Here is a 57671-nt window from a genome sequence, read left to right on the forward strand (position 1 = left end):
GAGGGGCGCCTCGAGGTGCGGCCCGGCTGGAAGGCCATCTCATGGTACCCGGGCGAGACCCTGCGCTGGATTTTCCGGTTCCTTGCCTATGGAGCCTTTTTCCTTTTCATTCTCCGATATCTTCCGGATAGCGCTGCCCGCAAACGTCTCCCCTGGCTCTTGCTCGTGCTGGGTTTCGCGATCGCTTTGCTCGGGATCGTCCAGCACTTTCGCTGGAACGGGAAGATCTTCTGGCTGATCCCGGTGTATCAGGGTCACCCGTTCGGCCCGTGGGTGAACAGCAATCACTTCTCGGGATACTTGGAAATGGCCCTGCCTCTCGGCGCCGCGGTTCTGGGTCACTCCTCCGGCCGACGCCGGCACCGGAGACAGCGCCGGAGCCGGATCCCTCGACTTCTCCTGGTCGTCTTCTTCCTCGCGGTGATGGGGGTTGCGCTGGTGATGGCCGGCTCACGGGGAGGGCTCTTCTCGACCTTCGTCGTCGCGGGGTCCTATGCCGCGATCCATCTGGCGCCCCTCGGCCGGAAGAGCCGCCGCCCTCGTCTCGCCGTTTTGCTGGCGTTTCTTCCGCTCCTGCTGGTGGTCGCGGTGGGCATCCTGTACACCTTGTATGGCGGCGAGCTGATGAGACCTTCCGATCCGGAGGTGGGTCTCGAGCCTTCTTTTTCGGCCCGCCTCCATGCGTGGAAGGCGATTGGACGGATGGTGGCGGCCAACCCCCTGACTGGCACGGGCCTCGGAACCTTCGCCCTGGCTTTTCCGATCTTCAAGACATACGGAGATACCTCCATTTGGCAGCAGGCTCACAACGACTACCTCCAGGTTCTCGCCGAGAGCGGTGCCATCGGACTCGCTCTTCTGGCCGCCGGGGTCCTGTGGATCGCATGGCGCTATGTAAGGCCGATTTTTAAACAGCCGATGCGCCGTCAGGATCCCGTCACGCTGGGCGCCGCATTCGGAACAGCGATCCTGCTGCTCCATTCTCTGGTCGATTTCAACCTGCAGATTCCCTCCAACGGACTCCTCTTCGTCCTCTGCGCGGCTTTGATGGTTCGGGGTCTCACCCCCGGCCGGGCAGGGGAATGACCCCGGCCGCCGCCTTCCGCGGCGCCCCCCGTTTCGCCGGAAGTCCTTGGCGGACGGCAATATCCCATTGCAGCCCACTCCAGGTTCCCGTATATTGATGGATTACTGCGCATTCAATCGTGGGCCGGCGGCCTGGCGTCGCAAGACGCCAGGAGGAGAGGGGGAGCGTGATCCGTAGCTATCGGGGCCGGGGTCCGGTGGCCTGGGCGTTGCTCATCGGGGTCATCGTGTTTACCGCCTGGCAGGTGGCCGTGGCGGAGCTCAGACGGGACGCCCGAAAGGCCTTTTGGACGGGCCAGATCGATGAGGCGCTCGAGCGCTACGAATCCCTCCAGCGCTGGGACTTGACGAGCTTCAAGGGGATTCAAGGGGAGCGCGACGTCTACACGCGCGTCCTCGAGAGCCCCGAGGCCCTCGGCCCGGCCCTCGGGATTGACGCGGCGGAGGCGGCAAAACGATGCGCCGAACGCCTCGGACGCCTGGCCGGAAAAGCTCCGTTGGATCCGGAGACGTGGGGGGGGGTGGCGGACTTCTTCGGCGCTCTGAAACCGGAAAACCAGCGCCGAAGAACCTATTCCCTCCAGGACATCTCGGTGCGCCCCGAAGAGAACCTCGAGCCCGAGGACGTCCTTCAGATCCGCGCGTTGGAGCTGGCCCAGCGGGTCGATCCGAATGCGGTCTTTTTTGGGGACTCGCTTGGAGACGTCGCCTGGAATCTTGGGCTCAGGTCGCTCGCCTTGTCGGTCTACGGAGACTCCGTCCGGTTGATGCCCGACGCGGGGCGGCACCCGTTCCTGGATGCCTTGACTCTCGATCCCGATCTCCAGGAAACGGCCATTCACGCCTTCGCCAAAGCGGTGGAAGAGCCTCGCAAGGCAGAGCCCGAAAGGGTCTACCGCCACCTGGGGTTTTTCCTCATGCGGCTGGAGCGATGGGGGGAAGCCCGGAAAGCCTTCGGGGGCGCCGAGCGTGCCGCGCGGGCCGGCAACAACTACATCTCCTTGCAGGCCGCCGCCGCCGCCGGCGATGGCAAGACCCAGGACGCGATACGGCTCTACCGCCGCTCGCTCGCGCAGGATCTCCTGTCCCCCGAAGGGCGCTTCCGGATCCATTTGAACCTCGGGGAGATGCTCGAGCTGACGGGCCAACACCAGGACGCGATCCAGCAGCTGCGCAGCGCCCTGACCCTGAATCCGAGAGATCCCCGGGCTCTCGCGACGCTCGGGAAGATCTACGAATCGCTGGGATGGATTGACGACGCCGCCGAGCAGTACGAGAAAGCGGCCGATTCGAGCGAGGATCGCATCGCTCCGCTCGCGAGCCTCGTGGAATTCTACCGGCGCGTCGGGCTGCCCGCTCGGGCGCTGTATCCGGCGAGGAAGCTCGTCAAGCTCCAACCGGGCGAGACGGTGTATCGAAAGCAACTGGAGCAGATCCAAGACGAAATCCTTAAGGATGCCGGGCCTTGACGAGACTTCTTTTGAGGAAAAGGTGAGCGACGCATACGTCCTTGGAATCAGCGGCGGAATCCGTTCGGGTCATCACGACGCGGCAGCGGTCCTTTACCACGGCGGGAAGCTCGTGGCCGGAGGGGAAGAGGAGCGCTTCCTGCGGATCAAGCACGCCGAAGGGAGGCTTCCGGAGAATGCCATTCGCTTCTGTCTGGCGCGCGCCGGCATCACCCTCAAAGAGGTCAAGACGGTGGCCTACGGTTACGCCACCGTGCCGGGCATGCAGGCGCGTCTTCGGGACTACCTGGAGTTGAAATTCGGCCACTCTCCGGCGATTCGGCTCGTCCCCCACTACCTCGCCCACGCCGCCAGTGCCTATCGGGTCTCTGGGTTCGAAGACGCCATGATCCTGAGCGCCGACGTGTCGGGCGACTCGGTCTCGACCCTTCTTTCCCGGGGTCAGGGAGAGCGGATAACCGCCCTCAAGACGATCGCGCGTCCCAATTCCCTCGGGTTGTTCTATTCGATGCTGACACAGATTCTGGGATTCCAGCGCGACAACGACGAATACAAGGTGATGGGCCTGGCCTCGTATGGCCGAAACGAGGTTGATCTGTCCTGGCTGCTGCGACACGAAGCGGGCGACTATCGGCTGAACCACGAGGAGTACCTGGTCTCCGTGGGGCAGAGCCAGGCTTTTCCCTCGAAACAGGAGGGCATCTACACGGAGAGGCTGGTGAAACGGCTCGGCCGTCCCCGCCTGAAAGAGGAACCGCTCACCCAGGCTCACATGGATCTCGCCTACAGCGCCCAAAAGACCTTGGAGCGAGCGGTCGTCGACCTGGTGACTTGGCTGCACCGGGAGACCGGCTCACGGAATCTCTGCATCGCCGGAGGGGTCGGGCTCAACTGCGTCATGAACCAGCGGCTCCTCGCGCTGCCTTTTGTCGATCGGATCTACGTACAGCCGGCGGCCAGTGACGCCGGGACGGCCGTGGGCGCCGCCCTGGAGGTTCTGGCCGAGCGGGGCGTCGCCCCGGAGAGGATGGATCACGTCTACCTGGGTCCATCCTTCAGCAACGAAGAGATCGCCAGGACTCTGGACAGCTTCAAGGTGCCCTACCGGCGGGAGGAGGACGTCTGCCGATTCGGCGCCGAGAAGATCGCGCAGGGGGCCATTCTGGGCTGGTTTCAGGGGGCCATGGAGTTCGGTCCGCGGGCTCTCGGAAACCGCTCCATCCTGGCCGACCCTCGGGACCCGGGCATGAAGGACCGGATCAACGCCACCATCAAGTTCCGGGAGGACTTCCGCCCGTTCGCTCCCGCCGTGCTCGAGGAGAAGGTCGAGGAGTATTTCGTTGGCGGCGTCTCTTCCCCGTTCATGACGCTGACGTTCGACGTTCAGGAAGAGCAGAAGGAGCGCATCGCCAGCATTACCCATATCGACGGCACCGCCCGGATCCAGACCGTAAGCGCCGCCACGAATCCCCGGTTTCATCGGCTCATCTCGGAAGTCGGGAGGGTCACGGGCATCCCCATGGTCATCAATACCAGCTTCAACGTGAAGGGCCAGCCCATCGTGACGACGCCCCGGGACGCCATCTCGACCTTTTACATGACCGGCATGGATCACCTGATCCTGGGGGACTACGTGCTTTCCAAGGAAGCGACCCCGCTTCCCGCGGCGAGGTAAGAAATGCCCGAAGACCCAGCCGGCCGCATGACGCACGGCGCCTGGCGCAAGCTCCGCGGCCTTCTCGAGGGGAAATCCGCCGGGTCCGAGCAGAGCCCGATCGGCGGGCCGAAATTCCTGAGAGACAGCGCCACGACGTTCCTGACGGCGGTGCTGGCTCTTGGGATCGGCACGATCCAGGCGGCCGTCGTCGCCCGCACTCTTCTGCCGGAAGGGAAGGGAGCCCTCACCGCCGCCCTGATTCTGCCGCAACTCCTGGCAATCCTGACGCCGTTGGGCCTGAACTGGTCGGCGACCTACCATCTTGGCCGCCGGACCTTCGACCGCGAGAGGCTGATGCGATCGGTCCTGACGGCGCTGCTTCTGCTCTCCGCAGGCGCGATGATCCTCTGCCTGGGGGTGGGTTTCGCATTGCGCGGCGTTCTGCTTCCCGGGGTGCCCCGCTCGGCCTTCCTGCTGGCCGTGCTGCTCCTGCCGACGCAGGTTTTCCTGCTCTCGCTCGGCGGACTCTTCCGCGGGGAGATGCGAATCCTCGAGGCGAACCGGATGGATCTGGCGCGCAGCGGCCTCATGTTCCTCGGGATCCTCGTGGCGATTCGAGTCCTGCGGCTTGGAGTGATCGGAGTAGTCCTCGGGCAGCTGCTGGCCGAGATTCTGGTCATCATCATGGCATTTCGGCGTCTGCGGGGCGTTCCGGCCCGACCGCTTCTGAACGGCGAAATCCTCAGAGAATTGACTGGATACGGGCTGAAGGTCTACAGTTTTACGATCCTTCTTTATTTGAATTACCGCTTCGACCTGTTCATGGTCCGGTACCTGCTGGACCTGAGACAGACCGGCCTCTATGCGACCGCCGTCAGCCTGGCGGAGATTCTCTGGATGGTTCCGACTTCGCTGGGATGGGTGCTCTTCCCGAGCATCGCGAGATCGGGCGGCGCGGAGAGGGACCGCTTGACGCTGGCCGTGTGCCGGAACGCATTCTGGGTGATGCTGGTTCTGTGCGGAGTCCTGGCGCTGAGCCGGAATGCCGTGCTGCGCCTGTTCTTCGGCGAACCGTTCCTGGCGGCGTCTCCGGCGCTGCTCGCGATCCTTCCCGGAATTCTTGCGATGGCCATCCAGCTGGTGCTCGGATCCGATCTTTCCGGCCGGGGCCATCCGTTGCCGGTGACGCTGGCGGCCGCTTTGGGCCTCGTGACCAACTTCCTTCTGAACCTGCTCTGGATTCCGCGATACGGGATCGTGGGCGCGTCCCTGGCCTCCTCGGTCTCTTACAGCATCATCGCGCTGGTCGTCATCGTCGCCTTCCTGAGGATCTCGGGGGCGAAGGTCCGCGATGCCTTCGTCCTTCGCCGTGAGGATTGGGGCCGGGTCGCCGGCGTGTTCTCGAAGATGAGGGAGGCGGCCGCTTGATCGCTCCCGCTCGAGCGACAGATCCGTTCATCCACGCGGCGGCTCGGCCGCGCCGCGCGGGGAGGCCGTGGCCGTGTGCGGATTAGCGGGAATTCTCTCGTTCCGGGGGGCGCTTCCGGAGCAAACCGATGCGCGATTGCGGGCGTCGGCCGATGCGCTCCGGCACCGCGGGCCGGACGACCAGGGGTTTTACCGGGAAGGGGAGATCGGTCTGGCATTCCGCCGCCTCTCGATCTTGGACCTCGCCGGGGGCCACCAGCCCATGTCGAACGAGTCCGGCACGGTGCAGGTGATCTTCAACGGTGAGATCTATAACTATCGCGAAATCACTCGAACCCTCGAGGAACGGGGGCACCGCTTCCGCACGCGCTCGGACACGGAGGCGATCGTCCACCTGTACGAGGAGGCGGGAGAGGACTTCGTCCATCAGCTGCGCGGGATGTTCGCCATCGCCATCTGGGATTCCCGGTCTCGCAAGCTGATTCTCGTGCGGGATCGACTCGGCATCAAGCCGCTCTTCTACCGGTCGACGTCTCAGGAGCTCGTGTTCGCCTCCGAATTGAAAGGGATCCTCTCGACGCTGCCGCTCTCCGTCCGGAGGCTCGACGAAGAGAGCCTCGCCCGGTACTTCCGCTTCCTGTATCTTCCGGGCGATCGCAGCATCTTCGCGGGAATCCACAAGCTCCGGCCGGCTCACCTCATGATCTGTCAGGACGGGAAGGTGTCCATCCGCCGTTATTGGAACCTTCCGCCGGTGGATCCCGCCCCCGGTTTCGACCGCGCGGAAGCCGTGGAGCGTCTTCGAGCCCTCCTCGAAGAATCGGTCCGGCTCCGCCTGATCAGCGACGTGCCGCTGGGAGCGTTCCTCAGCGGGGGAATCGATTCGAGCTGCGTCGTCGCGCTGATGAAGAAAGTCTCGAAGGATCCGGTCAAGACCTTCACGATCGGCTTCGAGGAGGAGGAATTCAACGAGATTCCGATTGCGCGGAAGGTGGCGAAGGCGCTCGGCACCGAGCACTGCGATCTCGTCGTCCGCCCCGAGGCCATCGGGTTGGTGGAGAAGGTCATTTCCGCCTTTGACGAGCCCTTTGGCGATCCCTCCGCCATTCCGACTTATCTCGTCTCCCGGCTCGCTCGCGCCCAGGTCACGGTGGCGCTCTCGGGGGACGGAGGCGACGAGCTGTTCGCCGGCTACAACCGCTATCAGAGCCTGACGCGCTTGGATTCCTTGCGCCGTCTGCCGCGCGGGATGAGGCGTGCGGGAAGCTTCCTGCTGGGGAAGGTCGGGGCGGCGAGCTTCTCGGCGACCAGGCTGTCCGGGGCGCTGCGGCGCAGTCTGGACGTCTTTCCGCAGGACTACATCGATTCGGTGAATTTCCTTTTCGATCGGCGGGCGGCCGCCGCGGTGACGCCGGCCTGGAGGGAAGCGGCGGCTAAAGTCGGATGGGAAGTTTCCGTCGACGGCTGGTCCGACCCGGTTGACGGGGCGCAGCGGATCGATCTCCACAATTATCTTCCGGAGGACATTCTCGCCAAAGTGGACCGCATGAGCATGGCCTGTAGTCTCGAGGGGAGGGTCCCGCTGCTGGATCACCGCGTCGTGGAGTTCGTCGCCTGCCTTCCTCCCGCATGGAAGCGCGAGAGCCGGCCGAAGTCTCTGCTTCTGGAGGCGGCGGGCCACGATCTTCCCCACGAAACCTGGAACCGACCCAAGAGAGGATTCGGGATTCCGCTCTCCCACTGGTTCCGGAACGAGCTGCGCGATTATCTGAAGGATCTCTTCCTGGGAGAGACGGCGCGCCGGCGAGGATTCTGGGATCGTCGAGGGATGGAGTCGCTCATTTCCGCTCACCAACAGGGAGCTTGGGACTTCTCGGAGCAGCTCTGGGCTTTCCTGACTCTCGAGCTCTGGCACCGGAAGTACCTCGATCCGGCGAATCCCTATCCCGGATTCTCCGACTCGCTTCCTCCGGTGCTCGACGCCGATGCCGGGCAGGTCCCGATCCGGAGCGTGCCGTAATGAGCTCCCTGAAAAGCCTTTCTCTGGCCGATTCTCTTTCGTATCCTTCGAAGGTCCAGATCCTGGGCCTTGCCGCGGTGGGCACCTTGGTGGCCGGGTTCCTCTATCTGGGATTCCCCGTCACCAACCTTCCTTGGCTCATCGTCGGCGGGATCCTGGCTCTCTTGACCTTGCGATCCCCTGTGATCGGACTGACCTTCGTCCTGGCCTCCCAATATGCGCCGTTCGCCGTCGGCGGTCTCACCGTCGTCCAAATCGCGGGCCCTTTGGTGGCCCTGATAGCGCTCCTCTGGTACGCGGCCAACAAGCGCGGGATCGTCCTCGGGAACACGACCCTCCCCATGATTTTCCTGATATTCCACCTGCTCTACTCTTTGAATTTCACCAAGAATGCGGCGCTGACCTGGTCTTCCTTGCGCAAACTCTCCTTCAACATCATTTTCTGCGTGCTGATTGTGAACGTGGTGAACTCCTACCGGAAGCTCCGCCTGCCTCTGTGGATTCTCACAGGCATGGGAGCCCTGAATTCGCTGGCCGCTTTCTACCAGGTAGCCGTGGGGAAGACCATCGACAATCGGGCCAGGGGACTCCTGGAAAACGAGAACCAATTCGGCGAAGTCGCCGCGATGACCTTCTTCGTCCCGTTCTACTTTTTCCTGAACGGTACGCGGCGATGGGAAAAGGCTCTCGGTTTTGGTCTGAGTGTCCTGCTCATGGGAGGAATGATCCTTTCGATCTCCCGGGGTGCGATTATCGCGTTTGTCGGCGGCATCTGCATGGTCGTGATTCGCGAAAGGCGATCCTGGCGCCGAATCCTGTTCTTCGCTGTCCTGGGCGCCTGTGCCTATCCCTTGCTGCCCCAGCATTTCTCCCACCGCTTCGAGAAAATCGGGAGCGAACTGAGGGGAACGGTCGTCCTGTCGCAGCGCCACGGGCTCTCGGTCCGCGGCTACTACAACAAGGCGGGTCTCAAGATATGGAAGGCCAATCCCGTTCTGGGCGTGGGGCTCGGAAACTACGGCTATTACTATATCCAGCCGGAGTTCAACCCGGGAATGCCGGGAGTCCACACCCTTCCTCCTCACAATCTCTACGTCCAGGCCCTGGCGGAAACCGGAACACTCGGTTTCCTCTTGCTTTGCTGGTGGATTCTGCAGGCTGGCTACAATTACATGAAAGCGGAGCAGCGAGCCCCGCCTCCCGAGGACCTCACGTATCTCCGTGCCGCCGAAACCCTGACGTTGCTGATGCTGATTGCAGCCTTCGCTTCCGGAAATCTGCTGTTCACCCACACTGGGGTGGTGCTGTCCCTGAGCTACGTTTGCCTGAGGGCCTCCGAGAACGACCCGGCGGCGACTCCGGCTCCGACGAGCTCGTCGTCGTAGGACGCCGCAAGACGAGGACCAGAATTCGATGGGAACCTGGCAGGAAGCCATCTATCGGCGCGCCCCGATTCCTTTGCAGAACACCCTTCTGACTCTTCACGGATGGCGGCTGCGCCGCGCCCGCTTCGGCGAGGGATACCGTCGATTAAGGCGGGAGTTCGACGCCCTGGAGGCCGCTTCGCGACCGCAGCAGAAGGCGTATCAGGAAGAACGGCTCGCCGCGTTGATACGGCATTGTTACGAGAACGTCCCCTATTACCGTCAAGTGATGGACGAGCGGAAGCTGCGTCCCGGCGATGTCCGGTCGATCGAGGATCTCGCGAAGCTCCCCATTCTCGAAAAGGAGGACTTGCGCCGCAACTTCGAGGCGCTGGTCTCGCGCGTCGCGAACCCCCGGCGCTTGAGACGGGCTCACACCAGCGGCACGACGGGCTCGCCGCTGGAATGTTACTGGGATGATTCGGTGGATTGCGCGACCAACGCGGCGCTCTGGTCGCACCGATCCTGGGCTGGTTTCAGCTTTGGCCGCCCCTACGCCGCCCTCCTCGGACGGATAATCGTCCCCGACCGGCAGCACGCGCCGCCTTTCTGGCGCGCCAACCGGGCCTGGAACCAGCTGTTTCTTTCCTCCTTTCATCTCGACGAGCGCACGGTGGATTCCTACCTCGAAGCCATGCAGTCCTTCGGGACGGAGGCCCTCGACGCCTATCCATCCACCGCGTACTTGCTCGCCTGTCACCTCCGATCCCGCGGCAGGACGTTGCCGTTGAAGTGCGTCTTCACCTCGGCGGAGACCCTCCTGCCGATCCAGCGAGAGGTCATCCAGGAACGCTTCGTCTGCCCGGTCTACGATTACCTGGGAGAGGCGGAGCGGGTTCTTTTCGCCGGAGAATGTCCGTCCGGCGAGGGGATGCATCTGTTCAGCGGATATGGAATCGCGGAGATCGCCGACGACCGCGGCGCGCCGCGTCCTGAGGGAGAGGCGGGTCACCTGATCGTGACGGGGCTGCACAACTACGCCATGCCGCTGATTCGCTACCGGCTGGGCGATGTCAGCGCGGTGCGGGGCGAGCGTTGCGGATGCGGGCGCACGCTTCCTCTCATGGATCCCGTGACCACCAAGGCCGAGGACATCGTGGTCACGCCCGAAGGTCGGCACGTCAGCGCTTCGACGCTCACGCATCCTTTCAAGCCCATGAAGAACGTCCTGGCCTCCCAGATCGTCCAGGAGACTCTGCACTCGCTGATCATCCGCATCGTGCGTCGCCCTGCTTACACGGACGACGACACGAGAATCCTGGTGTCGGAGTTCCGCAAGCGCGTCGGCGATACGATGAAGATCGAAGTCGTTTTCGTGGACTCCATCCCGCGGGGACCCCGGGGAAAGCTGCGATGGGTCATCTCGAAAGTCCCGCTTCGCTTCGGCGTCCAGACGAGCAAGAACCTCTTCGCCGAGTCGGACGCCGAGCAGAAAGCCGGATGAGGCTGCCGTGATCGAGTTCGAGGAGGTGAAGCAGGTGTCCGCCGCGACCTGGGATCAGTGGCTCGAGGCCACCGGTCGGGCGCGTTTCTATCATTCTTCCGGCTGGCTGAGATTTCTGGACGCCACGCAGCCGGGCCGGACCCTGCGGGCCCGCATTCTGGAGAACGGCCGTCCCATCGGTTACTTCGCCGGCAGGCTCCTCTCCAAATACGGACTGAGGATCCTGGGCAGCCCGCTGCACGGATGGACCACCCATTACATGGGCCCCGTCCTGAATGCCGACTGCGCCTTCTCCGCGGAGGCGTTTCTCGCCATGCACCGGTGGGTCTTCGGGGAGCTTGGATGCGCCCATTTCGAGCTGTTGACGCCCGACCTGCCGCCCGGCACCGCCAAGGATCTCTCCTATGAAGATCAGGGCTTTCAGAGCTTCCTGCTCGACCTGAGGCCCGGCGAAACTGATCTGTTCGGGCGCTTCAACAAAGGGTGCAAATGGTCCATCCACAAAGCCCAGCGGGAAGGCGTGAGGGTCGAAGAGGCCCGCGATGAAGGGTTCGTGGACGATTATTACCGGCAACTCGAGGACGTCTTCGCCAAACAGCGGCTCGTCCCGACGTACGCGCGCGCGCGCGTCGAGGCGCTCTGGCGATGCGCGCCGCGGGATCGGCTCCTCTGTCTGAGAGCGTTGCGCGACGATGGGGCATGCATCGCGACGGCCATCGTCACCTATGACCGGCGGTGCGCCTACCTCTGGGGCGCTGCGAGCTGGCGCCAGGAGCAGAAACGATGTCCGAACGAGCTCCTTCAGTGGGAGGCGATGAAGCGGCTCAAACAGCTGGGCGTCCCGGCCTACGATTTCGGCGGGGGAGGAGAGTACAAGGCCAAGTACCGGGGGACGCGCATTCACGTGCCCTGGTACTCGCGAAGCCGCTACCGGTTTCTCGCCCGGCTGCGGGACGTCTATCGGGACGCCTTCTACGGCCGGCAGCGCCTGAAGGGGTGGCTCGGCGGGCTCAAGACGGGACAGGATCGCCGGGAGATCACGGCGGGGGCGGTCGGTGGATCGTAGGAGGTCCTGCGTCGTCTGCGGAACCGCGCCGCGAGAAAGCGAGGGCGACGCGCGGGGCGATTATCATTGCCCGGCATGCGGTCTGGCGTGGAGCGGCGCGGCGCCACCACCGGACCCCGCCGCCGAGTGGGAAAGCGACTATTACCGCGACGCGGCTATGGTGAAGCTCCACCAAGCCAGGAGATCGGCCATGGAGGCGATCGCCGCGCGTCTCTGCGCTCTCCGTCCCGAGCGGGGACGGCTCCTGGACGTCGGTTCGGGCCTCGGGTTCTTGATGGATTCCGCGGCGCGCGCCGGGTGGGAGGTGGAAGGAGTCGAAGCCTCGCCCACGGCGGCCGCATGGGCCCGAAAGTTGACCGGGGCGAAGGTGACCGAAGGCCTCATGGAGGCCGCCGACCTTCCGGCGGAGGAGTTCGACGCCGTCACCATCGTGGATACGCTGCGCCACGTTCCGGACCCGATGGCGCTGCTGCAATCGGCGCGCCGCGCGCTGCGTCCGGGGGGATTGCTGATGGTCCGGGAAATCAACCGGAATATCCAGCAAGCGGGCGCGCGCCTCCTGGGGCGGAAAGCCCAGGCCGCCCCGGCTGGACCCCGCAAGGCTTTCGAATATGCCCAGCGATTCTCCTCAAAGAGCCTGCGGCACGCCCTGCGATTGGCGGGATACGTGGAGTGCTGGGCCGAGCCTTCGCCCCTGTTCCGCGAGAAGGGCTCCGGCGCGGGCACCGCGCTGCCGCTCCTCAAAGACGGCGTAGGATGGGCCTGCGAGGCGATCTACCGGGCCTCCGGGAAGCGTCTCGTCGTAAGTCCGAATCTCCTGGCCTTCGGCAGGACGCCGCGCCAGCGGGAGCGTGCCGCTCCGGGCGCGGCGGGAAGGAGGATCGCTTGAGATTCCACGTCCTCCGATATCACGGACTGTATCGCGATCCCGAGGAGATTCGCGGACGGCCTCCCCAGGAATACGTGTCGGTGGATGATTTCGTCCACCAGGTCCGATGGATCCGGCAGAACGGCTACGCCATGCTTACCTTGAGAGAGTGCCGCGAGCGGGCCGAGCGCGGCCGGCTCCCCGAGAAAGTCGTCTGTCTGAGCTTTGACGACGGAAAGGAAAGCAGCCTGCGCCTCGCGGTTCCCGTGCTGGCCCAGGAGGGAGGGGTCGCCACCTTCTTCATCGTCCCAGCCTGGCTCGGAAGGAAAAACATCCTGGTTCCCTCGGAGGTCAGGGACCTGGCATCCCTGGGGATGGAGGTCGGCTCGCACTCGCTGAACCATCCCTTCCTCACCGAATTGGGATCCTCGGATCTGGATCGGGAGATCGCCGGCTCGAAGGATTTTCTCGAAGACCTCCTCGGTCGCAGCGTGGATTGCTTCTCCTATCCGTTCGGAGACGCCAACGCCAAGGTGCGCGACGCCGTCGAGAAGGCGGGTTACCAGGTCGCCTGCGGGACGCGCCGGGGCTCGAACCTCCTGCCGCCCGACTGGATCTACCTGCGATGCTGGGGAATGCACCGGCGAGTCCGCGGCGCCGATCTGCGAGGGATGCTGGATCGCGCCGGACCGTCGCTGGGTGAGACCGCCGCCGAGATGGTCAAGCGGGTCGTCGGAATGCGACGCTACGCCCGGTGGACCGAGCGCTGGCGCCGGCGAGAGGTCGAGTGAGCCATGCCGGAAGCCCTCGGCCAATTCCTCTTCCTGTTCTCTTTGCTGCTCCTGGCTTACATCCACTTCGGCTATCCGGCGCTTCTCTGGACGCTTGGCCGAATCCGTCCCCGGCCCGTGCGGCGCGACGACATCACCCCGGTCATCGATCTCGTCATCGGGGCCTTTAACGAGGAGGCCGTCCTCGCCAAGAAGCTCGAGAATTGCCTCGAGCTCGACTATCCGCGGGACCGTCTGAACCTCATCGTGGCGTCGGACGCGTCGACGGACCGGACCCACGAGATCGCGCGGCGCTTCGAGAGCCGCGGCGTGAAGCTGGTGGTCGCTCCCCGCCGGCGGGGAAAGGCCGCCAACTTCCGCGAACTGGTGCCGTCGCTTCGCGGAGACCTCATCCTTTTCTCGGACGCGGGAAGCCTGTACCGGAGCGACACGCTTCGCAAGATCTCCAGGAACTTCGCCGATCCGGAGGTGGGGTGCGTGGGCGGACGGATACGCTACGTCAATCCCGGAGAGACCTCCGTGACCCAGGGCGAAGGTCTCTACTGGCGGTACGAGGTGTTCCTGCGAAAAGCCGAGAGCCTCATCGGATCCGCCGTGGTGCTGAGCGGGGCGGTCTACGCAATCCGTCGCGAGCTTTACCGGGCCGTCCCGGATCACCTGCCCGACGATTTCATGAGCCCCATGAACGTCCTGGATCAAGGCCGCCGCGTTATCTACGACACCGACACGGAAATCCTGGAAACGATGGCCACCTCCCCCCGGACCGAAATCGCCACGAAAACGCGGATCATCTCCCGTAATTTCACGGCCCTGCGATCCATGAAGCGGCTTCTGGATCCGCGTCGCGATCCCCTCCTCGCGGTGCAACTCCTCTCCCACCGGCTTCTCAGGTGGTTCGTGCTGCCGATCGCTTTGATGCTCCTGCTCTCCAACCTGATGCTGATCCATCGTCCCGTCTACGCGGCGCTCCTGGCGGGGCAGATCCTCTTTTACCTGCTGGCTCTGGCCGGATTCCTGCTGAACCGGGCGGGCAAGCGCTCGAAGGTCGCCTTCCTGCCGTTCTATTTCGTCCTGGTGAACCTCTCGGCGGCGCTGGCCCTCGGACGGCTCCTGTTGGGGCACCGGGTGAGGGGAGTGTGGGAGCCGGTCGAACGATGACTTCGATGGCGGAATGGCTGTTCTGGGGGTGCGCCGGGATGACGGCCTACTCCTACGCCGGCTATCCCGTTCTCCTGACATTGTGGACGAGCTTGCGGGGGGAGACGCCGGAAGATGAGGCCCCGGGGGATCGACCGCTGCCGCGGTTATCCCTCATCGTGCCCGCCTACAACGAAGAACAGGTCATCGCCCGGAAGATCCGCAACAGCCTCGAGCTCGACTATCCGGAAGCGCTCCTCGAGATCGTCGTCGTCTCCGACGGATCGAGCGACGCCACCGAATCGGTGGCGCGGGCCGCGGCAGGAGGGCGGGTGCGGCTCGTGTTCCTCGAGAATCGGCGCGGCAAGACGGCATGCCTGAACGCCGTCCTGCCCGACCTGCGCGGCGAAATCCTGGTGTTCACCGACGCCAACGCCTATTTCCGTGCCGACGCCCTGAGGAACCTGGTACGACGCTTCCAGGATCCCAGGATCGGCTGCGTGATGGGGCAACTGGAGTACTTCCGGGAAGGCCCGCTGAACGCCTCGCTCGGAGAAGGACTCTACTGGCGGTACGAGAATTTCATCAAGGACCGCGAAAGCCGCCTCGGCTCCACGATCGTCGGAAACGGGGCCATCTACGCCATGCGCCGCGTCCTTTGCGCGCCCCTTCCGGAGCGGGTCGAAGCGGACGTGGCCAATCCGCTGCTCGCGCTGCGCGGCGGGTATCGCGTGGTCTTCGAGAGAGCCGCCCGTTGCCAGGAGCGGGCGGCGAGCACGGTCCGGGAGGAATTCTGCCGAAAGACGCGGATCATCACGAACCAGATCACCACCTATCTGCACGGCGCGCGCTGCTTCTCGCCCCTCCCGGCGATGGCCTGGTTCCAGATCATCAGCCACAAGGTGCTTCGCTGGATGGTTCCGCTCTTCCTCACCGGGATCTTCGTCGCGTGCCTGGCGGGAGGAGGCGGACCCTTCTGGAGCTCTCTGCTCGGTCTCCAGGCGCTGTTCTATGCGATGGCCCTGGCGGGCTGGATTCTCGAGTCGCGCGGGAGAGCGCTGCCGAAGCAGATCTTCCTTCCCTATTATTTCTGTGCGGTCAACGCCGCCTCGGTGAAAGGAATCGCCGACTTCCTCCGCGGACGGCACCCCGTCGTCTGGGAGAAGGCGGCGAGCACCCGATGAGACACCCGGAGCCAAACCTCAAGGACATGAAGGAGAAGATCTCATGAGAGTCCTGATCACGGGAGGGGCCGGCTTCATCGGCTCGCACCTGGCCGAAGCCTATCTCAGCCGCGGGGACGAGGTCTGGGTGCTCGACGATCTCTCGACCGGCGGCATCCAGAACATCGAGCATCTGAAAGGGCAACCCGGGTTCCATTACGTCGTGGAAACGGTGATGAACATCCCGGTTCTCGCGGAATGCATCGACCGCTGCGACCAGGTCCTGCACATGGCGGCGGCGGTCGGGGTCCGGCTCATCGTGGAGAGCCCGGTCAACACGATCGAAACGAACATCAAAGGCACCGAGAACGTGTTGATGCTGGCGAACAAGAAGAAGAAAAAGGTCCTGATCGCCTCCACGTCCGAGGTCTATGGCAAGAGCACGAAGGTGCCTTTCAGCGAGGACGACGACCTGGTGCTGGGTCCGACCATCAAAGGACGGTGGAGCTACGCATGCTCCAAGGCGATCGACGAATTCCTGGCCATCGCCTACTGGAAGGAGAAGCGGCACCCGGTCGTAATCTGCCGTCTCTTCAACACGGTCGGCCCTCGTCAGACGGGACGATACGGCATGGTGATCCCGACGTTCGTGCGGCAGGCCCTCTCCGGCCAGCCGATCACGGTGTTTGGAGACGGCACCCAGTCCCGCAGCTTCACCTACGTCTCCGACGTCGTCGGCGCGATCGTCAAGCTGATGGATTCCGACAAGACGACGGGACAGGTCTTCAACATCGGCAACGGCAGGGAAATCACCATCATGGAGCTGGCCGTCCTCGTCAAGGAGCTGACGAACAGCTCCTCGGAGATTCTTCTCATCCCCTACGATCGGGCCTACGAAGAGGGCTTCGAGGACATGCCCCGGCGGGTGCCGGATATCTCCAAGATTCGCAAGACGATCGGCTACGAGCCCACCCTGAACATCAAGGAAATCCTCAAAAAAGTCATTGAATACGAGCGTGGATAGAGTATATTTCTTTCGATTTCGTTTAAAATGAAGCACTTGTTGCAGAGAGGGGGATCCGGCCGTCCGGGAGGCGAGGGTCCGGACGGAGGTCAATGAGCGTCATCGGCGCGTTGTTTGTCGCGTTCCTGCTCTGCGTCGCGGCGACTCCCGTCGTCATCCACCTGGCCCGCCGTTTCGGGTTCGTCTCCGAGCCCAAGGCCGATCGCTGGCATTCCCGCCCGACGCCGCTGCTCGGCGGGACGGTGATCTACGCCGGAGTCACGGCCTCGGTCCTGCTGTTTGGGACGCTGAGCCGCGAGATGATCGGGGTTCTGGTCGGCGGATCCCTGATCTTCCTTCTCGGCCTGACGGACGACCTGCTCCAAATCAAGCCGTCCACAAAGTTCCTCGGGGAAATCCTCGCGTCCTGCGTCGTGCTTTACGCCGGCTTGGGGCTGGATCTGATCCCGAATCCCTTCCTGAACCTGTTCTTGACCCTTCTCTGGTTGGTGGCGATCACCAACGCCTTCAACCTCCTCGACAACATGGACGGACTCGCCGTCGGCGTGGCGGCCATCTCCTCCTTGACGACCTTCGTGTTCTCCCTGGTCCAGGGGCTGCCGGAGATCTCGGTGCTCTCGATGGCCGTCCTCGGAGCCAGCCTCGGATTTCTGCTGTTCAATTTCAATCCGGCCAAGATCTTCATGGGAGACTGCGGGAGCCTTTTCCTCGGATTCACCCTGGCCTGTACGACCATTCTGGGATCGTGGGAGCAGGCCTCCAACCTGTTCGCAATCCTGGCAATCCCAAGCCTTGCCTTGGGGGTTCCCATCTTCGATACCCTGCTGGTCACCACGTCCCGGATTCTCTCAGGGCGCAGCGTGGCCGTCGGCGGCCGGGATCACACGTCGCACCGCCTCGTGGCTCTCGGGATGTCCGAGCGGAAGGCGGTCCTGACCCTCTACGCCTTATGCGTCTTTCTGGGCTCTATCGCGATCTTCAGCCTGCTCTTCAATTTCGTCATCTCCGGCCTCATCACCGTGTTCTCGATCGTGCTGCTGGCCCTTTTCGGACTTTACCTCGGCCAGGAAAGGGTCTACCGGTACGAGTCGGGTTCCAACGGACGCGAAGCTTCCCGCGTCTACAGCAGCTTCATCCGTCACAAGACCAGGATTCTCGAGGTGGCGATCGACACCTGCCTGATATCGCTTGCGCTGGTCTCCGCCTACGCGCTGCGGTTCGACGGCACGATTCCACCCGCCCTCTACGCTCAGATTGCCGCGACCCTGCCCGCTCTTCTCTCCATCAAGCTCCTTATCTTTCACTACTTCGGACTGTACCGAATCGTCTGGTCCTACATGGACATCGCCGACCTCGGAATCATCGCCAAGGCGGTCCTCACCGGCTCCGTCCTTTCGGTGCTCACCCTGCTGGTCTTGACGCGCTTTGAAGGATACTCACGGGTCGTCTTCGTTCTGGACGCTTTCCTGCTTCTCGTTCTGGTGACCGGGAGCCGCATGCTGTTCCGGTTCTGGCGCGACTATTTCGCGGGACTGCCACGGCTCGGAACGCGCCTGATCATCGTCGGGGCCGGCGATGCGGGCGTGATGATCCTGCGGGAAATCCGCAACAATCCGGACCTCGCCTATCAGCCGATTGGGTTCATCGACGACGACGCCGGGAAATCGGGGAAGCGCATCCATGGACTTCCCGTCCTCGGCGGACGGGAAAAGCTCAGCGACCTCGCCTCGAAGAACCGCGTCGATGAGATCCTGATCGCCATCCCGTCGCTTTCGGAAATGGAGCAGAAGCGGCTTGTCTTGCTTTGCGAGCAGACGGGAAAGCGCTTCCGGGTCATGCAGAGTCTGGGAAAGTCGGTTCTCGGGTGAGCGCAGGCCGACGTCGTGGAGCCGCCCCCGCGACGGCGGGCACCGGCCAAGGCCTTATTGGGAAAGGGTTTCCGAGGCGTCGCGACTTGACAGCAAGGCCCGCGACGGGTAACATACCGGCTTCCCAGAGAGGAACCCTTCGGACTCACCGGCGGTTTCCGGCGAGGCTTTCTTTTCAAGGGATCTGCTTCCTGCTCGTCCTTCTCGTCGCGCCCTGCGTGGCCTTCGCGCAGGGACAGGGGAACGAGGAAGAGCTCCTGCCCATTCAGATCGGGAGGTTTCTCCTGTACCCTTCGATCGATTTGATCTATGAGCACGAGACCAACGTTCGAAGAACGAATGAGGACGATCCTCTTTTCGCGCCGGTCTCAAGCAGCGTCCGGAACATCCGTCCCGGCTTTCGCTTCGAGATTCCGTTCGAAAGGGGCTCCGGGACCGTGGATTACCAGGCGCAATTTCAGGATTACACCGACGCGGAGCTCGGGAACGCGAACGGGGTGAGCCAAGCTCTGGATGCCCACTTCCAGATCCGGCTCACTCCGGTCCTGAAAATGAAGGCCGCTCACAAACTGGTCCGCGGAGTCAGCCAGCTTCCCGAGGTCGATCCGGGCGGAGAGCTCCGCTTCGGGACGCGCCCCTTCGTGGTCAGCGCAACCGCCGCCGTTTTTTCCGCCGAGTTCACCCCGGTTCAGAGCCTCGAGCTCGGGGCGGCTCGCAATACGACGACCTTCAGCGGCGGCTCATCGAGCGATTTTCTTTATGACGTGGAATCCAAGACGTTGTCTTCTCGATACGTCATCACCAGCAGCCCTGAGAACCAGTATTACCTCGCGTTCAACGTGCAGCGGACGCAGCAGAACCGGGGAGTCTTCTCGGCTCTCCAGCCCACTGATTTCCAGCGGCGCTATGCCGGCGTCGGCCTGCGGCGCCTGATCGCGCCGGATCTCACCAGCGAGCTGTGGGTCGCCTACGAGAGGACCCGCTTCACCGGGGACATCCGAGGGGTTCCCTTTCACGGAGTCTCGCTGGAGGGTGAGCTGATCAGCCAGGTCACGGTCACCTCCCAGGCGCGCCTCAAGCTTCGGCGGGGACCTCTTCAGTCCTTCTTCAACGTCAACGCGTACTACCTGAACGAGATGATTCAGCTCGCCTTCGAGCAGAAGCTCGGCTTGAAACTCGCGGCGCGGTTCCAGGGAGGCTACCAGCGCAACGGCTACCCCGAAGCCATCCGGGTCGCGGCCGTCACTCCCGCGGAGCAGGCTCTCGACAATGATGGGGACGGACTGGTCGACGAGTATGAATTCCTTGTCCCCAGCGAGGGAGTGAAGCGGAAGGACACGGTTCGAAACCAATCCTTCGAGCTCTTGTACGACTTCATGCGGGGCTTGCAGCTCGCGCTCGGCGTCCACCGGGATTCGGCGCGCTCCAACATCCGCGCCGTCGGCTGCAAGAATACCGCCGTGGGACTCACCAATTGCCCTTCAACCGACCAGATCGTCTACGATCTCTTTGATTACGACAATACGGGCGTCACCGCCTCGCTCACGTTGGGATGGAAATGAGAAAAACGCCGGAACGACAGGCCACCGGATGGAAGGCGGAGCGATCCGCCATCCTCTTGAGCTGCCTGATGGCCGTCGCGGTTCCGTGGGACACGGGCGTCCCGGCCGCCGAGGCGATTCGGGCGAGAGATCTGTCCGTGCGGCGCGGCGCGGCCGATTTGATCCAGCTCTCCTTGAAGACCACCGGTCCGGTTCCCAGCTCCCGTTGCGAGTTTCGGCGGGAGAATGGCCTGGAGCGGCTCGTTCTGGAGCTTCCGGGAGTCGAATCGGGATTGAAGCCCAGCTACGAATTCGCCGAGCTCATGACGGGGTCCATCCGGGTCACGACCGTCTCGACGGGCGCCGACCCGGGTCTTCGGGTGGAGATTCCGGTGCAGGGGCTGTCGCTGCGGGGATGGGAGACCAGCCGGGAGGGCATTGAGGTATCGCTTTCAAGATCCCCGGCCCTCGGCGCGAGCGTGCCGGCACCCTCCGGCCCCGTGGCCGCCGGAGGCTACCGGCTGGGCCCCGGAGACCGCATCGAGATGGCGGTTTATGGGCATGACGACATGAAGCAGACGCTCCAAGTTCTTTCGGACGGCAGCCTCGTTCTCCCGCTGGCGGGCGTGATCCCGGTCTCCGGCAAGACGCTGGAGGAGGTTCGCCAGGATCTCGAGAAGCGGCTGAAGGACTACCTGGTCGACCCGCAAGTCAGTCTGGACATCAAGGAATACCAAAGCCAGCCGGTGAACGTCGTGGGAGAGGTCGAGAAGCCCGGCCAGTACTTCCTGAAGGGCCCCACGACTCTCGTGGACATCATCGCCTTGGCCGGGTGGATGAGCAAGGAGGCGGGAAGCGACGTCATCATCACTCGCCACGAGAGCGTTCCCGGTAAAGCCGGCACGATCCGCCAGATCGTCATCAAGAAGGAGAACCTCCTGGGCGGCGGGATCGAGTACAACCCTACCATCCAGGCCGGGGACGTCGTGACGGTCGGTCCTCGTCAGTATTTTTACATCCGCGGAGAGGTCACCAAGCCCGGGCAGCTCGTTCTCGAGGACCACCCAACGGTGATGAAGGCGATCAGCCTGGCGCTCGGCTTCACCCCCTACGCCCGGAAGGGCGGGATCCATATCCTCCGTACCGTCAATGGGGTCCAGACGCGGGTCGACGTCGACCTGAAAGCCATCGAGGAGCGAAAGCAGCAGGACATCCCGCTGCTTCCCGACGACGTCATCGTCATCCCCCGGCGTCGGATATGAGCCGGCTCCACTGCGGTTCCGCTTGCTTTTCAGCTTCTTCGGCGTATGATTCGTTATTACCTAAATCCTAAGAAAGGAAGAGAAAACCGGCGCTATGGAAGCACCTGTCCGACCTGTTTCGGCTGAGAAGAAGGAGATCCATCTCCGCGATTACTGGGCCACGATACGACGCTGGCGGTGGACTGTCATCGCTGCCTTCGTAATCGTTTTCACCCTGGTGGCCCTGTTCACTTTCCTCCAGCCGCCCGTCTACCGGGCCAGCGCGAAAATCGAGATTCAGCCCTCCACGCGCCGGGTCGCCCCGGTCGCCGACGTCTCCGAGCTCGGCAGCACGGGCTACGGCTGGTTCTCCGAGGACCGCTACTACAACACGCAGTTCGAGGTCATCAAGAGCCGCGCCGTCGCGGAGAAGGTTTTCGACCGTCTCAACCTGTGGAGCGATCCGCGGTTCAAGGGGCTCAAGGATCCCATCGACGCGTTCAAGAGCTCGGTCATCGTCGAGCCGGTGGAATTGACCGGCATCGTGGTGATCTCCCTGGAGGGCAACGATCCCGAAAAGACCGCTCTCTGGGTGAATACTCTTGCCGACGTCTACGTCGAGCGCAACATGGACATGGCCCTGAAGGCCACCGACCGCGCCATGAAATCCCTTCTCCAGCAGATCGAGCCGCTCCGGGGAAAGCTCGTCAAGAGCCAGGAAGAGAGTTTTCACGTCGCCGAGAAGCAGAAGATTTTCGTTCCCGAGGATCAGCAAAAGATGATGGTCGGGACGCTCACCAGCCTCCAGAACGATCTCACCGAGACGCAGATCGGAATTGCCAAGCAGGAGGCAGTGATACGACGAATCGAGGAGGTCGGCCGGGAAGGAGGTTCCTACCTCACCATTCCCGAGATCGCCAAGGATCCGATCATCGAGGGTCTCTACAAGGATCGCATCGCCTTGGAACAAGAGATCCAGAAGCTTCTGAGCATCTTCAAAGAGAAGCACGTCACGGTCGTCGAGAAAGAAGCCGAGCTGGCCCGGCTCGACCAGCGCATCGCCGCGGAATGCGATCGGATCGTGGCGCGCATCAAGACCGAATACGCCATCCGCAACGATCATGAGCGGAAGGTCCTGGCCCAGATCGAAAACGCCAAGAGCGAATCGCTCGACATGACGCAGAGGGCCTCGACGTACGAGCTGGCCCGCGGTGACGCCGCGGAGACCCGCAAGATCTACGATTTGATCAGCAGCCGCTTGAAGGAGATCAACCTCAGCTCCCAGCTCCTGAACAACAACATCCGGGTCTTGGACAATTCCCAGGTGCCGCTGGCCCCCGTCCGTCCGCGCAAGGCACTGAACCTGGTGATCGGCGCGCTCAGCGGACTTCTGCTCGGGGTCGGCCTCGCGTTCTTCCTGGAGTATCTCGACAACACGGTACGGACGTCGGAGGATGTCGAGCAGTATTTGAAGCTTCACATCCTGTCGATCATTCCGAAAATGACGGACGAGAGCAGCTACGCGGTCCGGGAGTCGCTGCAGACCCTGCGGACCAGCCTGCTGTTCTCCCGAAAGAGCCGCAGCAAGAACCTCGTCCTGTTCACGAGCGCCGGGCCCCAGGAGGGGAAGAGCACAACTCTCGTCGCCCTGGCGAAAACCATGGCCGCGTCCGGGGAGCGCGTCGCCGTGCTCGACTGCGATCTGCGCCGCCCCACGATCCACGTCCACCTCGACCTCGACAAGCGCCACGGAATGACGAATTTCATCCTCGCGCCCGAAACCGAAGGATGGCACAACTACTTGAAGAACTCGAAGATTCCCAATCTCTACGCCATGACGTCCGGACCGCTTCCTCCCAACCCGCCCGACATCTTCGGAAACGACCGCTTCACGGCGATGCTGACCGAGCTCAAGAACGATTTCGACTGGGTTTTCATCGACTCTCCGCCGGTCGCCTCCCTGACCGACTCGATCCTCCTCGCCTCCATGACCGACATGGTCGCGATCGTGATCCGGCACAACCAGACCGACAAGGAGCTCGTGCGACGCTGCGTGGCAAACGTCCGGAACGTCAACGCCAACGTGATCGGCGCGGTCCTTAATCACGTGGATCTCGAGCGCTCGAGCTACCGCGATTACTACTACGCCGGCTATTACTACTACGGGGAGGGGAGAGGCTCGAAGAGCAAGGGAAGCCAGGTAAGATCCGCTTCCGGGAAGGGCGCCGACGTGCCCCTGGAGGAAAGGGCGGCTCGCTGAGCCGTCGGGAGTCTTGAGGCTCGGTCCTTGCCGGGCGCAGCGTGTCGGCTGCTTTCCCATCCGGAATCGCTGAATCTCACTTCTGAAAGCCAGGATCGCCCGGGCGGGGCGATTTTACCGACCTGCCTCTTTCCGTGACGACCCGAGCGTCACGGCCCTCCTCGGCGACCGGTAAGCTTTTCGATCGTGGCCGAGCCGTCGGGCTCTCCCGGGACTCGCGGCCGGCTGCGCCGTCCTCACCGAAGAAAAGCGTCTCCCATACCGGTCGCTCGCGTTGCCGCCCCCCGCGCGCCGGAATCCTGGACGTCTCGACGGGTTTCATGCACCCGGTGCCAGCTCGCGGGTCGTTTCGCGGCCATACCTCTCGTCTTACGGATTGGACCTGTACTTTTCCCGAAGCGAGAGCCTCGTCCCAGAGGATTTCGCGCGGGCGCGGAATCTTAAGCCGGTTTGGCGTGGAACGGGTGAGCGGGACCGGGCTGACGGCAGGAGTTATCGCTTCGAGACCTTTTTGCCGAGCCGCGTCCGGAAATCGCGGGCGGTGGCCACAAGGCCGGAGCGCAGCCCCACGCGCGGCTTCCAGTGGAGCAGGCGGTTGGCGAGCGCGATGTCGGGCTGGCGGACCTTGGGGTCATCGACCGGCAGGGGGCGATAAACGATCTTGCTGCGACTGCGGGTGACCCGGAGAACCTCCTTGGCCATCTCGAGGATCGTCATCTCGGAGGGATTCCCCAGGTTCACGGGGAGGTGGTATGGCGATTTCAGCAGGCGGTAGATCCCTTCTACTAAATCGGCGATGTAGCAGAAGCTCCGCGTCTGGCCGCCGTCGCCGAACACGGTGAGCGGCTTTCCCTGAATGCTCTGGGCCAGAAAGCTTGGGATGGCCCGCCCGTCCTGAATCCGCATGCGCGGCCCGTAGGTGTTGAATATCCGGACAATCTTGGTATCCAGCCGGTGGCTTCGATGGTACGCCATGGTGAGCGCCTCGGAGAAACGCTTCGCCTCGTCGTAGACGCCGCGCGGCCCGATGGGGTTCACGTTTCCCCAGTAATTCTCGCGCTGAGGATGGACGAGGGGATCTCCGTAGACCTCCGAGGTCGAGGCCAGGAGGAACGAGGCATTCTTCTCCCGGGCCAGGCCGAGGGCCTTGTGCGTGCCGAGCGATCCCACCTTGAGCGTCTCGATGGGATGCTCCAGGTAGTCGATGGGGCTGGCCGGGCTCGCGAAATGCAGGATGGCGTCGATCGGACCTGCGACGTGGATGAAGCCGGAGACGTCGAGGTCCACGAAACGGAAGCGCGGCTCACCCAGCAGGTGCGCGACGTTGTCGGGAGAGCCGGTGAGCAGATTGTCGACGCAGATGACTTCCCATCCCTTGAGGAGAAAGTGATCGCAGAGATGGGAGCCGATGAAACCGGCCCCTCCGGTGATCAGGACGCGGCGCTTCTTGGCCAAGACCGATTCTCCGCGGAGTCGCTTCTAGAAAAAGCGCCCCGAGTCTAGGGGGAGCGGGAACGGGTGTCAAGCCAAGTCCGGCGCGGCGCGACTTGGGGCGCTTCCTTGACAGGATCCGGGCGTCTTCCTAAGATACGGGTCGGAGCCCACCGTTGAAATCACCCGAGCCAAGCCTTCGCGATCGCATCGTACTCTTCGCCGTCCCCCGCGTCGCGGCTCTCTTGATTCGGTCGATTCGGTGGACCACCCGCATCCGGCAGGAGGGAAAGGAGCCGGTCCTCGCCGCGCTCGCCGCCGGCCGCCCCTTCATTCTCGCCTTTTGGCACGGCCGGCTCTTCCTGATGCCGTATGCCTATCCGGGCCGCCGGATCGCCATCCTCATTAGCGAGCACCGGGACGGGGAGTTCATCAGCCGGACCATGGCCCGCTTCGGTTTCTCGACGGCCCGGGGGAGCAGCACGCGCGGAGGATCGGCAGGGCTTCGGGAAATCGTCCGGCGGATTCGATCGGGATTCGACGCCGCCTTCACTCCCGACGGGCCGCGGGGCCCGCGCCACGTCGTGCAGCCGGGCGTCATCACCGCGGCGCGCCTGTCGGGCGCGCCCATCATCCCGGTCACCTTCTCCTGCTCAAAAAAAAACTCTTCGCGTCGTGGGACGGCTTCATGCTTCCCTTGCCTTTCGGACGCGGGGTTTTCCTGTACGGCGAGCCCATCGAAGTGCGCCGTGACGCCGGGGAGGTCGAGCAGGAGGAGGCTCGGCTCCGTCTGGAAACGGCGTTGAGCCGGCTCACGGCGGCGGCGGACGCCCGGATGGCGTCCCCCCGAAGCTCCGCGTGACGTCCGGGACGCCGCGAATCTTGATGGTCGCCGGCGAGGCTTCGGGCGATCTCTACGGGGCGCTCCTGGCGCGCGAGCTGTCGGGGCGAAGGCCGGGAATCCGCATCGGCGGAGTGGGCGGGACGCGCATGGAGGAGGAGGGGATCCCTCTCCTCGCGCACTCACGGGATCTCGCGGTGGTCGGGCTGGTCGAGGTCCTGGCTCACTTCGGGCCGATTCGGGCCGCGTTCCGTCGCGTGGTCTCCCAGCTTCGCGACGATCCTCCCGATCTCCTCGTGTTGATCGATTATCCCGACTTCAATCTGCGGCTCGCCAAGGAAGCCCGGCGGCGCGGGGTTCGCGTCGTCTACTTCATCAGCCCCCAGGTCTGGGCCTGGCGGCCTTCCCGGGTCCTCCAGATCGGCCGGACGGTCGATAAGATCCTGGTCATCCTGCCGTTCGAAGAGGAGATTTATCGCAGGGCCGGCGTTCCGGTGGAGTTCGTCGGCCATCCCCTCCTGGACATCCTCCCGGAGCCCGGCGCTCTCGGGCCGAGCCGCCTGCGGTTCAACATCCCCCCGGGACGCCGCGTGGTCGGGCTCCTTCCGGGCAGCCGGCGGCGCGAGATTGAATCTCATCTTCCCGTCATGCTGGAAGCCGCCGCCGAGCTGCGGCGGCGGATCGGTGATTTTCTCGCGGTCATCCCGCTCGCTTCGACCCTGCGCCGCGGGGATCTGGACGCTTACCTCGGATCGACCCCGGGAGCGCCCGAGGTGCTCGTCCTGGACGGCCCGCCCGGGGAGGTGCTCAACACGATGGACGCCGCGATGGTAAAATCGGGAACGGCCACCCTCGAAGCCGGCCTGATGGGCGTCCCGATGGTGGTGGTCTACCGGACGGCCCCGTTGACCTATCTGCTCGCTTCGCTCCTTGCGAACGTGCGTCAGGTCGGCTTGGTGAACATCGTCGCCGGCAAGGAGTTGGCTCCGGAGCTGGTGCAGCGTCGTTTCACCCCTGAGAGGATCGTGACCGCCATGGAGCCGATACTCAAGGATCCCGCGCGCGCCGAAGCGATCCGGCGCGACCTTGCCGTTCTCCGGAGCCGGCTGGGGGAGCCCGGCTGCTTCCGGCGATCGGCCCGCGCGGTGCTCGAGGTCCTCGACGCCGCCGGCGCCCGGCCGTCCGGGGGGGCGCCATGATCAAGAGCATGACCGGATTCGGCCGCGGCGAAGCCTCCGACGAAGCGGTGCGGTACGAAGTGGAGGTCCGGGGGGTGAATCACCGGTTCCTCGAGATCCGCTTCCGCCTGCCGCAGGAGATTGCGCACTTCGAGATGGATCTCAGGAGCCACGTCGCCCGGTCCGTCCGGCGCGGGCGTCTGGACGTCACGGTGGATCGCGCTCCGACGCGCGAGCCCGAGACCGTCGTCACGGTCAACCGCGACATCGTCTCCCGCTACCTCCAAGCGGCCACCGAGCTGGCGCGGGAATTCCAGCTTCCCGGCGCCCTGACGCTGGAATCGGCCCTGGCTCTGCCGGGCGCGGTGCGGTTCGAAGTCCGCCGGGAAGCGGCCGAGGCGGAACAGGAGACGCTCCATGCGGCGCTGGATCGGGCCCTCGAGTCGTTCGACGCCGCCCGCGCGGCTGAAGGAGGGAGGATGGAGCAGGACCTCCGCGCGCGCCTCGGTGCCATGGAGGAGGATTTACGACGCATCGAGACGTCCGCCGCCGGCGCCCCGCAGGAGCTCACGGCTCGCCTCCGAAAGCGCTTAGCGGAGCTTGCCGACGCGATCCCGCTCGACGAGATGCGGCTGGCGCAGGAAGCCGCCTACCTTGCCGGCCGGAGCGACATCACCGAGGAAATCGTCCGGCTCCGCGCCCATCTGCGCGGGGCGCGGGACCTTCTCGCCGCCGATGGCTCCCCGGTGGGGAAGTCGCTCGACTTCCTCGTGCAGGAAATGAACCGGGAGACGAACACGATCGGCTCCAAGTCCGAGAACCTGGAGATCTCCCAGGTCGTGCTCCGGCTCAAATCGGAGGTCGAGAAGGTTCGCGAACAGATCCAGAACCTCGAATGAGGACGGCGGGCGGCGGGCCCCGGAGAACGGGATTGGAGGAGACGCCCACCCGCAGCGGGATCGCGTTCGTCCTGTCGGCTCCCAGCGGGACCGGCAAGACCACGCTGAGCCGTAGGCTCCTCACCCGGATCCCGAATCTGCGGTTCTCGGTTTCGTACACCACGCGGGAGCGTCGCCGAGGGGAGCGCGACGGAGTGGACTATCACTTCGTCTCCCCGGCGCGTTTCAAGGGCCTCCAGCGGCGCGGCGAGTTTCTGGAATGGACGGTCCTCGACGGAGCCTGCTACGGGACGTCACGCCGTCAGATCGAGCGGGCCCTCCGCCGGGGCGAGGATCTTCTGCTGGACGTCGACACCAAGGGGGCGGCCCAGATACGGCGGAGGGTGGCCGGCTCCGTCTTGATTTTCCTGCTCCCGCCGGACTTGGAGGCCCTGCGCCGGCGGCACCGGCGGCGCGGAACGGACGAGGCGGCCATGGCCCGAAGGATTGGGCTGGCGCGCCGGGAAGTGGTCGAGTGCGAGAGGTACGATTATCTGGTCCTGAACGAGCGCCTCGGCGAGGCCGCCCGCGACTTGGAGGCGGTCGTCCGGGCCGAGCGTTGCCGGACGAGCCGCCGGAGACGGAGAATGGAAGCTGTTCAACGACAATTCGGACTTGAACCCCGACCCGCCGCGCTCGGCGGCCGAAAGAGGAGGCGAGCATGATCTTTCCCGCAGGAGGTGATCCCATGGACTCGGAGGCGATGGACAACAAGTTCAAGTTCATCACGGTCGCGGCCGCGCGCTGCAATCAGCTGCAACGCGGCGCCCGGCCCAAGGTGGAGAGTCGCTCCCACAAGAACTCGACGATCGCTCAGGAGGAGGTCCGGCGGGGCCTCATCGAGTTCCGCGCTCCGGAGGACCTGAGCGAGGAAGCCTCGGGCGCGGATCCCCTGACCCGGGGCCAGGATGCCGGATAGCCCGGCGCGCGAAATCGCTCTCGGGATCTCCGCCGGGATCGGCGCCTACAAGGTGCCCGAGCTGGTCCGCCTCCTCGTCAAGTCGGAGGTCGGGGTCCACGTCATCCTGACGCGCAATGCCGAGTCCTTCGTGAGCCCGATGACCTTGCAGGTCCTCTCGGGGAGGCCGGTCCTTCGCGATCTCTACGATCCGTCGTCGGGGCCGGACATCGAGCACATCGCCCTGACGCGCCGCATCGGCCTGCTTTGCGTCGTCCCGGCCACCGCCTCGGTTCTGGCGCGTTTGGCGCACGGCCTGGCCCTGGACTTCCTGTCGACGTTCTTCCTGGCGGTCTCCTGCCCGGTCCTCGTCGCGCCCTCCATGAACACGCGAATGCTCCTCCATCCCGCCACGGAGCAGAACCTGGCGATTCTCCGGGCCCGCGGGGTGCGGATCCTCGAGCCGGCGCAGGGGCCCCTGGCGTGCGGCGAAGAGGGGAGCGGCCGGTTGCCGGAGCCGGCGGAGATCCACGCGGAGATTCTTCGCCAGCTCTCGCGGCGCGAGTTCTGGGCGGGCCAGACGGTCCTCGTCACGTCGGGCCCGACGCGCGAGTACATCGATCCCGCCCGCATCGTGACCAATCCGTCGACCGGACGGATGGGTCATGCGGTCGCCCTGGAGGCGGCCCTGCGCGGCGCGCGCGTCATCCTCGTCTCCGGTCCCACCGGCCTGCCCGACCCCTGGGGGGCCGAGGTGGTTCGGGTCGAGACCACCGAGCAGATGCGGCGCGCCGTGCTCGAGGCTCTTCCCCGCTCGACCATCGTCGTCAAGGCCGCCGCTCCCGCCGACTTTCGGCCGGTCCATTCCTCCCGCGAAAAGCGGGCGAAGAATTCCTTCCCGGCGTCGCTGGCCCTAGAGCCGACCCCGGACATCCTCGCGGAGATCGCTCCCCTCAAGGAAGGCCGGTACGTGGTCGGTTTCGCCGCCGGGACCGGAGACCTCCTCGAGTCGGCGCGCGCCAAGATGGATCGCAAGCGGCTCGATCTGGTCGTCGCGAACCTCGTGGGCGAGAAGGACTCGGGATTCGGGTCGGACACGAATCGCGCCACGTTCCTGGGATCGGATGGATCGGCCGAGGCGCTTCCCTTGCTCTCCAAGCGCGAGGTGGCGGTCCGGCTGATGGATCGGATCGAGTCGGACCGGGGCACGAGGTCATGAACGCGGCCTCCCGGCGGGAGCTGCACCGGCAGCTTCGGGCCCGGCTTCTCTTCGTGAGAGACTCCGGCATCCCGGCGCTGCGCGCCCCGAGAAGAGCCAGCGCCTCCCGCCGCGGCGCGACGCCCGATCCCGAGCAGTCGCTCACGCGCCTGCGCCAGGAGATCGGAGACTGTACGCGCTGCCGGCTCTGCGAAAAACGAACCCACCTGGTGTTCGGAGTCGGCAATCCCCGCGCGCGGCTCATGTTCGTGGGCGAGGGGCCCGGGTACGAGGAGGATCGCCAGGGAATCCCGTTCGTCGGAAGGGCGGGGCAGCTTCTGAACCGAATCGTCGAGGCGATGGGACTACGCCGTGAAGAAGTCTACATCGCCAACGTCGTGAAATGCCGCCCGCCGGAGAACCGGACGCCGCTTCCCGACGAGATGGCGACTTGCTCTCCCTTCCTCCTGCGCCAGATTGAGGCCATCCGGCCGCAGGTCGTCGTCGCCCTGGGGGGCGTCGCCGTGCAGAACCTCCTCGGGAGCTCCGCCCCGATCAGCCGGCTGAGAGGGGAATTCCGGAACCTCCCGGACGGAACGCTGGTGATGCCCACCTTCCACCCCGCCTACCTCCTCCGCAATCCCGAAAAAAAGAAGGAGGTCTGGGAAGACATGAAGAAGACCATGCAGCAATTGGCCCTCCCGCCGGCTCGATGACCTCCCCCTCTCTCGAGAGGCCGCTCACGGCGCGAGTGGCCCTGCCTCTTCCCCTGGACAAGACCTTCACCTACCGCGTGCCGGACTTCCTGACGGAATCCTGCCGCACGGGGGTGAGAGTGATCGTCCCCTTCGGCCGGAAGAAGCTGCCCGGCGTGGTCGTGCAGGTGGGAGCCGACGAGGACCGCGCCCTGGACCTGCGCCTCCTGGAGGGCGTTCTCGACTCCTCGCCGGCGCTCGACTCCGCTTTGCTCGATTTCACGCGATGGATCTCCGAATACTATTTCACGCCCTGGGGATTGGTGCTCAGGGCCGCCCTTCCGGCCGGCTTGAAGAGCACTACCCGGTCCAAGGTGAGGCTCACGGAGGAGGGGCGCCAAAGCCTGGAAGATCCCTTCGCGATCCTCCCGCCGGGAGATCGGCGCGTTCTCGATCTCCTGGCTCGCAAGGGACCCCTGCCTCCCGCCCGCGCCAAGCAGGCGGCCCGGGGGACCGGGCAAACCGCTCTGAAACGCCTTCTGGCGGCCGGCCTCGTGGCTCCCTTGGACGAGCGGCTCGTAGTCGAGCCGGCGCCCCCCAAGGTTCGATGGGCCCGGCTTGGGGCGCCCCAGGAGGGGACTCCCCGAGGCCGAAGCCAGAGGCGGATCCTGTCGGTCCTGCAATCGGCTCCCGAAGGCCTGCCGGTCTCCAAGGTGCTGCGCTTGGCGGGGGCCGCCGCGGCGAGTCTTCACTCCTTGAGGCAGGGCGGGCGGCTGGTCTTGGAGGAAAGGACGCCCTCGGCCGCGCCGGATTCCGCTCGGGCGCCCCAGGCTCCGCCGGTTCTGTCGCCGGCGCAACGGGCGGCGGTCGACGCGATCCTCGTTTCCCTCCGCCGGAGCGAGTTCCGCACGTTTCTTCTGGAGGGCGTTACCGGAGCGGGGAAGACGGAGGTTTATCTGGCGGCCGCGGCGGAAGCGATCGCCCGGAGAAAAGGGGTTCTCTACCTCGTTCCCGAGATCGGGCTCACCCCTTTGCTGGCCCAGACTCTCGCGGCGCGCTTTCCGGGCCAGGTGGCGGTCCTGCACTCCGCCCTGCCGGAACGGGAGCGCCGGGAGGAATGGAAGCGAATTCGCGACGGCCGCGCCCCCCTCGTCCTGGGAACCCGCTCGGCGCTCTTCGCGCCGCATCCCGCGCTGGGGCTCGTGGTGATCGACGAGGAGCAGGATTCCTCCTACTACCAGTCGGAGTCGCCGCGCTTCAACGCGCGGGACGCCGCCGTCGTCCGAGCGCAGCGGCTGGGCGCGGTCGTGCTGCTCGGCTCCGCCACGCCCTCGATCGAGGCGGTCGCCGCGGCCCGCAAGGGGAAGTTCCGGCTGCTGACCCTGCCTCAACGGGTGGAGGCGCGTCCGATGCCTGCGATCCGCCTCGTCGACATGCGAAAGGAATTCCAGGAGACGGGGACCCAGAGGCTTTTGTCGCGCGAGCTCGCCGACGCCATCCGGGAGACCCCACGGGCGGGAGGACAGATCCTCCTCCTCCTGAACCGGCGGGGCTTCGCGACGTTCATCCTGTGCCGGGCTTGCGGAGCGCGACTCAACTGCCCCCATTGCGACATCGCCATGACCTATCATCGCGCCGAGCAGGCGCTCCGCTGCCATTACTGCAACGCCGATCGGATCCTTCCGGCGCGCTGCCCCGCCTGCCGATCCCCTCATCTTCATCAAGGAGGCGCCGGCACGGAACGCCTCGAGGAGGCGATCCGCATCGTCGATCCTTCCTTGCGCGTCGCCCGGATGGATCGCGACACCGTGAGGGGACGGGGGCCCGGGGCGCTCCTGGAGAAGTTCGGGCGCGGCGAGATCGATCTGATGCTCGGAACCCAGATGGTGGCGAAGGGGCACGACTTTCCCGGCGTGACGCTCGTGGGAATCCTCTCGGCCGACGCGTATCTCGGGCTGCCCGACTTCCGCGCGGCCGAACGAACCTACCAGCTGCTGACGCAAATGGCGGGACGCGCCGGGCGCGGGAAGCGGCCGGGCCGGGTCCTCATTCAGGCTTTCGCCCCCGAACATCCCGCGCTGCAAGCGGTGGCGCGGCAGGAGCCGCGCGAGTTCTACGATCGCGAGCTGCGCCTCCGCAAGCTGGCGCGGTACCCCCCCTGGGTGGCTCTGACGCAGATTCGGATCATCGATCGAAGCCTCGAGCGCGGCGAGCGGGAATCGCGCCAGCTCGCGAAGATGCTGAGAGAGGAGTCAGGCGCGGCGTACGAGGTGCTCGGACCGTCGCTTTCGCCGTTTCCCAGAATCCGCGGCGAGTTTCGCCATCAGATCCTGCTGAAGGGCCGGAGCCGGAGCGCCATCGCCGCGGGGGTCCGGCGGGTCCTGAGCGCGCGGGCGGGATCGTCGGGAATCCCCCGCGGGCTCGTCGTCGAGACCGATCCGGCGAGCCTCCTCTGAGACCCGGGCGAGGGCGCGTGGGGCGCCCTTTTGCAGGTATACTTTGGACGTCACTCCGCCAATTCCCCAAGGGGCCTGAAATGTGCGGCATCGCTGGAATTCTGCGATTCGACGGCGCCCGCGCCGATCCCGCCCAGGCGAGACTCATGGCGCGCCTGCTGGCCCACCGTGGGCCCGACGGGGAGGGCTTGCACGCCTCGGGCCCGGCCGCCCTGGCCCACCGCCGTCTGGCGATCATCGATCTCTCGGAGAGGGCCGCGCAGCCGATGTTCAACGAAGACGGCACCCTCTGGCTCGTCTTCAACGGCGAGATCTACAATTACCTGGAGCTCCGGCCGTTCCTTCAGTCCCGCCAGCATCGCTTCGCCTCGGACGCCGACAGCGAAGTCATCCTTCACCAGTACGAGGAGGAAGGACCCGGATGCACCGCGCGCTTCAACGGGATGTGGGCTTTCGCGCTGTGGGACGAGGGACGGCGGGAGATGATCCTGTCGCGCGATCGGCTCGGCGAAAAGCCGCTCTACTATTACGCCGACTCCTCGGCGCTCCTGTTCGCCTCGGAGATCAAGGCGCTGCTGGCGCTGCGCCCTGATCTCTCCGAGCCGAATCCTGCCGAGCTGGCTCGATTCCTGGCCACGGGATGGATGGAGACGGGCGGGGAGACGTTCTTCCGGCACGTCCGCCAGGTTCCGCCGGGGCACACCCTGCGGGTCTCGATCTCGGGGCAAATGGATTTGAGCCGCTACTGGGAGCTTCCCCGCGACGAAGACGACGAACCGGTCTCGCCGCGCCGGGCGGCGGCCACCTTGCGCGAGCTGCTGGAGGACTCGGTCCGCCTCCGCCTGAGGAGCGACGTGCCGATCGGGACCTGTCTGTCCGGAGGCCTCGACTCGAGCTCCGTCGTCGACGTCGAGAGCCGGCTGCTCCAGGGCCGGACGATCCACACCTTTTCGTCGATCTTTGAGGAGAACGGATTCAGCGAGCGGCCCTTCATCGAAGCGGTCAACGCCGCCTACCCGACGGAAGCGCACCGGACGACTCCTTCCGCCGATTTTCAGGAGATCCTGCCGCGGATTCTCTGGCATCAGGAATGCCCGCTGGCCGGGCCCGGCGTCTATCCTCAATGGTGCGTGATGGCGCTGGCCCGCGGCAAGGTGAAGGTCCTCCTGGACGGGCAGGGATCGGATGAGATGCTGGGCGGGTACTTTTATTATTATCCCGAGCATCTCGCCGACCTGTGGGCTCGCGTCGGAACGCCTTCGGGAGCCGTCGCGCTTCTCGGGGCCGCCGCGCGCCTCCTCCGGCGCCTCTCTCCGGTCGAGGCGGCCCGCGCCCTGTGGGACGGCATGCGGCGCCTGCGGGGCGAGCCGCGGCACGCCGGCTTCCAAGGAGGATGGCACGCCGATTACCTCGTCCCGGACCTCGCCCGGGAGCTGAGCGAGAGCATCGAGCCCCTGCCCGCCGGACGGGAAAGCTTCCTCGGCCGGGCCCTGCGGGACGATCTCGTCCGAACGAGCCTTCCCAAGCTCCTGCATTACGAAGACCGCAACAGCATGGCTCACGGCCTGGAGGCCCGCGTTCCTTTTCTAGACCATCGTCTCGTGGAGTTCTGCATGAAGCTCCCCGGCCGGCTGCGCATCGAAGCCGGCACCACCAAAGCTCCGCTTCGCCGGGCCATGAGAGGCCGCCTTCCGTCGGTCATCTCCGAGAGGATCGACAAGAAGGGATTTCCCGAGCCGGTGAGCCTCTGGCTGAAAGGCAGCGGTCATGGGTGGGCGCGCGAGCTGCTCCTCTCGGAGCGGACCCGGAGCCGGGGAATATTCCGCATGGAGCGCCTGGAAAAAGGCCTCGAGGAGCATCGCGCCGGAGTGTCGCGGACCGTGCCGCTGTACCGCGCCTTGACGCTCGAGATCTGGCTCAGGCTCTTCCAGGACGGCGAAGGCGCAGCCCTTTTCGCGGGCGGGAACGCCGCGGAACGCTGACCCGTCTGTCCAACCGCTTTTCTTTCCCATGAAGGGAGCGGCGTGCCTAGCCACCAATCAGAGGCGCCCAATTCGCGGAAGAGCAGGGTGACCCGCAAGGTGAACAGCGCCGTTTCCGGCGCTCCACGAGGCCCGGAGGCTCGCCTACTACGGTCTGCCCGTCCCGTTGACTTTCTACGTCAAGTTCGGCGTTCCCGGCACCTTGGCCTGGACGTCGTCCCGAGCTGGCTCGTCTACCTTGGATCTCGCATGGGTTGGCTGCCCCGCTCGGTTCGAGAGCCATGAATGGAATCGATACAACCAGTCCCTGGACGAGAGCGCCGTCCAGCATGGCTTCCGGCGAGTTGGGGTACGATGCTTCGATGATCGTTACTGGCTCTGGGTGATGGCAAAGCTCGATGCGCTTCCGGCTCCGCTCCACGGCGATGCTCCAAACCAAGCGGCTTCAACGGATTCCTCGATAACGAAGGCCTTCCCAGATCGTTCCAGTCGGCCGCCGCCACCGATCCCCGAGATCTCGAACCCGCTGTGAGAGCCTTTTGGTGCCGTCCCTTCCGCCGGATCTTGCATTGACAGTTCGCGGAACCAGCGTATATAGTGGGAGTTATAGCTATCGAGCTCAGGCATTCGCCATGCATTGTCACCCCCTCGGAGAGGTTGGCCTGTGTCCGACGCAGTCCCGTTTTTAGACCTTAGGGCGCAATACCGAGCCCATCGAGAGGCCATCGACGCCGCGATCGCGCGGGTGATCGGAAGCTGTGGCTTCATTCTCGGAGCGGAGGTCGAAACTCTGGAGGCCGCTTTCGCCGCCCATTGCGGCACGCGCCATGCGGTGGGGGTCGGCACCGGCCTCGACGCGTTGAGATTGATCCTCCTCGAGCTCGGGATTGGCCCCGGAGACGAGGTGCTCCTTCCGGCGAACACTTTCATCGCCACCGCCCTGGCCGTTTCCGCGGTGGGAGCGCGGCCCGTGCTCGTGGATTGCCGAGACGAGGATTTCTGCCTCGACCCGAACCAGATTGCGTCCAAGATCACTTCCCGCACCCGCGCCCTCCTCCCAGTTCATCTTTACGGACTTCCCGCCCCGATGGCCGAGATTCAGGAGGTTGCCAACCGCCACGATCTGCTCGTCGTGGAGGATGCGTGCCAGGCCCACGGGGCGCGCCTCGACGATGGCCGGCCGTGCGGCAGTCTCGGACGCGCGGCCGCGTTCTCGTTCTATCCGGGGAAGAACCTCGGTGCTTATGGGGACGGCGGAGCCATCACCACCGACGACGACGAGCTCGCCGCGCGCCTTCGCCTCAGGCGGAATTACGGGCAGGTCGTCAAGTATCAGCATTCCGTGGCGGGGGAGAACTGCCGCTTGGACGCGATCCAGGCGGCGATCCTCGGAGCGAAGCTCCCTTTCCTGGATCGTGGGAACGCGCTGCGCCGTCGGGTGGCCTCCCGTTACATCGAAGCTTTCGCCGGATCGCCGGTCCTTACTCCTCGGGCGGATCAAGTCGAGCGATCGGTCTGGCATCTTTTCGTGGTCCAGGTGGAGGACCGTGAAGATTTCCGCGCCCACCTCAAGAACCGCGGCATCGAGACCGGCATCCACTATCCCGTTCCCATCCATCTTCAGACGGCCTACTCGTACCTCGCGCACGCGCACGGCGATTTTCCGGTCTGCGAAAGACTCTCCGAGAGGATCGTCTCGCTTCCCATCTATCCCGAAATGACGGAGGGTCAGGTCGCGAAGGTGATCGATGCCGTCCTTTGCTGGGCACCGGCGCGGGCGGCCCGGTGATGAGCGAGGAGGACAAGAAGAGGATTCCGCTAACGGTTTCCGTCGTCATCCCCGTCTACAACGAGTGCCGCTCCGTCGAACGCGAGGCGCTGAAGATTCACCGCTTTCTCGAGCGTCATTTTGCCGACAGTGAAATCCTGCTCGTGGACGACGGCTCCACCGACGGCTCGGCCGCCATTCTGGACCGGCTCGCTTCGTCCCTCGATGGCGTGCGCCTCCTGCGCCACCCCGTGAACCAGGGGATCGGCGCCGCCGTCATGGACGGCTACCGGGGCGCCAGCAAGGAAGCGCTGACCTATTTCCCGGCTGACTCTCAGGCAGAGATCGAAGACATCGCCGAATTCGCGTCCCGCATGGCGGAGGGGGTGGATGTCGTGCTGGGCTTCCGCTCCGACCGCCGCGACTACTCTCCCGTCCGTCTGTGCTACTCCTATCTGAACCTCCTTCTCCACGGTCTCCTGTTCGGGCGATTCTACCGGGACGTGAACTGGATTCACCTCGTCCGACGCGACGCCCTGCGGCGCATATCGGTCCGATCGCGCAGCGCCTTCATGGCCGGCGAGATGCTCGAGAAGATCCGTCGGACAGGCGGGAAGATCATCGAGGCCCGCTCGCGCTACAATCCCCGGCGCGAAGGCAGGACGAACGTCGGGAACTTCCGCGGGGCGCGCGCGGCGCTCGCCGACATGCTGCGCCTTCGCTGGGACCTGTGGGTCCGCCCACGCTCGAGCCTGGAAGCCGGGATCGTCAAGGGGGAGCGGGCATGATCCGGATCGGGATCGTCGGGCTGGGGCATTGGGGCCCCAACCACCTTCGTAGTTTCAGCTCCCTTCCCGAGTGCACGGTCGTGGCGGCGTCGGATCTCAACGATTCCCGCTTGAAGGTCTTCGCCGCTTCCTATCCTCAGGTCGAATTCGTGCGCGACCCCGCAGAGATCTTCCGGCGCGCGGACGTCGATGCCGTCGTGATTTCGACCCCGACCGCAACCCACTATCCGCTCACCGCGACGGCCCTGCAAGCCGGCAAGGACGTTCTTTGCGAGAAACCGCTCACCCTGAAGACCCGGGAGGCTCTGCGCCTCGTCACGCTGGCGCGCTCCCGAAAGCGCATCCTCATGGTGGGACACGTATTCCTTTTCAATCCCGGCATCCTCTGGCTCCAGAGCTATCTTCAAAGCGGCGCCGTCGGGCGCGTCCTCTACATCCACGCGACGCGGACCAACCTGGGCCCGATCCGCAGCGACGTCAACGCGGCTTTCGATCTCGCCTCCCACGATATTTCCATCCTCAACTTTCTCCTCACCGCCTCCCCGCTCAATGTCAACGCCACGGGGCAGGGATACCTCTCCTCCAAAGTGGAGGACGTCGTGTTCATCAGTCTCGAATACCCGCAAGGGGTGCTCGCGAACATTCACGTTTCCTGGCTCGACCCCAAGAAGGTCCGGGAGATTACGGTGGTCGGGGAGAAGCGGATGGTCGTGTGGAACGACCTGTCTCCGGACGGCCCCATCGCCGTCTACGACAAGGGGGTCATCCGGGAGCCCTATTATTCCGATTATGGAGAGTTCAACCTCCTCGTCCGGCAGGGGGAAATCACCATCCCTCACGTGAAGCAGTACGAGCCGGTCCGTGCACAGGCGGCCCACTTCGTGGAATGCTTGAAAGAGCGCCGGGCGCCGCGGGCCGACGGCGTCGGCGGGATGGAGGTCGTCCGGATTCTCGAATCGATCGGCAAATCACTGGCGGGAGGGGGCAGGAGAATTTCATTGGCTTCCCGAAGGGACGGCCGACGGTGATCCGGAAACCCCGCGGGGTCTTCATTCATCCGCTGGCGCTCGTGGAGACGTCGCGAATCGGCCCGGGGACCCGGATCTGGGCCTATGCCCACGTGATGGAGCGTTGCCGAATCGGCCGGGGATGCAACATCGGCGAAGGGGTCTTTCTCGAAACGAGCGAGCCGGTCGGGGAGTTCACCGTCATCAAGAACGGTGTCTCGGTCTGGGATCGGGTGCGGCTGGAGGATCGCGTCTTCGTCGGACCCGCGGCGGTCTTCACGAACGACCGGGCTCCGCGCGCCGATCCGCGGTTCAAGGCCGGACCCGAATTGTGGGAGCCGACGCGCATCCGGACCGGCGCCTCGATCGGCGCCAACGCCACGATCCTGAGCGGCATCACCCTGGGACGCTGGTGCCTCATCGGAGCCGGGGCCGTCGTCACGCGCGACGTCCCGGATCACGCGCTGATGCTGGGGAGTCCCGCGCGCGAGTGCGGTTTCGTGTGCGAGTGCGGCAGGCGCCTGCCGGAAAGCTTGGGATGCCCGTGCGGACGCCGGTACCGGCGCAGGACCTCCGGCTTGAGCCTTCTCCCCTCGCCACGCCGAAAGTCCCTCCGACCTCGCCGATGAACCTGCTCTCCAGCCCTCGCTGGCTTTCGGCCGCCGCGGGTTGCGCCTTGATCCTGTTCGTCTTCTTGACCGTCTTCGACGTGATCTTCGTCCCCGTCGAGAAGGACGAAGGGATCTATGCGTATGCGTTCCGCCTGGTCGCCGAAGGCAAGCTTCCTTACCGTGATTTCACCTACATCGAGAGCCCCGGCCTCCCTTATTACTACGCCGCGCTCCTGGCGCTTCCCGGCATCGACCTCCGGAACGTGCGGATCCTCTGCGCGGTGACCGGCTTCGTCGCACTTTGCCTGCTCTTGGCTTGCGCGGCTCGTCTCGGCGGGAAAACGGCTGCAGCGTTCTGCGCCCTCCTGCTCTTCACTAACGCGCGTCTGGCCGAATGGTTCTCGAGGGACGTCACCTATCCGCTGGTGACGCTGCTGCTCGCTTCGTCCCTTCTCATCGCCCTGTCTCGGCTTCCCGACCGGTTCCGCACGGCGGCCCAGGGAGCGCTGCTCGCTCTGGCCGGGGCGGTAAAAGCCAGCATGGGCATCGTGTCGCTGGTGTGGATGGGGGGCATGCTGCTCGGGCATCGGAGAGACCGGAAGGCCGTCCTGTGGGGAGCCCTGGCTTTTGGCGCGACCCTGAGCCTCTCGATCGGGCCTTTCCTGCTCGCGGATCCCGGCGCTTTCTTCTTCAACGTCGTCGAAGCGGCGGTGTCCAGAGGTCGACTTTTCCCCTTCATGAGACGGCCCGATGCGCTGGACCAGTGGCTTGAATTCGGCTCCGGACAGAAGATCCTGGCGGCGAGAACGATCCTCCTGGGGAACTTTCCGATGGTGATTCTCGCCGCGGTGATCGTTCTTGCCGGAACGCCGCGACTTCGCTTCGGGAAAAACGGTCCGGCTTCGAAAATCGCGCCCATCACGGCGGCCCTCGCGCTCGGCGTGCTTTTCCACTGGCTCTTTCCGTCGCCCAGTTATCCCAACTATCAGATGATGCTCCTGCCCGCCCTCACGGTCCCCCTGGCAGTCGTCTATGCGGCGTCGGCGGAGAAGTGGAGCGGAACGGGGGCCCGTCGGATCCTGTTGGCGCTTCCGGTCGTGCTGGGGGGGCTGAGCCTGTTGGAAGGTGCGAATCCGGACGAGGCCGGCCTCGGTGTCGGAACCTACCGTCATGGCCCCCAGCGAGAGCTCACCCAGCTCGTGGAGCGCACCGTATCTCCAGGAGGATTGCTTCTCACCGATTACCTCCCGGTGGCCGTGGAAGCGCGCCGGCGCGTCGTTCCCGGAAATGAAGGGGGCCGAGCCTCGCTCGTTCTGGGCCTCGACGATCGTCGTGCTGCGGCCCTCCACGTCCTGAACCGAAGCGCCTTTCTTGCCGTTTTGCGCGAGGGACGCGCTCAGGGAGTGGTCCTGACCCGGCAGCTGTTCGAAGATTCGTTTCGGGCAGTTCCGGGCTTTTTGGAGGAGACGGAGGAGGCACTCGCAAGCCGGTACCAACTGGTGAAGGAGTTTCCGGAAAGCGTCTATTTTAGCTACGGGCGCATCCGGGTCTACCGCCTGCGTGACCGGTGAGCGAAGGGCGGCCCGTCAGCCCGCGACGATCTCCAGCCGAACAGGAGACGCGGCGAACACCTCTCCGATCCGGGCGGCGCGCGCATGCCCCGAGGCCCGCAGCGCCGCGACGAGCGCCTCGGCCTCCTGCGGCGGCGCCGCGATGAGCAGCCCGCCCGAGGTCTGCGGATCGGCCAAGAGGGTCAAGGCTTCCTCGGAGAGCCTCCCGGCGATCTTCAGCTTGCCTTCCGCCAGCTTCAGGTTGCAGCGGGTGACGCGCGTCCCGATCCCCTTGCGGATCAGGGCGAGACTCTCCTCGTAGAAGGGAAGGGCGGCCATCCGGATTCTCAGTCCGCAGCCGCTTCTCTCCGCCATGCCCAGGGCGTGACCGATCAGCCCGAAGCCGGTGACGTCGGTGCAGGCGCGCGCCGCGTGCTGCTGCATCAGGCGGCAGGCGACATCATTCAGGCGGACCATTTCCGCCAGCGCCTCGCGGAGCGTCGCATCGGAGACGCGCCGATCCCGGTAGGCGCTGATGACGACGCCGGTGCCGATCGGCTTCGTCAGGACCAGCGCGTCGCCGCTTTCGGCGGTCGAGTTCCTCACGATCCGGCCCGGGTCCACGATGCCGGTCACGGCGAGCCCGTATTTCAGCTCCGGATCCTGGATCGTGTGGCCGCCAACGACCACCGCCCCGGCTTCCCGGACTTTCCGGGCGCCCCCCTTGAGAATCTCCGCCAGGACCTCGGTCGGAATTCCGGAGGACGGGAAGCAGCAGACGTTCATCGCGGTGAGCGGCCGCCCGCCCATCGCGTAGACGTCGGAGAGAGAGTTCGCGGCGGCCACCTGGCCGAACACGTCGGGATCGTCCACCAACGGCGTGATGAAATCGACGGTCTGCACCAGGGCCATCGTGTCGCTCACGCGGTAGACTCCGGCGTCGTCGGCGGTGCCGAATCCCACGAGCAGGTTCGGATCCGCCGGCTGATCGAGATCCTGGACGATCTTCCTCAAGTCCTCCGGACTGAGCTTCGCCGCTCAGCCGCCGGACGAGGAATATTCGACCAGGCGGGTTTTCGCGCCGATCCTCATCGTCTTCTCCCTCCTTTCAAGGGCCTGGACCGGGCGGATCATAGCACACGCCTCCGGAGCCATCGCCCGGCGCGCCGGCGACGTTCGAACTATAATAAAGATGCCGATCCGGAGGCCGGATTACGGGGTTGTCATGCTCATCCAGGTGATCCTCGCGGAAACCACCGAGCAGCTGCTCGACGAGTACCGCGGGGCCTCTTCCGACAGCGATCTGGTGGAGCTGCGCCTGGATCGGATCCGCGACCTGGATCTCGAGTCACTTCTGTCAGTCCGCGGCAAGCCACGCCTGGCCACCTGCCGGAGTCACGCGCAGGGAGGCTTCTTCGGGGGGACCGAAGAGGAGCGCCGCAAGATCCTCGAGGAGGCGGTCCGCCGCGGAGTGGAATACGTGGATCTGGAGTTCGGGAGCCGGGACGTCGACCTGCTTCCACAGACCGGATCGTGCCGCCCCATCCTCTCCTACCACCACCGGCCCGGCGCCCCCCTCGATCTCAAGGAGATCTACCGGAAAATGGCCGGGATCGACGCGAGCGCCATCCTGAAGCTCATTCCCTACGCCGACTCCTGCACCGACAACCTCCGGATTCGGGATCTCTTGCGGGAGTCGCGCTCGGACGGAAGGGATCTGATCGCGTTCTGCATGGGGGAGAAGGGGAAAGTCAGCCGGATTCTTGCGCGCGCCTGGGGATCGTGGGCCGTCTACGCCCCCAGCCGCGGCGAGTCACGCACCGCTCCGGGCCAGGTCCTGCTCGCGGAGCTGATCGAGATCTACCGGGTGCGCGAGCTGGAAGCGGCGACTCCGTTGTGCGGCATCGTCGGGTTCCCGGTCTCCGGATCGCTCTCGCCGCGACTCTACAACCTCGCCTTCGCGCGGCTCGGGCTCCCGCACCGCTTTCTTCCCTTCGAGACGGAGACCCTGGCCGAGTTTCTGCCGATTCTCAGCGAGCTGCCCATCGCCGGATTCTCCGTCACCCATCCTCACAAAGAAGCGATCCTGGCGCATTGCGACGATCTCGACCCGCTCGCCCGCCGGGTGGGCGCCGTCAACACGGCGGTCCGGCGCTGGAACCGGCTCGTAGGGTACAACACCGACGTCGAGGGGGCCGTCGCCCCCCTGCGCAGGGTTCTCCCTCTGAAAGGGGCTCGCGTGGGGATTCTCGGGAGCGGGGGAGCGGCCCGCGCCGCCGCCTACGGCCTCATCCGCGCGGGGGCGAGCGTCACGCTCTTCGCCCGGAATGCAGCGCGCGCCCAGGCGCTGGCGCTGGATTTCGGTTGCCGGTGCCAGAGCTGGAGCCGGGCGAGACTGTTCCGCGGGAAGCTCCTGATCAACGCCACTCCGGTGGGGATGAGCCCGGGGCCGGAGGAGAGCGCGGTGTCCTGGGACGCCATACGGACCGATGCCGCCTACGATCTCGTCTACAACCCCTCCTCCACCCGGTTCCTGCAGGAGGCGGAGAAGTCGGGCGCCCGACCCATCAGCGGGATCGAGATGTTTTTGGAGCAGGCCCTCCTGCAATTCGAGCTGCTCAGCGGACGGCCGGCGCCCCGGCCCCTGTTCGAAGAGATCCTGTCGCCGTTCGGCCGGCAGGACGCCCGGCCGCCGTCATGAGCCCGGATGCCGGCGTCTCCCGGTACACGCGCCAGATCCTCCTTCCTTCGATCGGTCCGGGAGGGCAGGAGCGGCTCCGCGCCGCCTGCGTCGCCGTCGTGGGGCTGGGCGCCCTCGGTACCGTGGAAGCGAGCTACCTGGCGCGGGCCGGCGTGGGAACGCTGCGGCTCATCGACCGGGACACGGTCGAGCTTCACAACCTGCAACGTCAGATTCTCTACACGGAGAGCGACGCGCGGGAAGGGCTGCCGAAGGCGGTCGCGGCCCGGAGGCGCCTCGAGGCGGTGAATTCCGAGATTCGCCTGATCGACGTCCCGGAGCATCTCGGGAAAGACAACATCGGCGAGATCCTCTCGGGATGCGCCATAGTTCTGGACGGCACGGACAACCTGGAGACCCGCTTTCTCCTGAACGATTTCTCGGTGCGCGAGGGCGTGCCGTGGATTTATGCGGCCTGCGTCGGAACCGAGGCGCTGGTCAGCCCCATTTTCCCCGGGAGGACTCCGTGCCTCCGGTGTCGCATCGCTCCCGAGTCGTCGGCGCCGGAGCCCACCTGCGACACCGCCGGCATCCTTGGACCGGTGGCGGGAACCGCCGGCTCGGCGGCCGCTTCGCAGGCTCTGCTGGCGCTGGCGGGTGAGCCGGGGTTTCAGGGGGTGCTGCGCATCGACGCCCGGCGGGGAGACTTCCGGGTGGTCCTCCAAGACTCGGAGCCGGATCCCGCGTGTCCCGCCTGCGCCCTGCGCCGCTTCGATTTCCTCGAGGGCGACCTGGCCGCCTCGGCCCACGTCCTGTGCGGCCGGGGGGCGGTCCAGATTCTTCCAGCTGCTCGCAAGACCCGGAGCCTGGAGGAAGCCGCCCGCCGGCTCGCGGAGTTCGGGGAGGTTCACCGCAGTCGTTTTCTGATCCGGGCAACCCTCGAGGGACACTGCCTCTCCCTGTTCCCCGACGGCCGGATCATCGTCGGCGGCACGACCGATCCCTCCCGCGCGCGCGCCTTGGTCGATCGCTATCTCGGCGGGATCTGATCGGCCGAAACCCTTGGTTGACACGGCGCGCGACGCTGCGCTAGCATCGACCGCCGGCCGGCGCCCGGCCGGCAAGGAGCCAGTCAGCCTCATGAAAGCTCTCAAGACGAATCCTCCCGCCTGGCCCGTACGGCTCCTCTCCGCTTTCCGACGACTCCATCGTCCTTGGCGAAGCCGCCACTCCGGCGCCTGATCCTGCGAGCAGGCGCCGACCGCGAGGCGCTGCCGGCGCTTCCGGACGGGACGCCGAATGGCGGAGTGGCGGCATGGACCTCTTCTCTCGGGAAGAGGTTTTTTTATTGGGCACGGCTCTCCCCGTAGAAAGGAGGGAAGCATGAGACAGCGCACCCGTTCGGAGCTTCGGCATGGGCGGCTTCCTGCGAGAGGGCTCGTGGCAGCGGGGTTGGCGTTCGGCCTGGCGTGCGCCACCGCCGACAATCCGCGCGTGGTCTCGCCCTATTCGTCCAAGCTCAGCCCGTTCAATTTCAAGGACGAAGGAAGCCTCGTCCTGCTCGTCGTCGGCACCCAGGCGGCGCAATACAACGTCAAGGAGAAGTACTTCCCGCTGTTCGTCACCCTGGCCAACAAGGGGGCCCCGACGCTGCGGGTCACCCGCGAGAGCTTCTCCTTCGAGGACTCGCTCGGGAAACGCTACAGCCCCCTGCCCCTGGAGATCATCGAGGCGGAGTACCACCGCGGCGGATTCGATCGGAACCTGTTCCGCGAGAATTACCAGTTCATCGGCACGAGCGTGGAGCGCTACACGCCGATCCCGAGCAATTTCTACCCTTCGGTGACCCGCGGCATCGTCCACGACGACATCCAGCTTCCGCGATTCGGCTACATGTCGGACCTTCTGTATTTCCCGGTGCCGGAAGAGGGGATCCTGGGCGGTCCCTTTCATCTTTCTTTCAAGACGCCCGAGCTCCAAGAGGCCGTCGTCGTGACCTTCGTCGTGGGAAAGGAGCCGCTTCCTTGATCGGCGGCCCCCCGTTCCGGCCCGGCGAAGAGGAGTTCGGCCGCCTGCGCCAGGGGGGGAACCTGATCCCGGTCTGCCGCGAGATCGCGGCCGATCTCCTGACGCCCGTGTCGGCCTCGATGCGGCTCGCCGTCGGGGCGCGCCAGCACTTCCTTTTGGAGTCGGTGGAAGGGGGAGAGAGCCTCGCCCGCTACTCGTTCCTGGGCCGGGACCCGTTCTGCGTGCTCAAGGGATGGGGACGGCGAAGCGTCCTGGAGGAAGGGGGCAGAAGCCGGTCTCTCGCGGAGGACCCTCTCGAGGCGCTCCGGATGCTCTCCCGCCGCTATCGCCCCGTTCCGATCCCCGACCTGCCGCGATTCGCGGGTGGCGGCGTCGGCTACATCTCCTACGATCTGGCGAGGCTGCGGGAGAGGATACCGTTCACTGTCGTGGATGATCTGCAGGTTCCCGACCTGGTTTTCGGCTTCTACGACCTGCTGCTCGCCTTCGACCACCCGCGCCAGAGAATCCAGATCATCTCCCTGGTGCGCACCGAGGACGGGAAGGGGAGCTGGAAAGCGCGCTATCGCGAGGCCTGCCGCCGGATTCTCGCGATCGAGCGCCGGCTCGCCGAGGCCCCCCCGCGCCACCGGCTCTCCCGGCCGCGCGTCGCGCCGCGCCTGCGCCCTACCCGCCCCGATCGCGAGTTCCTGCACGCCGTGGAGCAGGCCCGGCGCGCCATCCGCGCGGGAGAGATCTTCCAGGTCGTCCTTTCCCGGCGCTTCGAGCATCCGGCTCCCGCCTCCCCCTTCTCCGTGTACCGGACGCTCCGCCGGCTGAATCCATCCCCCTACCTCTTCTACCTCGCCTTCCCCGAGGTCACCCTGGCGGGAGCCTCTCCCGAAATGCTGGTGCGGGTCGAGGGAAGCCGCATTCAGACGCGCCCCATCGCCGGCACGCGGCCCCGCGGGAGCGGCGAGGAGGAGGACCGGATCCTGGAGGCGAGCCTGCGCGCCGACGCCAAGGAGCGTTCCGAGCACCTCATGCTGGTCGACCTCGGGCGCAACGATCTGGGGAGGGTCTGCCGGTTCGGCAGCGTGACGGTCAAGCAGTTCATGGAAGTGGAGCGCTACTCGCACGTGATGCATCTCGTCTCCAGCCTGGAAGGGGCGCTCCGGCCGGGCGTCCATCCCGCCGAGGCGCTGATGGCCTGCTTCCCCGCCGGCACCGTGACGGGGGCGCCCAAGCTCCGCGCCATGGAGATCATCGATCGGCTGGAAGGCCTCAAGCGGGGGCCCTACGCCGGCGTCGTCGGCTACGTCGATTTCTCCGGCAATCTCGACACCTGCATCACGCTGCGCACCGCCGTGATGAAGGGGAGGACGGCTTATCTTCAAGCGGGCGCCGGGATCGTGGCCGATTCGACCCCGGCGCGCGAGAATCGGGAGTGCCTGAGCAAGGCGCAGGTGCTTTTCACCGCAGTCCGCGAGGCCGGGAGGATGGTCTGAGAAGAGTCCTGGTCCTCGACAACTACGATTCCTTCACCTACAACCTCGTCCAATACCTCGGAATCCTGGGCGCCGACGTCGAAGTGCTGCGCAACGACGCGCGGGGAGTCGACGAGGTGGCGGCCGCGGGCTACGAGCGCATCGTGATCTCTCCGGGGCCGGGCATTCCCTCGCGCGCCGGGATCACCGTGTCGCTCGTGCAAGCCATGGCGGGAAGAGTGCCGCTTCTCGGCGTCTGCCTCGGTCATCAGGCCATCGGCGAGGCCTTCGGCGGAAGAATCGTCCGGGCTCCGGCGATTTTCCACGGCAAGACCTCCCCGATTCACCACGACGGGCGGACCTTGTTCCGCGGCTTGCCGAACCCGTTTTCGGCCACGCGCTATCATTCCCTGGTGATCAGCCCCGAGAGCCTTCCGGGATGCCTGGCGATCAGCGCGCGCACCCCGGAAGGCGTGATCATGGGAGTCCGGCACCGCGAATTCCCCGTTGAGGGCGTTCAATTCCACCCCGAATCGATCCTCACCCGGGAGGGGATGAGCCTCCTGTCCAATTTCCTCGAGGGAAATCCGTGAGCCGGATCGAGGCGGCGCTCGGCAAGCTTCTGGAGAGAACCGATCTCGACGCGGGGGAGGCGCGCGCCTGCTGCGAGGAGATCATGGCGGGAGCCGCCAGCGAGGCGCTCCTGGGCGGCTTCCTCATCGCGCTGCGTATGAAAGGGGAGACGCCGGAGGAGATCGCCGCGTTCGCCGCCGCGATGCGGCAGGGAGCGCGCGGCGTGCCGACCCGGCAGACGGAAATCGTGGATACCTGCGGAACCGGAGGGGATGGAGCCGGGAGCTTCAACATCTCGACCGCGGCCGCCCTGGTCGCGGCCGGCGCCGGGGCGGTCGTGGCGAAGCACGGAAACCGGGCGGTCTCCGGGCGCTGCGGCAGCGCCGATCTCCTGGCGCAGCTCGGGGTCGGCATCGAATGCGACGACGCTACGGTAGGGCGCTGCCTCGATGAGGCCGGGCTGGGCTTCCTGTTCGCCCCCGCGTTCCACCCGGCCATGCGTCAGGCGGCCGGGGTCCGCAAGGCGCTCGGCGTGCGAACCGTCTTCAATCTCCTCGGACCCTTGATCCATCCCGCCCGCGCCCCCTATCAGGTGGTGGGCGTCTACGAGTCGCGATGGCTCGAACCGGTCGCCCGGGCCCTCGCTCTGCTGGGGACGCGGAGAGCGCTCGTCGTGCACGGGTTCGACGGGATGGACGAGATCACCACGACGGCGGCCACGCACGTCGCCGAGCTCGACCGCGGGGCGATCCGCACCAGCGTGCTCGACGCGCGCGAGCTCGGCATCGCGCGCGCCGCGCCGGCCGATCTCGCCGGCGGGGATCCCGCCCGGAACGCCGCGATCGTCTCCGCTGTCCTCGCCGGAGAGAGCGGCCCCCGGAGAGACATCGTCGTGGTCAACGCCGCGGCGGCGCTGCTCGTTTCCGGGGTCGCCGCGTCGTTTCCGGAGGGGCTGGCGCTCGCGGCGCGCTCTCTCGACTCCGGGGCGGCCCTCGCCAAGCTGAACGCCCTCAGACGGTTGACCGCGCCGGCGGCGGCAGGATGATATGGGAGACTTCCTCGAAGAGGTGCGGGCGCTTAAGCGGAGCGAGATCGACGCCCTCGGGAGAGCCGCCGCGCGACGCCGCCGGGAAGGCCGCCTCGCGGCGGCTTCCCCGCCTCGGGATTTTCGGGCGGCTCTCTCCGGCGGATCGGGACATCGGATCATCGCGGAGATTAAGAAAGCCTCTCCGAGCCGCGGGGTCCTGCGGCGCGAGTTCGAGCCCGCGCGGCTCGCTCTCCACTACCGTGAAGGAGGAGCGGCGGCGCTTTCGGTCCTCACCGACGAGTGCTATTTTCAGGGGAGTCCTGCGCACCTGGAAGAGGCGCGCCGCGCCGCGGACCTGCCGGCCCTCCGCAAGGACTTCCTCATCGACTCCGTGCAGGTGGAGGAGAGCCGGGCGATGGGCGCCGACGCGGTGCTGCTGATCGTTCGTCTCCTCTCCTCCCGCCAGCTGTCGCGCCTGATGCGCGAGACCGTGGCGCTCGGGATGGCTCCTTTGGTCGAGGTTCACGCCGAAAGCGAGCTGGCGATCGCGCTGGACTCCGGAGCCGATCTGATCGGCGTGAACAGCCGCGATCTGGGAAGCTTCCAGGTCGACCCCGAGGTTTGCCTGCGGCTCGCGAAGCGCATCCCCGGGGACGTGCTGGCGATCGCCGAAAGCGGCATCCGGGAGCGCAGCGACCTCGATCGGCTGGCCCATTCCGGGTACCGCGCCTTTCTGGTCGGAGAGCGCCTCATGACCGCTCCGGATCCGACGGCTCTTCTCAAGGAGTGGACGCGATGAGAGTCCGAATCAAGTTCTGCGGGATGACCCGGCGCGAGGATCTGCTCGCCGCCTCGGACCTGGGGGCGGACTCGGTGGGCCTGGTGTTCGTGCCCGGAACCCCTCGCTTTCTCGATCTGGCGCGGGCGCGGGAGCTGCTGCGCGGGTGCCCTCCGCTGATCTCCCGCGTCGGCGTGTTCGCGGACGAAGATCCGATGCGGGTCAGACGGATCCGGGACGAGCTGGGGCTCTCGGCCGTTCAGCTGCACGGCTCGGAGAGTCCGGGGCTTTGCGCCACCGTCGGAGGACCCCTCATCAAAGTCTTCCGGGTCTCGGAGGGATGGGACAGCCGGGCGCTGGATCGTTACGATTGCGAGGCCTGTCTTCTCGAAGCGGCTCCGTCCGGCGCCGGCGGCAAGGCTCCCTTCGACTGGGAGAGGTTCCGCGGGGGATTTCCGGGGCGGCGGGTCATCCTGGCCGGAGGCCTGACGCCGCAGAACGTGGCGAATGCAGTGCGGGTCGTCCGTCCCTACGGCGTCGATGTCAGCCGCGGCATCGAATCGGCTCCCGGCGTGAAGGATCCCTCTCTGATGGAGGGCTTTCTGCAAGCGGTGCGGGAGGCGGAGCGATGAGGACGGGTCCCGACGACCGCGGCCGTTATGGAGCCTACGGAGGGCGCTTCGTCCCCGAAACGCTGATGGCCCCTCTTCAGGAGCTTGAGGAAGCTCACGCCTCCTGCCGCCGCGATCCCGCGTTTCAGGCCGAGCTGAACGCCACCCTCCGGGACTTCGTGGGGCGCCCCACGCCCCTGACGCACGCCGCCCGCCTGGAGGAGCAGCTGGGCCGGATCCGGATTCACCTGAAACGCGAGGACCTCGCCCACACCGGCGCCCACAAAATCAACAACACCGTGGGACAAGGCCTTCTGGCGCGCTGGATGGGGAAGCGGCGCGTCATTGCCGAGACCGGCGCGGGACAGCACGGGGTGGCGACCGCCACCGTGGCGGCCCGGCTCGGCATGGATTGCGCCGTGTACATGGGGGAAGACGACATGGCGCGCCAGGCTCCCAACGTGCTTCGCATGCGTCTTCTGGGAGCCGAGGTCGTCCCCGTCTCCAGCGGGACCCGGACGCTCAAGGACGCCATCAACGAGGCGATGCGCGACTGGGTCACGAACTGCCGGACCACCCATTACGTCCTCGGATCCGCGCTGGGAGCCCACCCCTATCCCGCGATCGTGCGTGACTTCCAGTCGGTCATCGGCAGGGAGGCGCGGGCCCAGTACCTCGCCGCCGTCGGGTCTCTTCCCGATCTCCTCGTGGCCTGCGTCGGCGGCGGCAGCAACAGCCTCGGGCTGTTTCATCCCTTTCTCGACGACGCCGGGGTGGAGATGGTGGGCGTGGAGGCGGGAGGGCTCGGGATCGGAAGCGGGCGCCATGCCGCCCGGTTCTCGGGAGGCTCCCCGGGCGTCCTCCATGGAACCTTCACCTACGTCCTGCAGGACGGCGATGGAAACATCCGCGGGACGCATTCGATCTCCGCGGGCCTCGATTACCCGGCGGTCGGGCCCGAGCATGCTTTCCTCCGGGAGCAGGGAAGGGTCCGGTACGAGATCGCCACCGATGCGGAGGCGCTCGGCGCCTTCCATCTTCTCGCCCGCACCGAAGGAATTCTCGCGGCCCTCGAGCCGGCCCACGCGCTGGGATGGCTGAGGCGCGCCGCCCCCGGGCTGCGCGAAGGGAGCCGGGTGCTGGTGAATCTCTCGGGCCGCGGCGACAAGGACGTCGACCAGGTGCTGGCGCAGGAGGAGGCTTGAGGAGGATTGAGGAGGCGTTCGCGGGCGCGCGGCGCCACCGCCGGGCCGCGTTCATTCCGTATCTGACCGCCGGAGACCCCTCCGCGAAGGTCACTCTGGACCTGGTTCTCGCCCTGGAGCGAGCCGGCGCGGACCTCGTCGAGCTGGGCGTCCCTTTCTCCGATCCGCTGGCGGACGGTGAAGTCAACCAGCGCGCCGCGGCGCGGGCCCTCGCGGGAGGGACCACGCTGGCCGGCGTTCTCGAGATCGTCCGGCGGATCCGCGACAGATCTTCCATCCCCCTGATCCTCTTCACCTACGTGAATCCGCTCCTTAGGATGGGAATGGAGCCCTTCGCGCGCGCCGCCGCCGGAGCGGGGGTGGACGGAGTCCTGGCGACCGACCTGCCGGTCGAAGAATCGCACGACTACCGAAAGTTCCTGCTCTCCTGCGGGATCGCTCCGATATTCCTGGTCGCGCCGACGACCGCCCCGGCGCGTCTTCCGGCGATCGCCGCGGCCTGCCGCGGTTTCGTGTACTACGTGGCACGCACCGGTGTGACCGGCGAGCGGCAGGGGTTGCCTCCCGAGCTGCGCGAGGGGGTGGAGCGGCTGCGGGAAACGACGTCTCTGCCGATCGCGGTCGGTTTCGGCGTTTCCACGAAAAGCCAGGTGGAGGAAATCGCCGCCTTCGCCGACGGGTTCGTGGTCGGCAGCGCCCTGGTGAAGGCGGTGGAGGACGCCGGAGCGCGCTCGGACCTCGCGGAGGCCCTGAGCCGCCGGGTCCGGGAAATCCTGCCGGAGGGCTACGGCCGGTCCGGCTGAGGCCTGGGCCCGTCGGCGCGGCGCTGTTATACTGAATTGTTCGTCAGTCCTCGATTCGGAGGGTCGAAGCATGCAGCGCCGACTGGCCGTCGCCTTGATCGTTCTTTTCGTCCTCGCTTCCCCGAGCCGACCTTCGCGGGCCGCCGCGCCCGCCCCCGAAGATCTCAGCCTTTCCCTTCGCCGACCGGCCATTCAGCAGTTGATCGCCTCGGCGACCCCCTACCAAGTCGACCTCGGCACCACCCTTCTCAGGGAAAGCTTGACGTTCACCGACCCCCGGGAGCTGAGCTTTCAGAACGGCAAGATCCGCTTCGCGATACGCTGCCAGGGATCGCCTTTCCCCGTCGATCAGGTGATCCGGCCGGTCCTTGCCCTGCGGAGCGTGGCGGGCGGCGGCTATCAGGTCGTGGTCGAAAGCCTTCCCTTGAACATCCCCGGTTACGGCACGATCGATCTCCGCGACGTCGTGAAGCCCGTGGACATCCAGTCCCTTCTCCAGCAGACGGTGCTTCTCCAGGGGAGGCCGGCCCAGCTCGACGTCCGGGTCCGGCGCATCGCCATTCAGCCCGAACAGATCGAAGTCGGCGCGTCGCTCAGCCTGAGGCCGGCCGCGAAGCGCTGACCTCCCGGCGAGACTCTCCCGTCTCGGCGCCCCGCCCCCGCGTCCGCCCCCTCGCGAGCGAAGCCCCGGGCGGCGCCATGCTCACTTCGTTAAAATCGAGGAAAGAGGAGGCGCGGCTCAGCGCGCCGCGGGGGCCAGGCTGGCCGGAGCCTGGAGGACCTGCCGGAACCAGACTTTCAGCGTCAGGAGAATCCAGAGCGGCAGGCCCCGGTCGGCGCGGCCATGATAGAAGCCATGCATCATCCTCTCGACCGCTTGCCGATCGACGTGGTCGTAGAAAGCGTCCCCGCGGGCGGCGAACTGATCGTGAACGTAGTCGCGCAGGTCGCGGCGCAGCCAGTCCCGGATCGGGAGCGCAAAGCCGTGCTTTCGGCGCTCGAGCGTCCGGGCCGGGATTAGATCGGCGAAGGCGGCGCGGAGCAGGACCTTGCCGCGGCCGCGCCGGATCTTGTACGAGCCGGGCAGGGAGAAGAGGAGCTCGACCACCCGGTAATCGAGAAACGGCACGCGCGCTTCCAGGGAAGCCAGCATGCTCATCTTGTCCACCTTCATGAGCAAATCGTCGTGCAGCCAGGTGGAGAGATCCTGGAAGAGGAGGCGATTCACGGGATCGTGCGAGGAGTAGCCCTCCAGCGCCTCCTCCAAGGCGGCCCGCGCGGCGCGGGAGCGCAGCTCGACGGAGCGGCCCAGCAGGCCGGCGACCTCGGCGGGCCCTAGGGCGGCGCGGACGCGCAGATGGCGCTCCGGCTCGGACAGCGCCGCCGCCTCCAGACCGCGGCGGATGCGGGCCGAGCCCGTCTCCGGAAACAGTGACGAGGCCGCCCGGCCGGCCAGCTTTCCCAGCAGCCCGAGCCGCGCCAGAATCCGCTCGAAGCGAAAATGGTCGTATCCCCCGAAGAGCTCGTCGGCCCCTTCCCCCGTGAGCACCACGGTCACCCACCGGCGCGCGAAGCGCGAGATCAGGTAGGTGGGGATGGAGGCCGGGTCGGCCATCGGCTCGTCGAGCGCCCGCACCGCCAGCTCGAGATGGGCGGGGAGGTCCACCGATTCCATCTTCAGCGTCTGGTGGTCGGTGCCGCAATGCCGCGCCACCGCCTCCGCCTCGGGCGATTCGTCGTACCACCCCTCTCCCTGGAACCCGACGGTGAACGTCTTCACTTGCTGGGAGGAGGCGAGCCCCATCAACGCCACCACGATGCTCGAGTCGATCCCGCCGCTCAGGAAGGCGCCCAGCGGCACTTCCGAGAGAAGCCGGAGCCGCACCGAATCGAGGAGAAGCGCCCGGAGCTGCTCGGCCGCCTCGGGGAAGGACGGCACCCGGTCGAGCCGGAAGGAGGGGCGCCAAAAGCGCTCGACGCGGATGCCGGAGGAATCGGCCAGCAGGGCATGGCCGGGCGGGAGCTTCTTGATCGCCTTGAAGATGGTCCGCGGGCCTGGAACGTATTGGCACTCGAGGTAGGCGGCCAGGGCCGCCGAGTCGATTTCGCAGGGCACTTGCCCCGACGCGACCAGAGCCTTGATCTCGGAAGCGAACAGCAGCAGGTCGCCCGCCTGGGCGTAATAGAGAGGCTTGACCCCCAACCGATCACGGGCGAGAAGCAGACGCCTTCGATTCCGATCGTGGACGGCGAACGCCCACATCCCGTTCAGGCGGTTCAACCCCTCGGGACCTTCCTCCTCCATCAGGTGGAGAAGAGTCTCGGTGTCGCTCGCCGTCCGGTAGCGGTGCCCCTTCTGCTCGAGATGGCGGCGCACTTCCGCGTGGTTGTAAATCTCTCCGTTGAAGATGATGTGTCGCGACCCGTCCTCGTTGGCGATCGGCTGATGGCCTCCGCGCCGGTCGATGATGCTGAGCCGGCGGTGTCCGAGCTGGACGCCCGGCTCGAAGAGGTACCCTTCGTCGTCCGGCCCCCGGTGGGCCAGGAGAGAGGTCATTCTCCGCACCACCTCGGGATCCGGGAGGACCGCCCGATCGGACAGCGCCATGACCCCGCAGATTCCACACACGCTCTAAATCTCCCTTCCGGGACGCCACGCGGAAAACGCTGTCGGGCTAAGCTGCGGCGCGCCCTTTGCGCCGGCAGCTTCAGCCAGTCCTTTCGAAAACCGATCTGAACTGGACCACTGGGCAATTATATATGAAGGGAATCGCCGGCCGGGTCATCCTCCCTCGGGAAGGCGCGCCGCCCGGCCCTCCGGAGGTTCCTCGGCCGCCGGCAGATCCAGCAGGACCCGGGTGCCGGCTCCCGGCTCCGAGCGGACTTCCACGCGACCCCCTTGTTCCTCGACGGTCTTCCGGACGATCGACAGGCCGAGCCCGGTGCCCAGCTCCTTGGTGGAGAAATAGGGCTCGAAAAGGCGCGCCAGCGTCGGTGCATCCATCCCGCTTCCCGTGTCGGAGATCAGGATCTTCACGCGCGGCGGCCGATGATTCCCGGCGATTTCCGAGCGCTCCGCGGTGAGCGATAGAGTTCCCCCCGCCGGCATCGCCTCGAGCGCGTTTTGGACGAGATTCAGGAGGGCGCGGCGCGTCAGGCTCCGATCCACGAAGAGATCGGGCGTTCCGGGGACGACGGAGGACTCGAGCCGGATCCCGGCCGGAGGGGCCGCCCGGAGAGGCGCGAGGACCTCCTCCATGATGTCCGAAGTCGGGACCCTCTCCGGGCGCACCTCCGGGATCCGGGCGTAGTCCGAGAACTCCCCGGCGATCGTCCGGAGATTCCGCACCTGCTTCTGGATCGTGTCCAGGCAGTCCTCCAGGATCGAGTCGAAACGGGAATCGCCCGACCGGTGGACCCGGCGGAGGTGGTCGACGGAGAGCTGGATCGGAGTCAGAGGGTTCTTGATCTCGTGCGCGATGCGCCGGGCCATCTCCGCCCAGGCTTCCAGCCGGCTGGAGCGCAGCGTATCGGTCAGGTCCTCGAGCAGGAGAATCCTCCCCGCGGGCGAATCGGGCGATTCCCGAAAGGGGAGGGAGACCACCTGGAGCGTCACTGGCTTGGATCTCCCCTCCATCCGAATCTGCCACGATCGCTCCTTGCCGGGCTGGGACGCCGTCAGAATCTCGCGCAGCGGAGCGAGAGAAGCCTGGCGCTCCAACACGGACGCCAGGAGTTCCCCCTCCAGCCGTTCCTCCGGAAGGCCAAGCAGGAAGCGTGCGGCGGGATTGATCGTGACCACCCGGCCGTCCGGCCGCGTCGAAATCACTCCCGTCGTCGCGTTGAGCAGGATCTTTTCGATGTAATCGGTCCGCTGGCGGAGGTCCTCCCGCTGGCGGCGCAAGGACGCGGCCATGCGATTGAAGGACTCGATCAGCAGCGCCGGCTCGTCGCGTGCGAAGACGCGCACCTCCGCGTCGTAGTCTCCCGACTCGATGCGCCGGGCGGCCTCCGACAGGGCGACGACGGGCTCCGACACCCGGCGCGCCAGGAAGTGGGCGAGCACCGTCAGGAGGAACAGCATCCCGACCGTCACGATCAGGATCGCCTCCTCCACGTCGGCGCGCTTGCGAAGAATCTCCTGTCGTTTCTCGGCCAGGGGCAGCGATAGGATTCCCCGCGAATCCCCGCCCGACGGAAGCGGCGCGGAGATGGTCTGGTACTTCAGGGTGCCGAGCCTCTCCTCGCTCAGCGCCGAGGACTCGCGGCGGAGAATGAGCCTTGTATAGACCCGGGAATTCAGCCGCGTGGGAAGGAGTCCCGAGGCGTAGATTTCCCGGGCGCTCGTGGCGGACAGCCGATCCCCGAGATAAACGTTGATGTCCTGGCGCACGACGCTGCGCAGCCAAAACGCGACGTCGTCGTCCACCTCGGGCTCCTGCGACTCGCTTTCTCCGGCGAGATAGTCGGAGACGATGCGTCGCGCCACGAACAGGGAGGACAGCCCCTCCTCGCGAAGGTTCTCGTTCATTTCACGGACCACGAAGCGGTGGAGGAAAAACGAAAGAAGGAAGAGCGGGACGAGGGAGGCCGCCAAGATCATCGCGACCAGGCGCTTGAAGAATGGACTTTGGCGGCGCGGCGCCCCGCGGGAGGGAGCGGCGACCAGATGGACCAGGACCCAGACGAGGCCCGCGAGCAGGAAGCCGAGAAGGGTCGTGCGGACGAACGCCCCGGCCTCCTCCAGGCCCGAGGGAAGCAGGAACCCCACCGCGAAAATCCTCTCGGCCGTCTTCTTGATCTTCGTGCGATAGGAGCTTTCGCCGACCCGGACTGTTTCCCAGCGCTGTTCCTGCGGCGCCATCGTGGCGGCCGCCCGGGGAAGATCGGGCCCCCCCTCCAGGCTCGAATAGACTCTCTCTCCCGCCGGATCGTAGACCACGACGAGAGGCTCGGACCCGAGCAGCTCCGGGTTGGTTTCCTGCGTGCCCGGCCTTGGAAAGAGCTGCACGTAGAGGTTGTCCGCCCTGAGGAAAGGCAGGTTCTCGTACTCGTCGAGGAGGTGAACCTGGAAGCGCAGGGTGGCGCCCGCGGCAGTCATGCGGGAGGCTTCTCCGACCAGGACCTTCTTCCGGGAAACGCCCAGGGGCGCCACGATCCTGCGGATGCTTCCCTCCTCGCCCGAGGGCGGGAAGCGCGCTTCCATCTTGGCCGGGAGGTTCAAGCCGAACCGGCCGACGAGCGACCCTTCCCCGGAGTAGATGCGCAGCGAGGAGCTCAGACCGATCTCATCGAGGCGCGTCGCCGCCCAGACGAGATAGGCGAGACCCTCCCCCGAGCCGGCCGCGTGGCGCGCGACAATCTCGCCGATTTCGGGAGAGGAGTGAATCCGGTCCAGGACTCCTTTGAGGAGGTCCCGACGCTGCACCTGGTGGCGCTCCACCCGGTCGAGCAGCTTGCTGGAGAAGAACTCTTCCCGCTGGCGGATCGCCGACCGGCCGACGAGCGGCAGGTAGAGGAGCGTGGACAGAGCCACGAACAGATAGAAACGGGCCGCCGCCGGAAGTCCCGACGGGGCGGAGCGCGGGGCCGACCGAAAGAGCCGCAACGCGATCGCGGCGAGCGCGAGCCAGGAGGCGGCGAACAGGAAGAGTCCCCCCTGGACCAGGAGC

The 57671-nt window shown here is 66.0% G+C and carries 47 protein-coding genes (1 of these 47 running past the window's edge); 42 read left to right on the top strand and 5 right to left on the bottom strand.

The annotated features are described in order from the left end of the window. The 17 genes from VGR67_01430 to VGR67_01510 all read left to right on the top strand — a co-directional run. Window positions 1-1086: O-antigen ligase family protein (locus VGR67_01430; GenBank protein HEV8335064.1), on the top strand; the 1086-nt coding region annotated here is incomplete at its 5' end. 167 nt (window positions 1087-1253) lie between these two features. Continuing rightward, window positions 1254-2555 (top strand): tetratricopeptide repeat protein, encoded by a 1302-nt coding sequence (locus VGR67_01435; protein HEV8335065.1) that lies wholly within the window; start codon window positions 1254-1256, stop codon window positions 2553-2555. A gap of 22 nt (window positions 2556-2577) precedes the next feature. Further along, a complete protein-coding gene (locus VGR67_01440) occupies window positions 2578-4230 on the top strand; it encodes a carbamoyltransferase C-terminal domain-containing protein (GenBank protein HEV8335066.1) in 1653 nt (550 codons plus the stop codon). Between the two features lie 3 nt (window positions 4231-4233). Further along, window positions 4234-5640, top strand: a complete 1407-nt coding sequence (locus tag VGR67_01445; protein HEV8335067.1) for a flippase — start codon at window positions 4234-4236, stop codon at window positions 5638-5640. Window positions 5641-5713: 73 nt separating this feature from the next. Further along, on the top strand, window positions 5714-7660 hold the full coding sequence (asnB, locus tag VGR67_01450; GenBank protein HEV8335068.1) for an asparagine synthase (glutamine-hydrolyzing): 1947 nt from the start codon (window positions 5714-5716) through the stop codon (window positions 7658-7660). Beyond that, window positions 7660-9045, top strand: coding sequence for an O-antigen ligase family protein (locus tag VGR67_01455; GenBank protein ID HEV8335069.1), 1386 nt, complete (start codon window positions 7660-7662; stop codon window positions 9043-9045). The genes asnB (VGR67_01450) and VGR67_01455 overlap by 1 nt, the downstream gene beginning before the upstream one ends. 28 nt (window positions 9046-9073) lie before the next feature. After that, window positions 9074-10528 carry a hypothetical protein gene (locus VGR67_01460; protein HEV8335070.1) on the top strand — a complete coding sequence of 485 codons (1455 nt, stop codon included), beginning with the start codon at window positions 9074-9076 and terminating at the stop codon, window positions 10526-10528. A 7-nt stretch (window positions 10529-10535) separates the two neighbouring features. After that, window positions 10536-11594, top strand: coding sequence for a GNAT family N-acetyltransferase (locus VGR67_01465; GenBank protein HEV8335071.1), 1059 nt, complete (start codon window positions 10536-10538; stop codon window positions 11592-11594). A gap of 157 nt (window positions 11595-11751) precedes the next feature. Continuing rightward, on the top strand, window positions 11752-12483 hold the full coding sequence (locus VGR67_01470) for a class I SAM-dependent methyltransferase (protein HEV8335072.1): 732 nt from the start codon (window positions 11752-11754) through the stop codon (window positions 12481-12483). Continuing rightward, window positions 12480-13253 (top strand): polysaccharide deacetylase family protein, encoded by a 774-nt coding sequence (locus VGR67_01475; GenBank protein HEV8335073.1) that lies wholly within the window; start codon window positions 12480-12482, stop codon window positions 13251-13253. The genes VGR67_01470 and VGR67_01475 overlap by 4 nt, the downstream gene beginning before the upstream one ends. Window positions 13254-13256: 3 nt before the next feature. Continuing rightward, the gene (locus tag VGR67_01480) at window positions 13257-14411 is read left to right on the top strand and encodes a glycosyltransferase family 2 protein (GenBank protein HEV8335074.1); all 1155 of its coding nucleotides are present in this window, start codon (window positions 13257-13259) and stop codon (window positions 14409-14411) included. Beyond that, window positions 14408-15574: a glycosyltransferase family 2 protein gene (locus VGR67_01485; GenBank protein ID HEV8335075.1), complete on the top strand. Its 1167-nt coding sequence runs from the start codon at window positions 14408-14410 to the stop codon at window positions 15572-15574. Before VGR67_01480 ends, VGR67_01485 begins: the two co-directional genes overlap by 4 nt. A gap of 43 nt (window positions 15575-15617) precedes the next feature. Continuing rightward, window positions 15618-16577, top strand: coding sequence for a GDP-mannose 4,6-dehydratase (locus tag VGR67_01490; GenBank protein HEV8335076.1), 960 nt, complete (start codon window positions 15618-15620; stop codon window positions 16575-16577). Between the two features lie 92 nt (window positions 16578-16669). Beyond that, window positions 16670-18445 carry a hypothetical protein gene (locus VGR67_01495; GenBank protein ID HEV8335077.1) on the top strand — a complete coding sequence of 592 codons (1776 nt, stop codon included), beginning with the start codon at window positions 16670-16672 and terminating at the stop codon, window positions 18443-18445. Window positions 18446-18663: 218 nt separating this feature from the next. Next, entirely contained in the window at window positions 18664-20007 is a 1344-nt protein-coding gene (locus VGR67_01500) for a hypothetical protein (protein ID HEV8335078.1), read from the top strand. After that, window positions 20004-21248: a polysaccharide biosynthesis/export family protein gene (locus tag VGR67_01505; GenBank protein ID HEV8335079.1), complete on the top strand. Its 1245-nt coding sequence runs from the start codon at window positions 20004-20006 to the stop codon at window positions 21246-21248. Before VGR67_01500 ends, VGR67_01505 begins: the two co-directional genes overlap by 4 nt. Before the next feature lie 94 nt (window positions 21249-21342). Further along, window positions 21343-23487, top strand: a complete 2145-nt coding sequence (locus tag VGR67_01510) for a polysaccharide biosynthesis tyrosine autokinase (GenBank protein ID HEV8335080.1) — start codon at window positions 21343-21345, stop codon at window positions 23485-23487. Window positions 23488-23979: 492 nt separating this feature from the next. On the opposite strand, the gene VGR67_01515 is transcribed toward VGR67_01510, so the two are convergent. Further along, complete coding sequence (locus VGR67_01515) at window positions 23980-24942, bottom strand: UDP-glucuronic acid decarboxylase family protein (GenBank protein ID HEV8335081.1); 963 nt, start codon at window positions 24940-24942, stop codon at window positions 23980-23982. 352 nt (window positions 24943-25294) lie between these two features. Further along, on the bottom strand, window positions 25295-25561 hold the full coding sequence (locus VGR67_01520; protein HEV8335082.1) for a hypothetical protein: 267 nt from the start codon (window positions 25559-25561) through the stop codon (window positions 25295-25297). 45 nt (window positions 25562-25606) lie between these two features. Here VGR67_01520 and VGR67_01525 point away from each other — a divergent pair, with 45 nt between their 5' ends. The 14 genes from VGR67_01525 (at window position 25607) to VGR67_01590 (ending at window position 40849) form a co-directional block, all read left to right on the top strand. Further along, window positions 25607-25780 carry a hypothetical protein gene (locus VGR67_01525; protein HEV8335083.1) on the top strand — a complete coding sequence of 58 codons (174 nt, stop codon included), beginning with the start codon at window positions 25607-25609 and terminating at the stop codon, window positions 25778-25780. Beyond that, on the top strand, window positions 25777-26958 hold the full coding sequence (gene lpxB, locus VGR67_01530; protein ID HEV8335084.1) for a lipid-A-disaccharide synthase: 1182 nt from the start codon (window positions 25777-25779) through the stop codon (window positions 26956-26958). Before VGR67_01525 ends, lpxB begins: the two co-directional genes overlap by 4 nt. Further along, on the top strand, window positions 26955-27836 hold the full coding sequence (locus VGR67_01535) for a YicC/YloC family endoribonuclease (GenBank protein ID HEV8335085.1): 882 nt from the start codon (window positions 26955-26957) through the stop codon (window positions 27834-27836). The genes lpxB and VGR67_01535 overlap by 4 nt, the downstream gene beginning before the upstream one ends. A gap of 32 nt (window positions 27837-27868) precedes the next feature. Continuing rightward, window positions 27869-28540, top strand: a complete 672-nt coding sequence (gene gmk / locus VGR67_01540; GenBank protein HEV8335086.1) for a guanylate kinase — start codon at window positions 27869-27871, stop codon at window positions 28538-28540. Beyond that, complete coding sequence (gene rpoZ / locus VGR67_01545; GenBank protein HEV8335087.1) at window positions 28537-28794, top strand: DNA-directed RNA polymerase subunit omega; 258 nt, start codon at window positions 28537-28539, stop codon at window positions 28792-28794. The genes gmk and rpoZ overlap by 4 nt, the downstream gene beginning before the upstream one ends. Beyond that, window positions 28784-29992 (top strand): bifunctional phosphopantothenoylcysteine decarboxylase/phosphopantothenate--cysteine ligase CoaBC, encoded by a 1209-nt coding sequence (gene coaBC / locus VGR67_01550; GenBank protein HEV8335088.1) that lies wholly within the window; start codon window positions 28784-28786, stop codon window positions 29990-29992. Before rpoZ ends, coaBC begins: the two co-directional genes overlap by 11 nt. After that, window positions 29989-30687, top strand: a complete 699-nt coding sequence (locus VGR67_01555) for a uracil-DNA glycosylase (protein ID HEV8335089.1) — start codon at window positions 29989-29991, stop codon at window positions 30685-30687. The genes coaBC and VGR67_01555 overlap by 4 nt, the downstream gene beginning before the upstream one ends. Further along, window positions 30684-33122, top strand: a complete 2439-nt coding sequence (gene priA / locus VGR67_01560; protein HEV8335090.1) for a primosomal protein N' — start codon at window positions 30684-30686, stop codon at window positions 33120-33122. The genes VGR67_01555 and priA overlap by 4 nt, the downstream gene beginning before the upstream one ends. Before the next feature lie 80 nt (window positions 33123-33202). Further along, window positions 33203-35104 (top strand): asparagine synthase (glutamine-hydrolyzing), encoded by a 1902-nt coding sequence (gene asnB, locus VGR67_01565; protein ID HEV8335091.1) that lies wholly within the window; start codon window positions 33203-33205, stop codon window positions 35102-35104. Between the two features lie 664 nt (window positions 35105-35768). Further along, window positions 35769-36893 (top strand): DegT/DnrJ/EryC1/StrS family aminotransferase, encoded by a 1125-nt coding sequence (locus tag VGR67_01570; protein HEV8335092.1) that lies wholly within the window; start codon window positions 35769-35771, stop codon window positions 36891-36893. Continuing rightward, complete coding sequence (locus VGR67_01575) at window positions 36893-37660, top strand: glycosyltransferase family 2 protein (GenBank protein ID HEV8335093.1); 768 nt, start codon at window positions 36893-36895, stop codon at window positions 37658-37660. Before VGR67_01570 ends, VGR67_01575 begins: the two co-directional genes overlap by 1 nt. Further along, the gene (locus tag VGR67_01580) at window positions 37657-38688 is read left to right on the top strand and encodes a Gfo/Idh/MocA family oxidoreductase (GenBank protein ID HEV8335094.1); all 1032 of its coding nucleotides are present in this window, start codon (window positions 37657-37659) and stop codon (window positions 38686-38688) included. Before VGR67_01575 ends, VGR67_01580 begins: the two co-directional genes overlap by 4 nt. Continuing rightward, window positions 38685-39296, top strand: coding sequence for an acyltransferase (locus VGR67_01585; GenBank protein HEV8335095.1), 612 nt, complete (start codon window positions 38685-38687; stop codon window positions 39294-39296). Before VGR67_01580 ends, VGR67_01585 begins: the two co-directional genes overlap by 4 nt. Next, window positions 39293-40849, top strand: coding sequence for a hypothetical protein (locus VGR67_01590; protein ID HEV8335096.1), 1557 nt, complete (start codon window positions 39293-39295; stop codon window positions 40847-40849). The genes VGR67_01585 and VGR67_01590 overlap by 4 nt, the downstream gene beginning before the upstream one ends. 15 nt (window positions 40850-40864) lie before the next feature. Here VGR67_01590 and selD read toward each other — a convergent pair whose 3' ends face one another. Next, complete coding sequence (gene selD, locus VGR67_01595; protein ID HEV8335097.1) at window positions 40865-41920, bottom strand: selenide, water dikinase SelD; 1056 nt, start codon at window positions 41918-41920, stop codon at window positions 40865-40867. A gap of 133 nt (window positions 41921-42053) precedes the next feature. Here selD and VGR67_01600 point away from each other — a divergent pair, with 133 nt between their 5' ends. The 11 genes from VGR67_01600 (at window position 42054) to VGR67_01650 (ending at window position 52621) form a co-directional block, all read left to right on the top strand. Next, window positions 42054-43529: a type I 3-dehydroquinate dehydratase gene (locus tag VGR67_01600; GenBank protein HEV8335098.1), complete on the top strand. Its 1476-nt coding sequence runs from the start codon at window positions 42054-42056 to the stop codon at window positions 43527-43529. Beyond that, window positions 43526-44557 (top strand): ThiF family adenylyltransferase, encoded by a 1032-nt coding sequence (locus tag VGR67_01605; GenBank protein HEV8335099.1) that lies wholly within the window; start codon window positions 43526-43528, stop codon window positions 44555-44557. The genes VGR67_01600 and VGR67_01605 overlap by 4 nt, the downstream gene beginning before the upstream one ends. 334 nt (window positions 44558-44891) lie before the next feature. Then, window positions 44892-45536, top strand: a complete 645-nt coding sequence (locus VGR67_01610; protein HEV8335100.1) for a hypothetical protein — start codon at window positions 44892-44894, stop codon at window positions 45534-45536. Next, window positions 45533-47023: an anthranilate synthase component I gene (trpE, locus tag VGR67_01615; GenBank protein ID HEV8335101.1), complete on the top strand. Its 1491-nt coding sequence runs from the start codon at window positions 45533-45535 to the stop codon at window positions 47021-47023. The genes VGR67_01610 and trpE overlap by 4 nt, the downstream gene beginning before the upstream one ends. Continuing rightward, window positions 47020-47595 (top strand): aminodeoxychorismate/anthranilate synthase component II, encoded by a 576-nt coding sequence (locus tag VGR67_01620; protein HEV8335102.1) that lies wholly within the window; start codon window positions 47020-47022, stop codon window positions 47593-47595. Before trpE ends, VGR67_01620 begins: the two co-directional genes overlap by 4 nt. Next, window positions 47592-48620: an anthranilate phosphoribosyltransferase gene (gene trpD / locus VGR67_01625; GenBank protein ID HEV8335103.1), complete on the top strand. Its 1029-nt coding sequence runs from the start codon at window positions 47592-47594 to the stop codon at window positions 48618-48620. The genes VGR67_01620 and trpD overlap by 4 nt, the downstream gene beginning before the upstream one ends. Window position 48621: 1 nt before the next feature. Beyond that, window positions 48622-49401, top strand: coding sequence for an indole-3-glycerol phosphate synthase TrpC (gene trpC / locus VGR67_01630; GenBank protein HEV8335104.1), 780 nt, complete (start codon window positions 48622-48624; stop codon window positions 49399-49401). Then, complete coding sequence (locus tag VGR67_01635; protein HEV8335105.1) at window positions 49398-50012, top strand: phosphoribosylanthranilate isomerase; 615 nt, start codon at window positions 49398-49400, stop codon at window positions 50010-50012. Before trpC ends, VGR67_01635 begins: the two co-directional genes overlap by 4 nt. Further along, complete coding sequence (gene trpB, locus VGR67_01640) at window positions 50009-51196, top strand: tryptophan synthase subunit beta (protein ID HEV8335106.1); 1188 nt, start codon at window positions 50009-50011, stop codon at window positions 51194-51196. The genes VGR67_01635 and trpB overlap by 4 nt, the downstream gene beginning before the upstream one ends. Further along, window positions 51193-51999 carry a tryptophan synthase subunit alpha gene (gene trpA, locus VGR67_01645; protein HEV8335107.1) on the top strand — a complete coding sequence of 269 codons (807 nt, stop codon included), beginning with the start codon at window positions 51193-51195 and terminating at the stop codon, window positions 51997-51999. The genes trpB and trpA overlap by 4 nt, the downstream gene beginning before the upstream one ends. 70 nt (window positions 52000-52069) lie before the next feature. After that, on the top strand, window positions 52070-52621 hold the full coding sequence (locus VGR67_01650) for a hypothetical protein (GenBank protein ID HEV8335108.1): 552 nt from the start codon (window positions 52070-52072) through the stop codon (window positions 52619-52621). Between the two features lie 117 nt (window positions 52622-52738). On the opposite strand, the gene asnB (VGR67_01655) is transcribed toward VGR67_01650, so the two are convergent. Together asnB (VGR67_01655) and VGR67_01660 are read right to left on the bottom strand one after the other, a co-directional pair. Further along, window positions 52739-54628 carry an asparagine synthase (glutamine-hydrolyzing) gene (gene asnB, locus VGR67_01655; GenBank protein ID HEV8335109.1) on the bottom strand — a complete coding sequence of 630 codons (1890 nt, stop codon included), beginning with the start codon at window positions 54626-54628 and terminating at the stop codon, window positions 52739-52741. Between the two features lie 153 nt (window positions 54629-54781). Beyond that, window positions 54782-57671, bottom strand: the 3' portion of a protein-coding gene (locus tag VGR67_01660; GenBank protein ID HEV8335110.1) for an ATP-binding protein. The gene runs 1346 nt beyond the window's last position; only the last 2890 of its 4236 coding nucleotides appear in the window; its start codon lies off the right edge, out of view; the stop codon is at window positions 54782-54784.

The organism is Candidatus Polarisedimenticolia bacterium (assembly GCA_036004685.1).
Taxonomy (GTDB): domain Bacteria; phylum Acidobacteriota; class Polarisedimenticolia; order Gp22-AA2; family AA152; genus DASYRE01.

Coding starts and splice junctions, on each gene's coding strand:
- VGR67_01470 (HEV8335072.1), top strand. CDS start 11,752: ATGGTGAAGCTCCACCAAGCCAGGAGATCGGCCATGGAGGCGATCGCC.
- VGR67_01535 (HEV8335085.1), top strand. CDS start 26,955: ATGATCAAGAGCATGACCGGATTCGGCCGCGGCGAAGCCTCCGACGAA.
- VGR67_01485 (HEV8335075.1), top strand. CDS start 14,408: ATGACTTCGATGGCGGAATGGCTGTTCTGGGGGTGCGCCGGGATGACG.
- VGR67_01635 (HEV8335105.1), top strand. CDS start 49,398: ATGAGAGTCCGAATCAAGTTCTGCGGGATGACCCGGCGCGAGGATCTG.
- VGR67_01575 (HEV8335093.1), top strand. CDS start 36,893: ATGAGCGAGGAGGACAAGAAGAGGATTCCGCTAACGGTTTCCGTCGTC.
- VGR67_01505 (HEV8335079.1), top strand. CDS start 20,004: ATGAGAAAAACGCCGGAACGACAGGCCACCGGATGGAAGGCGGAGCGA.
- VGR67_01525 (HEV8335083.1), top strand. CDS start 25,607: ATGCTTCCCTTGCCTTTCGGACGCGGGGTTTTCCTGTACGGCGAGCCC.
- rpoZ (HEV8335087.1), top strand. CDS start 28,537: ATGATCTTTCCCGCAGGAGGTGATCCCATGGACTCGGAGGCGATGGAC.
- asnB (HEV8335091.1), top strand. CDS start 33,203: ATGTGCGGCATCGCTGGAATTCTGCGATTCGACGGCGCCCGCGCCGAT.
- VGR67_01600 (HEV8335098.1), top strand. CDS start 42,054: ATGCTCATCCAGGTGATCCTCGCGGAAACCACCGAGCAGCTGCTCGAC.
- VGR67_01590 (HEV8335096.1), top strand. CDS start 39,293: ATGAACCTGCTCTCCAGCCCTCGCTGGCTTTCGGCCGCCGCGGGTTGC.
- VGR67_01605 (HEV8335099.1), top strand. CDS start 43,526: ATGAGCCCGGATGCCGGCGTCTCCCGGTACACGCGCCAGATCCTCCTT.
- VGR67_01460 (HEV8335070.1), top strand. CDS start 9,074: ATGGGAACCTGGCAGGAAGCCATCTATCGGCGCGCCCCGATTCCTTTG.
- VGR67_01495 (HEV8335077.1), top strand. CDS start 16,670: ATGAGCGTCATCGGCGCGTTGTTTGTCGCGTTCCTGCTCTGCGTCGCG.
- trpB (HEV8335106.1), top strand. CDS start 50,009: ATGAGGACGGGTCCCGACGACCGCGGCCGTTATGGAGCCTACGGAGGG.
- priA (HEV8335090.1), top strand. CDS start 30,684: ATGACCTCCCCCTCTCTCGAGAGGCCGCTCACGGCGCGAGTGGCCCTG.
- VGR67_01490 (HEV8335076.1), top strand. CDS start 15,618: ATGAGAGTCCTGATCACGGGAGGGGCCGGCTTCATCGGCTCGCACCTG.
- VGR67_01510 (HEV8335080.1), top strand. CDS start 21,343: ATGGAAGCACCTGTCCGACCTGTTTCGGCTGAGAAGAAGGAGATCCAT.
- VGR67_01555 (HEV8335089.1), top strand. CDS start 29,989: ATGAACGCGGCCTCCCGGCGGGAGCTGCACCGGCAGCTTCGGGCCCGG.
- VGR67_01650 (HEV8335108.1), top strand. CDS start 52,070: ATGCAGCGCCGACTGGCCGTCGCCTTGATCGTTCTTTTCGTCCTCGCT.
- VGR67_01610 (HEV8335100.1), top strand. CDS start 44,892: ATGAGACAGCGCACCCGTTCGGAGCTTCGGCATGGGCGGCTTCCTGCG.
- VGR67_01445 (HEV8335067.1), top strand. CDS start 4,234: ATGCCCGAAGACCCAGCCGGCCGCATGACGCACGGCGCCTGGCGCAAG.
- VGR67_01580 (HEV8335094.1), top strand. CDS start 37,657: ATGATCCGGATCGGGATCGTCGGGCTGGGGCATTGGGGCCCCAACCAC.
- trpC (HEV8335104.1), top strand. CDS start 48,622: ATGGGAGACTTCCTCGAAGAGGTGCGGGCGCTTAAGCGGAGCGAGATC.
- VGR67_01480 (HEV8335074.1), top strand. CDS start 13,257: ATGCCGGAAGCCCTCGGCCAATTCCTCTTCCTGTTCTCTTTGCTGCTC.
- VGR67_01455 (HEV8335069.1), top strand. CDS start 7,660: ATGAGCTCCCTGAAAAGCCTTTCTCTGGCCGATTCTCTTTCGTATCCT.
- coaBC (HEV8335088.1), top strand. CDS start 28,784: ATGCCGGATAGCCCGGCGCGCGAAATCGCTCTCGGGATCTCCGCCGGG.